47 protein-coding genes and 2 pseudogenes are annotated in these 47,748 nt (G+C 41.6%); 27 read left to right on the forward strand and 22 right to left on the reverse strand.

What is annotated here, in order from left to right:
* Positions 1–643: 643 nt before the first annotated feature.
* From V7K76_RS26780 to V7K76_RS26790, 3 genes are all read left to right on the forward strand, one after another.
* Positions 644–1,783, forward strand: coding sequence for an ISH3 family transposase (locus tag V7K76_RS26780; RefSeq protein ID WP_335030213.1), 1,140 nt, complete (start codon positions 644–646; stop codon positions 1,781–1,783).
* Positions 1,784–2,014: 231 nt separating this feature from the next.
* The gene (locus V7K76_RS26785) at positions 2,015–2,518 is read left to right on the forward strand and encodes a helix-turn-helix domain-containing protein (RefSeq protein WP_335030214.1); all 504 of its coding nucleotides are present in this window, start codon (positions 2,015–2,017) and stop codon (positions 2,516–2,518) included.
* Positions 2,519–2,597: 79 nt separating this feature from the next.
* Entirely contained in the window at positions 2,598–3,218 is a 621-nt protein-coding gene (locus V7K76_RS26790; RefSeq protein ID WP_335030251.1) for a transposase, read from the forward strand.
* An 8-nt stretch (positions 3,219–3,226) separates the two neighbouring features.
* Here V7K76_RS26790 and V7K76_RS26795 read toward each other — a convergent pair whose 3' ends face one another.
* The 3 genes from V7K76_RS26795 to V7K76_RS26805 form a co-directional block, all read right to left on the reverse strand.
* Complete coding sequence (locus V7K76_RS26795; RefSeq protein ID WP_335030215.1) at positions 3,227–3,550, reverse strand: four helix bundle protein; 324 nt, start codon at positions 3,548–3,550, stop codon at positions 3,227–3,229.
* 288 nt (positions 3,551–3,838) lie between these two features.
* Entirely contained in the window at positions 3,839–5,245 is a 1,407-nt protein-coding gene (locus V7K76_RS26800; RefSeq protein WP_335030216.1) for an ATP-dependent DNA helicase, read from the reverse strand.
* A gap of 447 nt (positions 5,246–5,692) precedes the next feature.
* Positions 5,693–6,193, reverse strand: a complete 501-nt coding sequence (locus tag V7K76_RS26805) for a GFA family protein (RefSeq protein WP_335030217.1) — start codon at positions 6,191–6,193, stop codon at positions 5,693–5,695.
* Positions 6,194–6,400: 207 nt separating this feature from the next.
* Here V7K76_RS26805 and V7K76_RS26810 point away from each other — a divergent pair, with 207 nt between their 5' ends.
* Complete coding sequence (locus V7K76_RS26810; protein WP_334953954.1) at positions 6,401–6,661, forward strand: ribbon-helix-helix domain-containing protein; 261 nt, start codon at positions 6,401–6,403, stop codon at positions 6,659–6,661.
* On the forward strand, positions 6,658–6,990 hold the full coding sequence (locus tag V7K76_RS26815; protein WP_334953953.1) for a type II toxin-antitoxin system RelE/ParE family toxin: 333 nt from the start codon (positions 6,658–6,660) through the stop codon (positions 6,988–6,990). Before V7K76_RS26810 ends, V7K76_RS26815 begins: the two co-directional genes overlap by 4 nt.
* Before the next feature lie 130 nt (positions 6,991–7,120).
* Here V7K76_RS26815 and V7K76_RS26820 read toward each other — a convergent pair whose 3' ends face one another.
* The 7 genes from V7K76_RS26820 to V7K76_RS26850 form a co-directional block, all read right to left on the reverse strand.
* On the reverse strand, positions 7,121–10,339 hold the full coding sequence (locus V7K76_RS26820) for a plasmid replication protein, CyRepA1 family (RefSeq protein ID WP_334953952.1): 3,219 nt from the start codon (positions 10,337–10,339) through the stop codon (positions 7,121–7,123).
* Positions 10,340–10,562: 223 nt separating this feature from the next.
* Positions 10,563–11,168 (reverse strand): alpha-ketoglutarate-dependent dioxygenase AlkB family protein, encoded by a 606-nt coding sequence (locus V7K76_RS26825; protein WP_335030218.1) that lies wholly within the window; start codon positions 11,166–11,168, stop codon positions 10,563–10,565.
* A complete protein-coding gene (locus V7K76_RS26830) occupies positions 11,165–11,857 on the reverse strand; it encodes a hypothetical protein (RefSeq protein ID WP_334953950.1) in 693 nt (230 codons plus the stop codon). Before V7K76_RS26830 ends, V7K76_RS26825 begins: the two co-directional genes overlap by 4 nt.
* Complete coding sequence (locus V7K76_RS26835) at positions 11,854–12,057, reverse strand: hypothetical protein (protein ID WP_334953949.1); 204 nt, start codon at positions 12,055–12,057, stop codon at positions 11,854–11,856. The genes V7K76_RS26830 and V7K76_RS26835 overlap by 4 nt, the downstream gene beginning before the upstream one ends.
* Positions 12,058–12,124: 67 nt before the next feature.
* A complete protein-coding gene (locus V7K76_RS26840) occupies positions 12,125–12,787 on the reverse strand; it encodes a hypothetical protein (RefSeq protein WP_334953948.1) in 663 nt (220 codons plus the stop codon).
* Positions 12,788–12,930: 143 nt separating this feature from the next.
* Positions 12,931–13,863, reverse strand: coding sequence for a hypothetical protein (locus V7K76_RS26845; RefSeq protein ID WP_334953947.1), 933 nt, complete (start codon positions 13,861–13,863; stop codon positions 12,931–12,933).
* A 125-nt stretch (positions 13,864–13,988) separates the two neighbouring features.
* Positions 13,989–14,876: a hypothetical protein gene (locus V7K76_RS26850; RefSeq protein ID WP_334953946.1), complete on the reverse strand. Its 888-nt coding sequence runs from the start codon at positions 14,874–14,876 to the stop codon at positions 13,989–13,991.
* A 204-nt stretch (positions 14,877–15,080) separates the two neighbouring features.
* Between V7K76_RS26850 and V7K76_RS26855 the strand changes: the two genes are divergently transcribed.
* The 3 genes from V7K76_RS26855 (at position 15,081) to V7K76_RS26865 (ending at position 16,820) form a co-directional block, all read left to right on the forward strand.
* Complete coding sequence (locus V7K76_RS26855; protein WP_190734108.1) at positions 15,081–15,293, forward strand: helix-turn-helix domain-containing protein; 213 nt, start codon at positions 15,081–15,083, stop codon at positions 15,291–15,293.
* A 128-nt stretch (positions 15,294–15,421) separates the two neighbouring features.
* A complete protein-coding gene (locus V7K76_RS26860; RefSeq protein ID WP_229555133.1) occupies positions 15,422–15,679 on the forward strand; it encodes a helix-turn-helix domain-containing protein in 258 nt (85 codons plus the stop codon).
* A 145-nt stretch (positions 15,680–15,824) separates the two neighbouring features.
* The gene (locus V7K76_RS26865; RefSeq protein WP_334953945.1) at positions 15,825–16,820 is read left to right on the forward strand and encodes a hypothetical protein; all 996 of its coding nucleotides are present in this window, start codon (positions 15,825–15,827) and stop codon (positions 16,818–16,820) included.
* Between the two features lie 241 nt (positions 16,821–17,061).
* Here V7K76_RS26865 and V7K76_RS26870 read toward each other — a convergent pair whose 3' ends face one another.
* Positions 17,062–17,283 carry a hypothetical protein gene (locus V7K76_RS26870; protein WP_335030219.1) on the reverse strand — a complete coding sequence of 74 codons (222 nt, stop codon included), beginning with the start codon at positions 17,281–17,283 and terminating at the stop codon, positions 17,062–17,064.
* 364 nt (positions 17,284–17,647) lie between these two features.
* On the opposite strand from V7K76_RS26870, the gene V7K76_RS26875 reads away from it, so the two are divergent.
* From V7K76_RS26875 to ybaK, 4 genes and pseudogenes are all read left to right on the forward strand, one after another.
* Positions 17,648–18,124 carry a GNAT family N-acetyltransferase gene (locus V7K76_RS26875; protein ID WP_334953944.1) on the forward strand — a complete coding sequence of 159 codons (477 nt, stop codon included), beginning with the start codon at positions 17,648–17,650 and terminating at the stop codon, positions 18,122–18,124.
* Positions 18,125–18,134: 10 nt separating this feature from the next.
* Positions 18,135–18,474: pseudogene (locus V7K76_RS34685) on the forward strand (hypothetical protein); the annotation flags it as partial.
* A 394-nt stretch (positions 18,475–18,868) separates the two neighbouring features.
* The gene (arr, locus tag V7K76_RS34690) at positions 18,869–19,339 is read left to right on the forward strand and encodes an NAD(+)--rifampin ADP-ribosyltransferase (protein ID WP_442936795.1); all 471 of its coding nucleotides are present in this window, start codon (positions 18,869–18,871) and stop codon (positions 19,337–19,339) included.
* A gap of 215 nt (positions 19,340–19,554) precedes the next feature.
* Positions 19,555–20,025 carry a Cys-tRNA(Pro) deacylase gene (ybaK, locus tag V7K76_RS26890; RefSeq protein WP_335030223.1) on the forward strand — a complete coding sequence of 157 codons (471 nt, stop codon included), beginning with the start codon at positions 19,555–19,557 and terminating at the stop codon, positions 20,023–20,025.
* 26 nt (positions 20,026–20,051) lie between these two features.
* Here the strand turns inward: ybaK and V7K76_RS26895 are convergent, their stop codons facing one another.
* The 4 genes from V7K76_RS26895 to V7K76_RS26910 form a co-directional block, all read right to left on the reverse strand.
* Positions 20,052–25,400 carry a DEAD/DEAH box helicase gene (locus tag V7K76_RS26895; protein WP_335030224.1) on the reverse strand — a complete coding sequence of 1,783 codons (5,349 nt, stop codon included), beginning with the start codon at positions 25,398–25,400 and terminating at the stop codon, positions 20,052–20,054.
* A gap of 31 nt (positions 25,401–25,431) precedes the next feature.
* Complete coding sequence (locus tag V7K76_RS26900) at positions 25,432–27,540, reverse strand: 3'-5' exonuclease (RefSeq protein WP_335030225.1); 2,109 nt, start codon at positions 27,538–27,540, stop codon at positions 25,432–25,434.
* 55 nt (positions 27,541–27,595) lie between these two features.
* On the reverse strand, positions 27,596–31,516 hold the full coding sequence (locus V7K76_RS26905; RefSeq protein WP_335030226.1) for an Eco57I restriction-modification methylase domain-containing protein: 3,921 nt from the start codon (positions 31,514–31,516) through the stop codon (positions 27,596–27,598).
* Positions 31,517–31,581: 65 nt separating this feature from the next.
* Positions 31,582–34,428 (reverse strand): helicase-related protein, encoded by a 2,847-nt coding sequence (locus V7K76_RS26910; protein ID WP_335030227.1) that lies wholly within the window; start codon positions 34,426–34,428, stop codon positions 31,582–31,584.
* Positions 34,429–34,573: 145 nt separating this feature from the next.
* On the opposite strand from V7K76_RS26910, the gene V7K76_RS26915 reads away from it, so the two are divergent.
* The 3 genes from V7K76_RS26915 (at position 34,574) to V7K76_RS26925 (ending at position 36,531) form a co-directional block, all read left to right on the forward strand.
* Complete coding sequence (locus V7K76_RS26915) at positions 34,574–34,765, forward strand: hypothetical protein (protein ID WP_335030228.1); 192 nt, start codon at positions 34,574–34,576, stop codon at positions 34,763–34,765.
* A gap of 272 nt (positions 34,766–35,037) precedes the next feature.
* Entirely contained in the window at positions 35,038–35,208 is a 171-nt protein-coding gene (locus V7K76_RS26920) for a CopG family transcriptional regulator (protein WP_442936796.1), read from the forward strand.
* 300 nt (positions 35,209–35,508) lie between these two features.
* Complete coding sequence (locus V7K76_RS26925; RefSeq protein ID WP_335030230.1) at positions 35,509–36,531, forward strand: HNH endonuclease; 1,023 nt, start codon at positions 35,509–35,511, stop codon at positions 36,529–36,531.
* A 322-nt stretch (positions 36,532–36,853) separates the two neighbouring features.
* On the opposite strand, the gene V7K76_RS26930 is transcribed toward V7K76_RS26925, so the two are convergent.
* Together V7K76_RS26930 and V7K76_RS26935 are read right to left on the reverse strand one after the other, a co-directional pair.
* Positions 36,854–37,048: a hypothetical protein gene (locus tag V7K76_RS26930; RefSeq protein ID WP_335030231.1), complete on the reverse strand. Its 195-nt coding sequence runs from the start codon at positions 37,046–37,048 to the stop codon at positions 36,854–36,856.
* Between the two features lie 34 nt (positions 37,049–37,082).
* Positions 37,083–37,334, reverse strand: coding sequence for a hypothetical protein (locus tag V7K76_RS26935; RefSeq protein ID WP_335030232.1), 252 nt, complete (start codon positions 37,332–37,334; stop codon positions 37,083–37,085).
* A 148-nt stretch (positions 37,335–37,482) separates the two neighbouring features.
* Here V7K76_RS26935 and V7K76_RS26940 point away from each other — a divergent pair, with 148 nt between their 5' ends.
* The 5 genes and pseudogenes from V7K76_RS26940 (at position 37,483) to V7K76_RS26960 (ending at position 40,905) form a co-directional block, all read left to right on the forward strand.
* The gene (locus tag V7K76_RS26940) at positions 37,483–38,067 is read left to right on the forward strand and encodes a hypothetical protein (RefSeq protein ID WP_335030233.1); all 585 of its coding nucleotides are present in this window, start codon (positions 37,483–37,485) and stop codon (positions 38,065–38,067) included.
* Positions 38,068–38,246: 179 nt separating this feature from the next.
* Positions 38,247–38,429 carry a hypothetical protein gene (locus V7K76_RS26945; RefSeq protein WP_335030234.1) on the forward strand — a complete coding sequence of 61 codons (183 nt, stop codon included), beginning with the start codon at positions 38,247–38,249 and terminating at the stop codon, positions 38,427–38,429.
* 47 nt (positions 38,430–38,476) lie between these two features.
* Positions 38,477–39,508 (forward strand): WD40 repeat domain-containing protein, encoded by a 1,032-nt coding sequence (locus tag V7K76_RS26950; RefSeq protein WP_335030235.1) that lies wholly within the window; start codon positions 38,477–38,479, stop codon positions 39,506–39,508.
* A gap of 134 nt (positions 39,509–39,642) precedes the next feature.
* Positions 39,643–40,050 carry a DUF6985 domain-containing protein gene (locus V7K76_RS26955; protein ID WP_335030236.1) on the forward strand — a complete coding sequence of 136 codons (408 nt, stop codon included), beginning with the start codon at positions 39,643–39,645 and terminating at the stop codon, positions 40,048–40,050.
* A 561-nt stretch (positions 40,051–40,611) separates the two neighbouring features.
* A pseudogene (locus tag V7K76_RS26960) lies at positions 40,612–40,905 on the forward strand (HU family DNA-binding protein).
* 17 nt (positions 40,906–40,922) lie between these two features.
* On the opposite strand, the gene V7K76_RS26965 reads toward V7K76_RS26960, so the two are convergent.
* The gene (locus V7K76_RS26965) at positions 40,923–41,483 is read right to left on the reverse strand and encodes a GIY-YIG nuclease family protein (RefSeq protein ID WP_335030237.1); all 561 of its coding nucleotides are present in this window, start codon (positions 41,481–41,483) and stop codon (positions 40,923–40,925) included.
* Between the two features lie 133 nt (positions 41,484–41,616).
* Here V7K76_RS26965 and V7K76_RS26970 point away from each other — a divergent pair, with 133 nt between their 5' ends.
* Entirely contained in the window at positions 41,617–41,949 is a 333-nt protein-coding gene (locus V7K76_RS26970) for a hypothetical protein (protein ID WP_335030238.1), read from the forward strand.
* A 38-nt stretch (positions 41,950–41,987) separates the two neighbouring features.
* On the opposite strand, the gene V7K76_RS26975 is transcribed toward V7K76_RS26970, so the two are convergent.
* Positions 41,988–42,344 (reverse strand): hypothetical protein, encoded by a 357-nt coding sequence (locus V7K76_RS26975; RefSeq protein WP_335030239.1) that lies wholly within the window; start codon positions 42,342–42,344, stop codon positions 41,988–41,990.
* A gap of 53 nt (positions 42,345–42,397) precedes the next feature.
* The gene (locus V7K76_RS26980; RefSeq protein WP_335030240.1) at positions 42,398–42,796 is read right to left on the reverse strand and encodes a hypothetical protein; all 399 of its coding nucleotides are present in this window, start codon (positions 42,794–42,796) and stop codon (positions 42,398–42,400) included.
* A 110-nt stretch (positions 42,797–42,906) separates the two neighbouring features.
* Between V7K76_RS26980 and V7K76_RS26985 the strand changes: the two genes are divergently transcribed.
* The 3 genes from V7K76_RS26985 to V7K76_RS26995 all read left to right on the forward strand — a co-directional run bounded on the left by V7K76_RS26985 (position 42,907) and on the right by V7K76_RS26995 (position 45,467).
* Positions 42,907–43,608 carry a hypothetical protein gene (locus V7K76_RS26985; protein ID WP_335030242.1) on the forward strand — a complete coding sequence of 234 codons (702 nt, stop codon included), beginning with the start codon at positions 42,907–42,909 and terminating at the stop codon, positions 43,606–43,608.
* Positions 43,608–44,405, forward strand: a complete 798-nt coding sequence (locus tag V7K76_RS26990) for a sugar phosphate isomerase/epimerase family protein (protein WP_335030243.1) — start codon at positions 43,608–43,610, stop codon at positions 44,403–44,405. Before V7K76_RS26985 ends, V7K76_RS26990 begins: the two co-directional genes overlap by 1 nt.
* A gap of 123 nt (positions 44,406–44,528) precedes the next feature.
* Positions 44,529–45,467, forward strand: coding sequence for a HEAT repeat domain-containing protein (locus V7K76_RS26995; protein ID WP_335030245.1), 939 nt, complete (start codon positions 44,529–44,531; stop codon positions 45,465–45,467).
* A gap of 159 nt (positions 45,468–45,626) precedes the next feature.
* Here the strand turns inward: V7K76_RS26995 and V7K76_RS27000 are convergent, their stop codons facing one another.
* Positions 45,627–45,935 (reverse strand): hypothetical protein, encoded by a 309-nt coding sequence (locus V7K76_RS27000; protein WP_335030246.1) that lies wholly within the window; start codon positions 45,933–45,935, stop codon positions 45,627–45,629.
* A gap of 214 nt (positions 45,936–46,149) precedes the next feature.
* On the opposite strand from V7K76_RS27000, the gene V7K76_RS27005 reads away from it, so the two are divergent.
* Genes V7K76_RS27005 through V7K76_RS27015 form a run of 3 tightly spaced genes read left to right on the forward strand, consistent with a single transcriptional unit; the run spans position 46,150 to position 47,281 of the window.
* A complete protein-coding gene (locus V7K76_RS27005) occupies positions 46,150–46,419 on the forward strand; it encodes a thermonuclease family protein (protein ID WP_335030247.1) in 270 nt (89 codons plus the stop codon).
* Positions 46,388–46,840, forward strand: coding sequence for a thermonuclease family protein (locus V7K76_RS27010; protein WP_335030248.1), 453 nt, complete (start codon positions 46,388–46,390; stop codon positions 46,838–46,840). Before V7K76_RS27005 ends, V7K76_RS27010 begins: the two co-directional genes overlap by 32 nt.
* 15 nt (positions 46,841–46,855) lie before the next feature.
* Positions 46,856–47,281, forward strand: a complete 426-nt coding sequence (locus V7K76_RS27015) for a hypothetical protein (RefSeq protein WP_335030249.1) — start codon at positions 46,856–46,858, stop codon at positions 47,279–47,281.
* 210 nt (positions 47,282–47,491) lie between these two features.
* Here V7K76_RS27015 and V7K76_RS27020 read toward each other — a convergent pair whose 3' ends face one another.
* The gene (locus V7K76_RS27020) at positions 47,492–47,659 is read right to left on the reverse strand and encodes a hypothetical protein (RefSeq protein ID WP_335030250.1); all 168 of its coding nucleotides are present in this window, start codon (positions 47,657–47,659) and stop codon (positions 47,492–47,494) included.
* Between the last annotated feature and the right edge of the window lie 89 nt (positions 47,660–47,748).

Below are 47,748 nucleotides of genomic sequence, written 5' to 3' on the forward strand. Positions count from 1 at the left end.
TGCTTCCTGTGGCTTAAAGTTCATCGATGAGGAACGGGTTCACCTGCATCACATCGACGGAAATCACGTCAACTGGAAGAAAAATAATCTTGAAGCAATTCACGAGAGTTGCCACGATTACAAACACATGAGTGTGCTTTTACCCCCTGGATGACCAAATTGTGAATCATACCCTGACCAAAAATTAACGACATTTCAAGGGTTATAGCCTAAACATCACATAAAAGTTTGCATAAAATTATGGCCGCGTGTCCTGATTGTGAATCATAATAAAGCCTAGAGTTGTCATAACTAAAAAGAGAAAACTTCTCCCGAATAATTCTCTAAAAATCACTCCTATGTACAACTTAGATGACAAAATATGGTTCAAACTGACTAAGATATGATTCAATTTCAGTAGACCTAAAAGTTCTGCGATCACGCACAGAAAGATACCTATGAAATTGATCATTGTCAAAAAAAACGTATTGTTAGATACATTTTTTAGAAAACTCCTTGAGCAACTCTAAATAAGTAAAACTAATTAATCACCTCAAAAGTTAAGGGTAAAGCGCCCACCAAAAGATAGTTCTGGATCTGTAGTATGCAATTTTTGTAAAGTATGGAGGTAAAGAACCAAAATTGAGGATTATTTAGTTTGGCTATGACTACAACTACCCCAGTTCTAACTGATAGTAAAACGTTGAGCGAAGTAGTTAACTGTTTAACAGAAAATATTCCCATTCAGACTCAAGGTAAGTGTGAACAGAAGAATATATTTGAAATTTTAATTCGAGCAGCAACTCAGAGAGATAGTATTGAAAACACAACCAAAGTCTTAAAAAATGTTCCCACTAGTAACGATATTCGTTACCATTTAGAGAAATATTCAGACCTGAACTCTCTGGAATCAGATTTAAATACTGCACTTCAAAGCCGCTTACCAGATGGGATTCGACAAGGGAAACAAAAAATTGCTATCGATTTCAACTTAATTCCATATTATGGTGAACCATCGCCATCAGAAGCACCATATATTTATAGAAGTCAAGCTAAAAGTGGGACTTGTTCTTTTTATGCTTACGCTACCGTCTATGTAATTAAGAAGAATAAACGAGTTACTTTAGCCATTAAAGCTGTTCAACAACAAAATACAAAAGTAGCAATTATCACTTATCTTTTAGCACTAATTGAGCCTTTAAAACTGAAAATAGAACGATTGTATTTAGACCGAGAATTCTTTTGTGTCCCAGTCATCAGATGGTTGCAAGCTCTTGATATCCCCTTTGAAATGCCAGTAATTATTCGAGGCAAACATGGCGGGACTAGACAATTGATTAGAGGTCGGCGTAGTTACAAGACTAGTTATACTTTAAACAGCGATAAATATGGCTCAGTTACTTTCCAAGTTTGGATAGTTTGTACCTATAAAAACGGTAAAAGACGAGCGCATGGGCGGGAGTTTTTTATTTATGCTGTTTATAAAGTTAAGATATCATTACATTCAATACATGATGACTACCGTCTTCGTTTTGGGATTGAGAGTAGCTACCGTATGAAAAACCAGTGCCGAATTAAAACTACTATTAAAAATCCTATTATTCGGCTTCTATTTGTAGCTTTAGCATTTTTAATTATTAATGTTTGGATTTATCTAGTATGGCATTATCTTAGCCGTTTTAAAAGAAGCTCCAGGCAGGTTTTCTCTCATCTATTTACTCTCAAACAAATGCTTGAATTTTTACGCCAAGCAGTAGACCGCTACTATGGGGTGGCGTGCGAAGTTTATTTACCGTCCGACTGATGTTGGTTGGTTTTTGGAGTTTATTAATAAGTTAAACTTATCATTTCTTCAAAGCTATCAGCTTTTGCACTTTTCTCCAAAAACGGTATCACAGACTACTATTTTTTAGCGATCGCAGAGCTTTTCGGTCTACTGAATTTCTCTAGTACAGCATGGCGTAAATAAACCAAGTATTATATGGGATAATGAAGTCAGTAGAGAAAAAGATTTTTTGTAACAAAGAATCCAGGTATGGCAAGATTAGCACCAAAAGAATTAAGTTTGAGTGATAGTGAGCAGAATGAACTGCAAGAATTGATAAACCGATACAAGACACCACAGCAAATTGTCATCCGAGCCAAAATTATTATCCTGGCATCATCAGGTGAAAATAACGGTGAAATTGCTCGAATATTAGATATTAGTTTAGATATGGCTCGGTTATGGCGAAACAGATGGTTAGAGACACAGGAAACCGAATTATCAGGGGTGCAAAAATTACAAGATTCTGAACGACTGGGCGCACCACCAAAATTTAGTATGGAGCAAGTAATCGATTTATTCGCCTTGGCCTGTTGGCCACCGTCAGACTACGGACGACCCATAAGTCACTGGACATCAAGAGAACTAAGAGACGAGATCATAAAACAAGGTATTATTGAAAGTATATCTGTTCGCCATGTAGGAAGATTATTAGAAGAAGCTCAATTAAAGCCACACCAAAGTCGGTACTGGCTGACACCCCCCCCTGGATGAAAAATTTGATGCCAAAGTTGAAGATATTACCAATTTATATTTAACTGCGATTGAGCGTCACCAAAACGGAGAGAGGACAATATCTATAGATGAGATGACGGGCATTCAAGCCACTGAACGATTAGAAAAAGACTTGCCCATGCGACCAGGTAAAGTTGAAAGAAAGGAATTTGAATATACTCGTCACGGGACACAAAGCTTAATTGCTAGTTTTGATGTTGCCACTGGTCAAATTGTCAAACCGACTTGTGGAGATTCCAGAACAGAAATTGATTTTATCTCTCATATTCAACAAACTATTCACACTGACCCCAATGCCAAAAAATGGCATTTAATAATGGATTGTCTGAATACTCATCAATCAGAGTCCTTAGTTCGGTTTGTGGCACAAAAGGAAGGTTTAAACATCGACCTTGGTATCAAGGGTGAGAGTGGAATCCTCAAATCAATGAAAACAAGATCTGCTTTTTTGAGCGACCCAACACACCAAATCGTTTTTCATTACACACCCAAACATTCTTCTTGGCTTAACCAAATTGAAATTTGGTTCAGTATTTTAGTACGAAAGTTACTCAAACGTGCCAGCTTCAAAAGTCAGGATGACCTCAAAACTAGAATTCTCGCTTTTATTGACTACTTTAATCAAACAATGGCTAGACCTTTCAAGTGGACATATAAGGGTAAAGTTTTGGCTATCTAATACTTGGTTTATTTACGCCATACTGTACTAGTTTCTTGAAGTAAGGATTCAAACTTATTTTTATCAACCAATTCTGCCTCAATTAATATTTCTAACCAATATTCAGTTTCTCTTTCTTCTTTAAGCGCAATTTCTAATTTGCTCAAAAAATCTTTATCAGATTGAGCGGATTGAGCTTCTTTAACATTTGCACCTATAGAAGTACCGCTTCGGAGTAACTGTTTTGATAATGTTCGACAGACTCCGGGTTTTTCATCTAAAAAAGTACAAGCTTTAACTATCCTTATTGCCAAAGCTTTCGTTCTATCAGCAATACTAACTTTTTGGTTCATTTCTTTTACTCCTAGTTAATAATTGCGAATTGCGAATTGCGAATTGCGAATTGTTTATTGCCCAAGGCTGACGAACGGATAGCGCTTTCATGTGGATGCTCCAAAAAAGAAATCCAATGATTTAAATTGGGATTCTGATATTTCGTAGTAATGTAATAGTTAATTTGATTACTATTAGCCTGGTGAAAACTTTTGCTTTTTAAGGAATAAAGACATTCTCACGTTCCTAATGAGGTGTTTAGACATGAGAATGTATGCTAACTCAGGATTTGGATAAGATTTTGAATCTTACCACTTACTATAGCAGTAAAGTTGTTGCGAAGCTCGACTATAAGCAACATACAATAGCTTATTACGCATGACATTATCTCGGCAGCCAAAAATATTTGATGTATCAACAAAGCAATTAGTAAATGTTCCCCCTTGAGATTGATGTACAGTAATTGCATAACCGTATTGTAATCGATTCATCAAGCTGCCTTTCACTAATAAATTGTAAGTCTCCAAAAACTCGTAATATTCTCGCCAAGCATAGCTTCTTTGATTTGCAGCTAGCTGAAATATTTCTTTCTTGGCATTATTTACTGCATATTTAATTAAATCCCAAGAATCAGGGTGAATTATTGAGAGGGATGCTTCTTTACCCAGATCATTCTTGATTTCAATCCGATAAGTTTTAAACGGACTATGCACTAGATGATGCCTACTACCAGAGTATTCTTTAAAATCTCTTACTTCGCATTCAGCACAAGAATGCATAAAAATTTCTTTTTGTTCCCCAGAGTCGGCATTTAAGAAAATAGGTTCTTTAGCAAAGAGAATTTCTCCAATCTCTATTGGTTCAGCACCCGGATAAAGTGCAGCTCGAATTTGTTGATTCAGATTATTAACTTGATTATTAGTCCATGCCAAAATCTTGGCTGAGGAGCGAGAAAACTTATAAGCATCGATAGCTGCTGTTATCCAAGTATCAAATTGCATTTTCTCAATATTTCCCTCACTCTGTAATCGCGGTGGAAATTGAGAGTTTAAATTTTGGCGGAGTGCAGTTACATAAGTAGCGATTGCCCCTTCGTATCTCATGACTTGTGTTAATTTCATTCCCAAAGGCAATTGAAAGATCGGCGAAGAATCAACATTATCTTCAATAGGTGGCAATTGTGCTGGATCTCCCATAAAAATAGTAGGAATCCGTGAGGGAATTAACTTAAAAAGTTCTTGCCCTAACATGGAAGCTTCATCAACTATTACTAAGTTAAATTCGTGGTAATAAGGCTCTCTAGAGTAAGTATTTGGCTTAAGTTGCTGCTTTCCGTTTTCATCATATTCTCCTCCAGGCATAACATGAAGTAAGCTGTGAAGAGTTGAGATATGCACAGTAAGACCTGCCTGTTGAGCCATTGCATCCAATACATGTCTTGCTTTATGCGTTGGAGCGCACAAAGCAACTCTTAAACCAACATTTTTATTTTTATCTAAGTCTCGTGTTTTGAAGCAACTTTGAAAAGATTGAATTACTCGCTGTACTAAAAATGTTTTTCCTGTACCTGCATAACCTCGCAATACAAACGGCATATCAGGGTTAGAGCCATACCAGTCATGGATTAAATCAAACGCTTGCATTTGGTCTAAAGATAATCCTTCTCGATGCTTACTTTTGCTCCAGCCAAAGTTAATAACTGTTACTGATTTCAATGTACTTGTCTCCTAAAAAAATTCTTTTATGTAATATATTTTACTGAAAAAAACGATAATTTGTTAAATATTGCAATTAATTACTTCAAGATTTTTGTTGTTCAGCTATATGTTTAATACTGAGATTTAGCTAAGTTTTTAAACTGTCCAGATCATTCATGAAACAATCTTGTTAAAAGTCGTCTCACTACTAAACCGACTTTTCAAACCGAAATTTCAAAAATGCCTTTTTGGGTGGATAGTTTATCGTAGTAATCTTCAAGGGTACAAACCCAACATGACCGAATCATTCGCACTCTTGCTAACGCCCCGCTCCGCTAACGCAATGACACTCTTACATCGCTAACGCTGTCCTAACACAATTGCGGACATAATTGATAATTGGTTCACCTTGGAGTTAAAGCCCCAAATTTTGATTATGAAAAGAAACAAAACATAAACAGTTCGTCATAGTTTAGGTTTTGACGCTTGCTTGGCGTATTCTTCTATCAGGGAAGCATAATCTTCTTCTTTGGGCAGGGTCTCGAAGCTATGTACCGCAGAGGTCGTTGCCCATAGCAGCTTTTCCCTCGTCCAAGTTTCGATGAAAGGCGTGAACCATGAGGCATCGTCCAGCATCGTCGCACGAAGGTTAACGAACTGGTCCATTCCTTCAGGCCGAGTAAATATCCAACTCATGCAGTGTGGGCAGAAGTAATGGCGAGTCGCGCCATGCAAACCGCCGATGGTCGGCTGACCTTTCAGTATTGAGAACCCAACGCTTGGAATCGCAACGCTTAAAGAAAAAGCGCTGGCAGTCATTCCCTGGCAACCTGTGCAGTGACAAGCCATCGTCAGCAGAGGCGGGGCACTCACCTGAAGCCGTATCTGTCCACAACGACATCCGCCTGACCAGGGCAAATTCCAGTCGTTCATCATCTGCCGCCTCCGTTCTCTATTCATCTTCATTCTTAGCTAAGAATAATATAGGTGTTACGCAGCACACTGCCCAAAAATTGAATCACGCTGATCATCAGGGGCAACGAATTGATAAACGCACTCCCGATTTTCACGCTTACCCAACCGACCGACGTAATCCAGATATCGACCGGGAATTTAGCATTGATGGAAACTGTCAGCTAAAATAATGATGAAGGTAGTTATGCAGGAGCGCCAATGAATATCAGTATTAATATACCTGATGAGGTGCGCGTTTATGTAGAGGCACAAGTGATGGCAGGTGCTTATAGCAGCATTGGCGAATATTTTCTCTCATTGGTACAACAAGACCAAAAACGCAAGGCACAAGCGAAGTTAGAAGGACTTTTGAAAGAAGGTATTGATGGAGAAGGGCAGGAAGTAACACCGGAATATTGGCAAAATTTGCGTTCTAGCGTTTTAGGTCAGAACAGTATGGGGAACCAAAAAGATACATGAACTATCGGTTAGTTGTCAAAGACCGAGCAACGCAAGATTTACGACATCTGGGAAATTATATATTGGTCAATGCGAATGCGGATGTAGCAGTTAAATTCTTAAACGCTGCCGAAGTGACGTTTGCTCAGTTGGTCAAGACTCCTGGGATGGGAAAGGTAACGCAGTTAGTGGTATCGACATTGGGTGAAATCCGACAATGGCGTATCAAGGATTTTCAGGATTATTTAATTTTCTATCGTATTCAGGATACTACGATTGAGATTCTTCGGGTATTTCATGGAGCAAGAGATTTAGCAGATGTACTTAACGAATTAGACGAAGAATTTTAACCCCAAAAATTGAGGGGCTTGTGCCATTAATTACGAATTACGTTAGTGTAGTAGGGCGTAGCCCATTACGAATTAGTAATTATTTGGTCAATCTCTGCAATTAATTGGATGAGCTTTGTGAGAGCATGACCTACACCACAACCAACCAATCGCACACCACAGACGTACACCCGCTCCCAAAGTTAACCCAAACCTGCCACTGCCCCAGATAAGCATTCCAGTAAGGCTCACCATCAGCAACGCCAACAGCCTCACCAATCTGGGAAACCATCTGTTGGTAGAACTGTCCAACACTGCCGAGTCCTTGGCGCAGCTTCAGGTGTAACCCCTTCCATCCAAGGACTTCAGGATCTTCCTGGGTAAATGTTTGGGGAATGTCAAGAGATTCCGTGTCAATACCTGGTGTTTGTAATTCTATATTATTCGTGACTGACACAGACTCACTTTGAAATAATTCATCCCGATTTAACCACTGCCTAAAAATCGAATCACGCTCATCATCAACAGGCACAAACCGATAGACGCACTCCCGATTTTCACGCTTGCCCAACCGACCGACGTAATCGAGTTTCAAATCAATCTTGGCAAGTAACTTCTGTGTGATCGCAATTGGGGTCAGTTTTTCCGAGATAGAAACATTCAAATAATTCTTGATAACATGCCTGTGCTGAACAGCCAGGGCTTTAAACTCCACCATCTTCTCGTCACTTCCACGTAACTGAACATCTGCTGTAAGAAACTGCAACAGATTCAGATTTTCGAGTAACAGTACAGCAGACAATAGCTGCCCCTTGTTAAAATCCGGTTTCCAAATCGAATTTTCCCCAGCTTCTAACTGCGCTGCTGCCCGTTTCGCATCACGGTTGGTCAAAAACTCTCGCCCCAGCGTCAAATAATAGTGCATCCGCAGTTGGGGATACCAGCCATCGTCATCTTTCTCGACCAAATCAGGGGTAACTTCAATTTCATAGCGACGGGACAATTCAGCCTTGCGCTGCTGGTGTCGTTCGGTTTTCGTTTTCGCCCGTTTGTCTTGCAGTTTTTTTAGTTCAGTTGGGGAGAGTTCGACAGAATCCGCGATCGCTTTACACTCAGCACTATACAATTCAACAGACGCGGCTTTAACCGACTCGATAACTGCCCCACTCTCATCGTCCGATGCATCGTCGGCATCAATAACGGTGTACCCATCTTCGACCAAACCCGCAAGAACAGACTCTCGATAGCGCCGCATCTCCACATTAATCACAGAACCACGCTTGCCCCAGGTTTGCAATGACTCTGGCTGAAAATTCTGGTCAACATAGCTGTAATCGTCATTGTCCGCCGCCGACAACAGCGCAATGTTCGCAAGTGTTGCGACGTGCTGACTTCTGAGCAATCCTCCGATGGATGTAGAGCCATTGCCTACAACTGACATCCCCCATTCTCTGACCCAAATGTGGCGGTCAACTGTTTCCCGTAATCTCGCCAACATCTGCCGCACAGAGTTAACCGGCTGCACTCCCTGGAAAATCCCCCAAACACCATCAAAATGCCCTCGAATATCGATGCTGACCCCAGTTTCAAGGCTGGGTGAGGCGATAACTAAATCGTACTGGGTAAGAATTTCGTTCAAGTGAGCAATACAACCGAAAGCCGCATGAGATGGATCAGCAACAGATTCGCTGTCAATTCGCAGAATCCGCAAGTGTGGGAATTTGCGGCGAAACCGTTCTTCAAGTGCTTGGGTTCCCCATTTGGATTTTGCCTTTTGAGCAGAGCAGCATAATAGATGATGCCCCCCTTTGGCAATGGCTTTGTCCAGTGCGGCGATGAGATTCTTCGGATTACTCCCAGAGTAGTTGTAACAGTTTCCGGCTACGTGCCGATAGTTGTTGACGATGACGAATGGATTAACTCGATATTCCCCAGCGAGTGATAAAACATACTTCACATCTGTGTCGGAAACATCGGCAGAAGATAGGTAAATCTTTCCCTGAGTGCTGCCCAAAACATTCTGCACTAACTGCTTTAAGTTTTTGAGAACGGACACACGCCGCTTTTGCACTTCAGTACCAGAGTTGAGCAAATGCCAGAATACTTGGTCGCATTCATCAATAATTATCACATCATTCGCCCAGTCATTGGGATTGAATCGCGCCTGACTTTCCTGATGCAGGGAGTCTACACAGACCCCGTATCCTAGTAATGTGCCTGTTTCATTCGTGCGGACTTCAGTAACATAGTTAACACCGAAGCGATTGCACAGTGCCTCACCCAGTTGAATGCGATGGGTGATTATTAATACCCGTCTCCCAAGGTCATGGGCTTTCGCCACCTCAGTTGCCAGCCATTCGGTTTTACCGGTTCCCTTGGGGGCTTTCAGGATAATCAGCTTTTCACCTTCGGGTACGAGAAGCTGGCCCAAGAATCTTTGGTTGAGAGCGATTGACGGCGGGTAAGTCAACAAGGTAAACAGCTTAATCTCCCACAACTCCAGTGCAACGGCTGTATTGTAGAGTGCGTCAAATGCTGGCTGACCCTTGGCGACAATAAAATCATCAACCCCTTTCTCTGCCCCTAATGGTAAATCAATCACTCGCAGCGAACAGCCTTCATTTACCAGCAGCCGTCCCATGCGACTGATAGCGGTTCTGACACGTTGGACTGTCTCAGGTTTATTGTCCTGGTCAAAGCAGATGTTAACCTGTCTCCCCTGTGTTGCAAAATGTTTCAAGTCGGGAATGAGGTTTGGCTTCCCGATGGCAGTACCGTACTCATCTTGCGGTGTGCGGTATCCAGCGTTGACACCGGGGATAGCGATCGCTGCATAACCAGCAGTCAGTAATGCCCCCGCTTTTTTGACACCTTCGACAATTGTGACTGGTACATTATGCTTCCATACCCAGTGCCAAAAACCCCCAGGATGCTGTAGGTCTTCTTCAGTAATGGGGATGCCACTACGATTGGAAACTTTCACCCAAATGCGATTCGGGACTAAAAGGAAGAAAGCGCGTGTCTCTTCTCTGAATGGGTGTTCGTATTTGATGAATTTGTGGATTTTTTGGCGGTCGCGTCTGGGGTGGTCTGGTTTGAAACAGCCCCACATCATCAGGACGTATTCGTTGAGGGGGTCAATTCCACTGCACCACCAGCCGCCTAGTTCAATGTGCTGGTATTTCTTTAAATCGCGATCGCGTAATCGTCCATCATTGCGGCGGGAGATTTTGGGACTGTAGAGCAAGTATTCGTAAGGTGTTGTGCCGGAGAGCGATCGCACATTCAGAGCAATGATTTCTTCGTCAACTCCGCTGCCTCGCCATTCTTGTAAATGTTTAGCTTGAGAATCAGACTCGATTATACGCATATTTCCTCCAATATTTTGAAGCAATGCAAAGCTTGGGGTATTGAGTCATACCGCCTTTTAGGTTGGTTACGTAGACACGGGTTAAAGAAGCGTGGTTTTAAGAGAAACAATCAACAGGACTTGTATTGGTAGTTGTTTTTTTCGTCCTATTGACTGCTTTTTAAACGGACTTAGTAGTACAGATGAACTAAGAAACTGTCATTTTACATGATCACTGGCCTTGTCAGAATGATCTCCCACCTCCGGTATGTGGTCGGAAGGTGAGATTGATTCGGGTGCTAACCACAATGTTTGTTTTCGGAACTTGGTGCAGATGCGTAGACTGACAGCCAGGGTGCATCACTAGCAAGCTCCCGTGTTCCAGCCAAAAGTCCGTTGGTTTGCCATTTCTTGGTTTGATTTGAAATTTGCGACATGACCCCAGACTGACTGATGCAATTGCTGGGTTAAATCCCATCGAAGCTTCACTGTCGTTGTGCCAGCCGATACTGTCTTGTCCACTCCTGTACTGATTGCCGATGACGATGCGGAAGCTGTAACCAGTAGCGGCGGTGATTCTGTCGCGTAACTTAGACAGAGCGTCTGTCCAAGGTAGTGGTTTGAGTAGTACGCTTTTAGAGTAGAGGTAATCACAGCCTTCATCGCCATAAATGCACTCTAGGCGAGGCACAGGCATTGTTTTACCCAGCATACGTATTTGATTCTGTTGCCATTGCAGTTGTTGACAATGTTGGTAGAGTGCGTCAGCTTCAGTAAGAGTGAGAAACTCTGGATAATAGTTGACTGGTAAAACTATGGTAGGTTCATCAAAAAGCGACATCTGTTTCATAATTCTCCTTTGGCGATTGCCCGAACGATTTCAATAGCCCGTTCTTGTGAAATAGCCTGTTGTGGATTTTTGTAAAACCCAATAATTTCTGACTTGGGACGAATAATAATTTGCTGCCCTGTTGCACGTTTGTCCCATACAAAGCACGAGATGGTAATGTTGTCTGTTGCCCAACGAGTACCCCGTTTGTCTTTCCGAAAACAGAAGCGCGGCATGATGATTACAAGTGACGGCGGATGCTGCTGTAAGAAATCAGCCCGATCATCACAGGGTTCGAGAAAGCTGGTAAGTAAAAAAGCAGCAACACCTACACGAGCTTTCTGGTAGGCATTCTTGATGATTGGTGCAGCAAACTCCGAATATGGTGGATTAGTGCAGATCCAGTCACAATCGGGAAACTTAGCCCATGACTTGGATAGTGTTGCATCCAGATGGTAATCAGCCGATTTATGTGAATCAATATCGTTCGTCCACATTTGCTTGGTGTAGGGCCACACCGATAGTAATGAGGCGATCGCTCCATGTCCTACACATGGCTCACCAATGACACCAGATAAGGGAACATGGCGCAGTAGTTCAGTTGTGAACCAAGATGGAGACTCGTAAAAGTTCAGTGGATGCCTACCAACAGCTTCTCCTGTAGATTTAGGAGAGTACGGTTGTGGTGTCAGGAGTTGTGCAACAGTCATAAATTCTCCCCCGCTTGTTTGACAACTTGAGCGCTGATTGATTCAAAATCCACTTGAAAAATGTTCATCTCAGTCAGCATCTCGCCACTGTTATAGCGGTCTACAATATGCTGCTTAATGCCTGCTTTTGAAAGCCCATCGGGGATATTAATGTGAGCTTCACTAATAATCTTTTCGGTGACTCTAACAATTACTCTCATGTTGGTTATGCCAAATATGAAAAAGTGTTTAACGTGGCGATTGCTACTTGTTTAATAGCGATCGCTTTTATCTCCAAGGTGTAAAATTATTCCATTGAAACCAGCTTGAGCCAGAATCAGAGTATGCAGTGGTGCGGTGGATTGCTTCAGGATTACCCCAGCAACAGCAAGCGTTGATAGCAAACATGGGTTTGTCCTGGAATGTTCCATCTGGTAAAAGAATTTGGTAAACCTCATCCTCAGCCCACAGTTCTAACCATTCCCGTTGTAAGTACTCTTGGTAAAACTGACTCCAGCGAGATTCTAGCCAGCGCTCGTCAGTTTCACGGTCGTAACGCCATAGTTTAAACACCGTGTTCCAATGTGCAAGGAAGTCGAGGGCCACCGACTTGGAATTCATCAAAATTTCCTTATCACCAGGAACGAGCGTTAACTCCTCACACAGCCGAGGGAGAACTAACGCCATGCCGCCGTACTCAACGGTGTACCACTCGATTCCGCTAATGCCTTGGCTTACTTGTTGTGCCCAAATTACTTGTCGTTTATCAGCTGTATCTTGCGCTCTTTTTCGGAACATATCGAAACGCAATACTGTTTCTACAGGGGATAATTCGCTTTTCGCTACGTGCTGTTGTAGTGCCATATCGCAGGCTCCTTCCCAACCGATTACGTTGATTTGGTCGATCTGTTGGGCGAGTGCTGCTGCTCTTGGGTCTTGAAATCGTGTCATTAACTATCCTTATCTATTACTTATTCTTTGCTTAACCAATAGGCTTTAAAACTCTTCGTGTAATCCAAAAATTTTTACAGGTAATGGTTGCGTAGCCAGTAGTAAAAAAATTCAGGGAACTGATAACTAAAAACTGATGGCTACTAAACTGATACTTTTTCCTTCTTACTAGCGAAAGCCCCCGCCTGCCTTAGCGCTGCTCCAGGACTGGGATGAGCGAAAAATTCTTCTACAGCTTTGGTCAACCCAGCCGCAACAACCGGATCGTGACAAGCGTAGACATAGATGGGCTGTTGTACACCGTTAACCAATCGCGTTTCTTGGCGATCGCCCAGATGTGGGTAAAACGTGCGAACCCATGTCCCAAGATGACCACGGTAGTGAGTGCCGCTCAGGGGGACTTTCTTTCCCAGTTCGCTCTCTGCAAAGTTGACCACGCCAAGCCATTTTTCTTTTGTGCCGGTTAGTAACTGTCTGTTGTAGTCAGCTATCAGATTGGCGGCGAAGTCTTTGCAATTTTGTTCCATGTATGGGTTGAGTCTGCCACCGGTAAGTTCGGCTAAAGTCTTCATTGCTTTGACAAAAGTATCTAGCCGTTGCTCGACTGGAGGAAGGGCTGGTGCAGGGGGCTGGACTGGTGGTGTGATATTTGGTACAGCTACAATCAAATCTAAAATGATGGTTCTGACTTGCGCTGCTATCTCAGACTCAGTTAGTAGCATTGCAATGCGGAGTGTCCCTAAAGGTGAAAATACCCTGGCTTGGGCTGTTCGAGATGCTAGCTCCAATTTGGAGCGAGCATCAGATAAGTCCTTACCAGTAAGCTTTTTAGTTTCATTAGCCCGAAATTCTTTGCTGTTTCTCTCGTATATATGCTTAATACCTTGTATAGAACATTGAAAGTACTGAGCTAACTGCTCAACAGTTGCCCAGCCCTCACCATTCCAAACAGCAAACACAATGGCTTTAGCTTTGTTCAATACTTGTTGAGAGCGAGAAGCATCTAATCCATCTAATGCAGATGTCCTTAAAGATGGAGACTCGATTAAAGCGCTTTGGTTTAAAGATAAACTCATACTGATTCCTTGAATAATATGTTTTTCAGCAAGTAATAGAGTTGAGGTTTGGGTGTGTTTGAAGAAGAACGCCCAAAAAATACCTAAAAGTGAGCAGCAATTTTCACTGCTGCCCACATGAGGCTTTACGCTGTGACTAATTCTTGAAGTTGCGATCGCACTTCATGGTTGAAAAGCTGCTGTAATTCATTAGAACTCAGTTGCTCTAAGGGTCGGGATTGCAAGTATTTGTGAACTGGTTCAGCCAGCGATGTATCCACCATCGACAGCGATCGCACAGCATCAAGCACGGAGTTAGAATACTGCTGCTGGACTGAATAACGCCTCTTCACCCACCAGTTCCCGTCAGTGCATCCGACTTGCCCCAGTTTCATGCCGTTGTTGTTGTAAATGCCATCATCGAGAATTTCAAACCCGTAATTCTGGCACTCGTTGAAGATATGCGCCATGATTTGGTTTTCGGTAGAAGAGGACAAGGAGCAGGGTGCGGGGTGCATGGGAGAGAACCTTTCTCCTCTGCCCCCTGCTCCCTGCCCCCCTGCTTCTTTTTCCTGTACAGGTAATGAGCCGTCTTTATAGTGAGTGCAGATGAAGCGATCGCAACGCATTAGAGTGTTGGCACGGAATATTTCTTCGTCGTTGATCATGACTACCCAGCGTTGGGTTAGGTGGTTGTCGTCATAGCTAATGCTGGCTACCAGTTTGTCATCAGCGTAATATTCGTGATGGTCAAACGAGATTTCGACTATTGTGAGGGGTTCGGGAGCGATTGCTTGGGCTTGGTCGGCGATGTAGTTGTCTAGTTCGGCTTGGGCGAGGGCTTGTTCGTCGGGGGCAGCAAGGGCGAGTTTCTGAATTTTGCTTGCCTGATATTTAGCGATCGCGGTGATCCAAGAATCCTTACAGCGTTTGTCACTTACTTCAACTGTGCAGGCAATTTCACTGTAGATTTGCTTGAGTCGCGCAATGGATTTCAGTTGCAGCTGTTGTGCTGTGTAAATAACGTGAGTCATAATTGATAAAGTCTTAATGGACATAGAGAAGCGCTTCAGATTGGTAGTCGGGCGCTTTCTCTATTTTTATTATCTAACCGTTTCGATTAGTTGTCAACCATTACGATTAGAATATTGACATATCGGTTAGTAGCAGCTAATCTAGGTTTAGATTCCATCCGTTAAAGGGTAATTTTAAAGATGCAGTGCAGCGCATTATTCCCAATGACGATTAAGTGGAACTTGGCCTATCTCATGCTTGAACGTGATATTAAAACTGGAGAACTGGCAGAAATTACAGGACTTCATCCAAACACAATTTCAAAGCTAAAGGCATACCGTGATATGCCCAAGAGACTGGATAGGGAAACACTTAATCAACTTTGTAAAGCACTCAACTGTAATCCAGGCGATTTATTGAAGTTCGAGCCAGATTAAAATATGCAAAGCCTAGCAATACCTACTTAGACTAGGCAAACACCAGATAACCACATTTGAAAGCTGACTAGATTTGTGCCACTGTCACAGTAAGCATTGGGGCAAACACAAGGAGGTGTAAGTTAGATATGGTGATACCAATAGAAGAATCAATGCCGATCAAGTGGCGCTTGGCTGTATTAATGGCTGATAGAGAAATCGACTATAAAAAGCTTGCCCAGATGACAGGGTTGCATCCTGTAACCGTCAGCAAACACAAAAATATTCGGGTGATGCCAGAGAGACTAGACAGAGACACGCTAGAAAAATACTGCAAAGCTCTTAATTGCCAGCCCGGTGATTTGTTAGCTTATGTGTCAGACAAATCAAAAGACCAAACATCGTAACGTATTGCTTTTGACAGGCATTTACTAACTAATAGGTCGAAAGTATTTTTCCTCTAAAGTCTGAACCATTTTATGAAAACTCTATTTTTAAAATTGATTTGCAATCGACTTTAAGTAATGCCACTGAACCAAAAGAGGTGGAAAAATGACTAAACCACCTCGTAAGCGCAACAAAGCCACCTCCGCTGCATCCAGTGACAGCACATTACCAGATGACCAAGACCTTGAGGATATCTTCCTTGAGGAAAACCCAGCTTCAGCAACAATTACAGTTACTGCCGTTGAGGTCGAGGAATTAAGCGAGGCAGAACAGCGCGATCGCCTACATCTAGAGCGCCGTGTAGAAAGAGCGTTTTTTGAGGCAGGTAAGGCACTGGCACAATTGCGCGAGCGCAGATTGTACCGCTCGACCCACAAGACGTTTGAGGAATATTGCCGTTCTCGGTTTGCCTATACTCACCGCCATGTAAATTATTTAATAGCTGCTTCAAATGTAGTTGACAACATAATAATGGGAACCAATGGTTCCCAAAATGAGATACCGGATGAAATGGGAACCAATGGTTCCCAAAACGAGATATCGGATGAAATGGGAACCAATGGTTCCCAAATTTTGCCTACAACCGAACGCCAAGTTCGACCACTGACTAAGCTAGAACCATCGCAACAGCAAGAAGTATGGCGGCAAGCGGTGGAGCAGGCAGGGGGAAAAGTGCCGCCAGCCAGAATTGTCAAAGATGTGGTGCAGCGCATCATGGAAAGGACGAAAGTACCAAACACATACCAAATTGGCGAAGTCTGCCAAATTCTTGCTAAGGACAATCCCGAACTGAGAGGCAAAGGTGGCTGTTGGGGTATCGTTAACCATGTGGGCGAATTCAGCTGCACTGTAAAACTCTGGGATGGCGAGTACGCTGTTGGGTTGCAGCACCTGAAGTCTTACGATTACTTGCCTGCCGAGTGTGAGCAGATGCGGTTGGTGTGCGATCGCATTAATCGAGTGTATTCGAGTTCACTGGAGGAGACAGTCAAAAGTCTGTTGCAGTTATTGGGAAAGGTAAATCGGCCTTATCTTACTGTGGTGGAAGAGAAATTGTTGAGTGTTTTGGAATCTGAATATGGCAGAGAGATAATACCCTAAACAATTTTGGCAATTTGGCATTCAATGTCTTTGGGTTGCAGTTTCAATGGAGTTAGCAACGCAACGGCACAGTGAAGAAGTTGTACGAGGGAAAAGATAAAACTTCCCGCTTCTTGACATCCAGCTATGCCAGTTGTTTAGTTGAGTGCTGTAAAACCCCTCTACATGATTCATACAGCGCTCAACAGAGTTCAGTTCCCACTCTACAACTGGCTAGAAATTAACAAAACTCAATAGAATCTCAGAAGATGTAGATAATTGGCATTTCTCTAAGAGCGATGGCATTAGTAAATTGCGGAACCGCGAAAACTTGGAAGAAGCTGCCCATGTTCTGCTGAAGTACTTGTGTGACTTGAAGAAGATTTTGGACATGTTGTCCACTTTTACCTTCCAAAAATGGATGTCCAAGTTTACCTTCCAAGAACGTCAAAAAAATAGCATAAAGGAAAACTAAACTGCTCAAACTCTATGCCTGTATGCAAGATAAAGGTTTTGGTAATAGCGATACTTACTGCGGCAAGCGATCGCAAAGCTTGTGAAAAATCCTACAAGTTAGGCAATAAGTTGGACAGGAGCCGTATTCAAGCGGATTTGTGTCCATTTTCTTCTTCCATTTCTGTTATTCTGTCCATTTTCTTTTTCCAAAAGAGCGATCGCTTGCTTAATGCCTTAACGAAGTTATAGGTATTTCAGCTTGCAACTTGTCCAATTTCTTCTTTCAAACCTGTCCAAAATCTTCTTCAAGTCACAACTTGGGGGAGTTGAAGCGGCCGTATTTGATAATGTGAAAGAGAAGCTTTTGAGCGTGATGCAGGAATATGGGGTTAATGAAGGAAATAAGCCGATTGCAAATTCGTGAAGATGATTTGACAGGTAAAAATATTGCTAACCTTCTGAGGGAACATCTCGAAAATATGCATGAGATTACCCCGCCCGAAAGCGTTCATGCTCTTGATATAGAGGCATTGCGTTCGCCTGATATTACTTTTTGGACGGCTTGGGATGGCGAAGAACTGCTTGGATGCGGGGCATTGAAAGAACTAGATTCAAGAAGCGGTGAAATTAAATCAATGCGTACCGTCAAGGCTCACCGACGTAGGGGTGTCGCCTCAAAGATTCTGGAACAGATTATTAAAGAAGCCCAACGGCGTGGTTACGATTGCTTGAATTTAGAAACAGGGGTAATTCCAGAATTTGCTTCAGCACGAGCCTTGTATACACGGTATGGGTTTGAGTACCGAGGCCCCTTTGGTGAATACATTGATGACCCGAACAGCGTATTTATGACGAAAAAGCTTGCTTGATTGGTTAATAACAATCACCGTTACTGCTGTTGAAATTCCAGAGTTAACCGAGCAAGAAATTAGCGATAAGCCTGACGGCATGGCTACGCTTACCGCTTGCACCTGGAGCGAAAGGTAGAACGGGCGTTTTTTGAGGCGGGAAAGGCACTTATGGAGTTACGCGTTCGTCCTTGACGTTGCCGGAGGCAGTAGAGGAAGCGGGTAGTAAAGTCCCAAGTGGTAGAATCGTCAAAGACATTGTGCAGCGCATAATGGAGCGAAGCAGAGTACCAAACACCTACCACTTGGGCGAAGTATGCCAAGTTTTAGCTAAGGACAACCCTGAACTCAGGGGTAAGGGTGGGTGTTGGTGTGAGGTAAAGGTTATTTGCAGCCGCTCAAGCGAACCGTTAGCAGTAGTTACGATGCACTTCAACAGACTAAGGACAAGCAACTAAATCGAAATTACAATCATTATGAGACAAAGTAATCATGGAATTCAACCCAAACAACAATGTTGTTAAACTCTGTCTTCAAGGTATGGGCATGGAAGAAAAAGGCAAACCAGAAGAAGCAAGTAAACTGTTTCTTCAAGCCTGGAACGAAGCGACACACGACTTTGAAAAATTTATTTCAGCCCATTATGTAGCTCGATATCAGAAAAATATTTCTGACAAATTAAAATGGCTCGAAACGGCTTTGCAGTTTGCATTAAAAATAAATAACAACACTGTTAAGAGTGCAATACCTTCTCTATATTCAAACATTGCCAAATGCTATGAGGACTTAAGCGACCCTGACAAGGCAAGAAAGAATTATGAATTAGCAACTTCGTTTAAGGATAAACCTTCTGACAAAGGCCCCTTTTATCATGGAACGAAAGCAGATTTGCAGGTTGGCGATTTGCTGACAGCAGGAGGCAGTTCTAATTACAAACTTGAACTCAAAATGAATCACATTTATTTCACAGCCCTTGTCAATGGGGCGGGACTAGCTGCTGCATTAGCAAAAGGCGATAACCGTGAACGTGTTTATATCGTTGAAGCAACAGGGGAGTTTGAAAATGACCCGAATGTTACAGACAAAAAATTTCCGGGCAATCCGACACGCTCATATCGCTCCCAAGCACCATTAAAAATCGTTGGCGAAGTCACAGATTGGGTGAGACAAACACCTGAAGAACTCCAAAAATGGCGTGAAAAGTTGGCCAATAACAAAGGAGAAATTATTAATTAATTTCTAAGATTCCCACATCCTGCTCACCGATTGAAATCAACGGCCTTATTTAACGGCTGTCGAAGAGAAATTGTTGACGCTTCTAGAGTCTGAGTACAGGATTGGTTAAGCCTCTGAACAATTATGCTATTGAATAGAGAATTTCTATAAAGCAAGGATATATTTTTACAAGCTTGAGAAACTAAGATATTAAAGCTTAAAATAACGAAAAGTTGATGAAAACTAATGCTGCTCGACTACTTGATAAACTAGGTATTGCATACCAAATCCTCAGCTATGAAGTAGATCCTGATGATTTGGCAGCTCTTAGTACAGCGCACAAAGTTGGTCTTCCGCCAGAGCAAGTTTTTAAGACTTTACTAGTCAGAGGTGACACAACAGGTATCTGTTTTGCTGTTGTGCCAGGAAATGCTCAGTTAGACTTGAAAGCTTTGGCACGGATTTCAGGAAACCGCAAAGTTGAGACGGTTGCCCTGAAGGAAGTTCAGCCACTAACAGGATACATCCGTGGGGGTGTGACAGCTTTAGCTAGCAAAAAAGACTATCCCGTTTATCTTGATGAAACGGCAACTCTATTTGAGCAGATTACTGTTTCTGGTGGAATGCGAGGAATGCTGCTTCTGCTATCGCCAGATGATTATTTACGTGCCGTCAGTGGCACTTTGGGAGCAATTGTACAAAATTAGGGGTCAGTGGATAGATTTGTTCTAGATTATAAACTTGCTAAAACAAGCAATTCAGTTTGCCAACCTTCATTATGGCTCAGAGTAAGAACAGTATAACCAGTCTCGTACCTAAGATTATCGCGCTCAATTTTATCTTGCTTGCGCTGATCGGGGCTATCATGAACTGAACCGTCACAAAAAACAGCGATCGCCTCCTCCTCATAAACAAAATCTGGTTTACAGTTTGCCTCTGGAATAAATTTCTGAGCAGCATCGGGTAATTTATACCCCCGTTGATAAATTTCCTGCAAAACCACACCCTCAAAATCAGAGTTAGGGTCTGTCTGTTCCAGCAATTTTTGATATTGCTGATCGCGAGAAAGCCCTTTGACTTGAGTAATAACGCTACTCTCCAGTAAGAGGTCAAGCCAAGGTTTGATTAGGTGACGATTTATCAGTGCATGGTCAAATTGATTGCGGTAAGAGAGCAAGCATTCATAGCAAGCTTGAATACAACTGTCTTTAGGTTGTGTAAAATGACAAATGTCGAAAGCTGCATCAGCAATTTTTCTAAATGCCTCTGGTTTTTCTAATAGCTGAGAGAGTACACCTGCACCACCTTCAGCAGCTTCCCAGAACAGTAAATACTTGCCTTCACCTAGTCGTTCGGAGTCGAGTTCATCAGCTTCTAATTTGTAGACGGCTTGAATTGCAGTTTCCAAAGTGTATTGCAGGGTGGCAATAAAAGCTTCTCTGTCCTCCACAGGAACATTTAATGGCTCAACAATCAAGATATTGCAAGTATCATCAACCATTAAATTCACTTCGGTATGCAAGCTATCGGGTGTCTGTTGAGCCTGTGGATTTTTATGGTCGCCCCATACACCCGTTGTTGGATTGAGCTTAAATCCTCGTTCTTCTCTATTCTTCTTCAGTCCTCGATTAATTCGCCAAATGGTAGCTGTAGCTCCATAGGTTAACTTGAACAGTGGCGTACCGTCAGCAGCTTGAACAATAGCTGATTCCCGCTTTTGACTAGCGTAGCGGAAATGTGTGGTGATGTTGTAGCCGTACTTGAGCCGTTCTTCTTCATCGCAGGTAATGCGTTCTCGCCGACGAGCGATCGCAGTTTCCATTGGTAGTACACGAGTCAATTTGGCTACATTGCCATGAGCATCAGGTTTAATTTCTGCACCGCAGTTTTCACAAGTGTCACGAAAATCGCCGTCGTGGTAATACCCGCAGTTAGCGCAGACACTCACCCGTTTATACTCGCCTTCAATGCCACCAACAGGAACTTTTGTTTTGGCCACCATGAATTTACTACCTTCGTAGTAAAGGATATTATTGGGAGCAAATTCCCGTAATGCCATTGAGCGGGGGCGAGAAATAAATTCACCACCTTCACCAGCCGGAATAAATGCTCGGACTGGCAGACGGGGGAAGTTGAACCCTGGTAAAAACCCTTCGGCAGCAAAGTAACGATAGGGATAAAATTCAAACTGGGAATTACTCTTGCCTTGGCTGTGTCCTACGAGTAAATCAATTTGTCGTTGTGCTTCTCGTGCCTGTGCTTCCGCATTGTTACGTTCTTCCTGGGCAACATCACCTCTAGCAAAACGGTCAATAGTGCGACGGGCAGATTCTAACTGCTTAACTGACTCTATATATAAATCTCGCCAACGCTTACAGGCACGGTCAAAAGCATTCAGAGCATTTTCGATGGTATTCTGTAACCAATTTACAGAATACCAAGAAGCTTTTTGCAGATCCTCTTGGCAGAAAAAGTCTGAGAAGATAGACTGAGCGGCTTGCAGACATTGGGTTAATTTGGCTTGGCTCAGGGTAAGTTGTTGGCGAATGCTGTCTTTGAGGGGATAGTTTTCTAATTCCAAATCCAAGATTTTATTCATGGAATCTTCCAAGTAAACCCCAGTATGTGCTAACCAAATCGAGTAAACATGAGATTTAATTAAATCCTGGTTGGCTAATTCTAGTTTTGGTGGAGCAACTACCCCAGCAACCATTTGATTTTGGCGCTTGAAAAAGTATTGATCGTGACCACTCCCAATAGAAGCATAAGTAATTACTAAAGCTTGCTGTCCGCTTCTACCAGCGCGACCACTACGTTGAGCGTAATTAGCAGGGCTAGGAGGAACGTTTCGGAGATGGACAACGCTAAGGTCGGAAATGTCGATGCCTAATTCCATTGTCGGAGAACAAAACAATGCAGCTAATTGTCCTTGACGGAATTTTTCTTCTCGTTCTTGACGGTCTTTGTTACTTACCTGTCCGGTATGTTCTCGCCCTTCCATTGTTTGGATTTGCAAGGCATTGGTTTGGTAAAAACCTTGGAAAAACTGGTTAACTGAAATATTGGGTTTATCGTTACCCTGCAAGCGACGCGATGTTAAGGGATCGGTAGGGATTTCCTTGAGGTTGGTTGCTTTCCATAGTAGTGAGTCTATGCGTAGCTGTACCTCAGATTTTTCTTGCACTAGGTAGCCAGCATCACATAAAGCATCAATTAGAGTAGTGATTAAGCTGTTGAACTCTACATCTGTTAAAAGTTGGCTGCGGAGTGACCATGTATTTGGCGATCGCAAAAATCGTCCAATTTTACTTCTAGTAGTAAGTTTGACTTTCGCTTTTTCATTACCACCAGTGCTAATAGTTGCCCAAGTTGCTAAGTATAAATATTCGTTTTCATCGAATACCCAAGGTTCTTTAAGAGCTTGAATGACTTCGCTTTTGAGTGAATCTTTCTGGTTTGGTTGTAAAAGTTTGGCATCAATTGCTAATTCTCGCCTCAGATGGTTGAGGAATGCTTGGGTAATGATAAAACGTTCTTGTGGAGTGGCTTGTAGTAAAAGAGAATGGCGGTGTTTTTGCCAAAGGTTGTTGTCAGCACAGGCTTCTTGGAGTCCGTCATACTCAATTATCAACAGTCCGCACTGTTCAAGGTTGGGTTGAACGATGCGCCACCCCCGGCGCAAGTCTTCGTAAAGGCGATATTCAATTAGTTTGCGAAAGGCTTCCTCATTGCGACGCTTCCCAACACCAAACTCTGCTGCTTGCTTGGCATAGTCGTTTTGAGTAATTCCCATGTACTGGACGACAACGTTGGCTAATTCGCTGTGGGTGAGTTGTCCTTTGGCTTGAATTGCGCCTAAAAGTGCAGCCCGCAAGAAGCTGGTTTGGACAAAATCATTGAAATGCCCCGCTTGTAAAGACGCATCTTGACGGTTATCGGTAAAACTGAGAATTTTGGCAGCTTTGGCTTTATCCCCTGTGAAGACTTGCTTGAGGCGGCTGGTGGTAGAAAGACAAAGTAGAGTTGTAGCGGTACTGCGTCCTTCACTGCTTAGGCGAGAGAGTTTAGCAAATTCGTTGCGCTTTTTGTCATGGAGTACGCCGCAGTTCAGACAGGTCAGAAATGGTTTAGGAATAAACCAACAAGTGGTTCCTTGCAACAGGGAGGATGTAACTTTACCATTGGATAGAATTTGGAGTTTGCGAGGAATAAACCGTGCAAAGTCTTTTTTGGCAACCCGTCCTTTCTTTTTGGTTTCACTAAACCAAGAGTCAGGAAGTCTATCTTCATCGCTTGTATCCCACAGTTCTGGTTCATCGAGGGTAAGATAACCTTCGGTAATATCTGCATCATCAGGACTAATATCTAATGCAGTGGGCAATTGAGGTAGGATGATGTGCTTATCGGCATCGTAGCGCACGACGTAGTAATCCTGTCCGCATTCCCGACAAAAAACGAGGGGATAAAGCAAGCGCTTGTCGGTGGTTGTATATTGACCTTCAAGGGTTAAATGGCGTTTGTCTCGATTCTCAATAGTGGCGTAAACGCTTCCTCCTTGGGAAATAAACTGATGTAGGCGAAAGGCAAGTCCATTAGTTTTGCTACCCCAAAGGAACATCTGTTTGAGGACTGTTAAACAAATTTCCTCTAGAAGCTGGGTTTGTTCGGCAAGTTTGTTTGCACCTGTTTCTAAGCTGATGGGTTGACGGCGGACAAGATACCCTTCTCTTTCTTCTAAACCGAAATTCATCTCGATCCAGTAGCTCAGGGAATGGTTTCGGAATTCTGTTGGTGTTTGTTCTAACTCGGTTGGTAAACCTGCCAAGATTCCTTGACATAGTTGTTCAATAGTAGGTTCAGCACGTTGGATAGAACGTTCTAGGGTTTCATCAATGACATTAGCGGGTTTGATTTCCACGCCAAATAACTTACTAGCGACATCTGCCACAACCTGACGGCGTTGTTCGCGGGAACCGACCGTTGACATGGTGGCACTTGTGCCAATGCAGAGTAATTCGTCATTACTCTTGCTACGTTGACGAAGTTTGCGGATCAATATGGCAACGTCTGCACCTTGTCGTCCGCGATAGGTATGTAATTCATCCAGTACTAGGAATTTTAAATTGGGAGACTCTACCAGTTTATTTTCGTGAGTACGTGAGAGCATTAACTCTAGCATCACGTAGTTGGTGAGTAAAATATGGGGTGGATTGTTTTGAATTTCGGTTTTCTTGGTTAAACTTTCTTGCCCAGTGTATTTTTCAACACGAATGTGAGTATTCGGAACTTGGCGTAGAAATTTGTCGAGTTCTTCTTTTTGTGAGTTAATTAAGGCATTCATGGGATAAACCAATATTGCCCTGACTCCTGAAATTTCAGGATGACGCATTAAATCATCAAAGATCGGCACGACGTAAGTCATGCTTTTACCCGAACCTGTGCCTGTAGTAACAACGTAGGGTTCTTGGCGTTGTGCAGTTTCAAATGCTTGCTTTTGGTGGTGATGGAAAGTAAAGGGTGTGCCGTCTTTTTTGTAGAAATATTTCTCGCAGTCTGGATGAAGGGTTCGCTGTTGTACTAATTCTTTGACTGTCGCACCCTTTTTATAGCTGGGATTGAGTTGGACTAAGGGATCAGTCCAGAGTTGCCCCTTGTCTAATTCTGCGTCTACAAATTCTTTGACTTTGCGATCGCGGATTTTGAGGAAGCTTTCTATATAGCGGCGGTAATCGCCTATTACTTCGTTGCGGAAGTTAAAAATATCAAGATCGTTAGTATTGGCTAATTGGTCATTTGCAATTGAGTATTGAGGCTGAGTCCGTCCTACACGCTGGTCGATGTAATTTGAAACTTGGTTGGCAAAGGTATCTGTAAATGTAACGGGATCAAAAACTTCGCCTAATTGTAAGAAGTCCCAATCTTGAGGAATTTTACTAAAAATTAAATCAAGTTTTTCAGGCGGAACTGTCTCAACATTTGTACAGTCAACTATTGCTTTTCCTTGACCGATAATATCACTAATAGTTGAGATAAAAGCTTCTGGCTGCTCTAATAATTCTTGTAGTTTTACAGGTAATTTCATAATTAGTAATTATAAATCTATAGTTTATGTATTAATTTTGAACTGGAACGATTTGCCAATAAGCATTATTTAAAGCTTGAACAAATTGAGAAGGAGAAATAGCAGAGCCACAGACCATTAAGGCACGCATAGCGCGAGAAGAAGCAACATAAAACAAACGTTTTTGTTCATTGATCATGATGTTGGATTCATCTATAGGAATTTGAAGGTTTATATGTGGTAATTGTCCTGCTTTCAATCCAACAACCACAACAGCAGGAAACTCTAAACCTTTCGCAGAATGTAAGGTCAAAACTTTTATATAGGGTGCTTTTAGATTGATTTCCTTACCTGAAACAAAAATTGCTTTGAGTCCCAGCTCAGTAAGTTTTTCAGCATATAACTTTCCGGCTTGATTGCTGGGACACAGTACAGCACTACCGTGGAGAGGAAAACGAAATTTTTTAGCTGCGGTAATGAAAAAATCCTTGATAGCTTGGATTTCTTGTTCAGTATTATCAATTAGTAATAGAGATGGTAAATCTCCTTGATGGTTTGATGGCTCTTGATATAAACATTCAGAATCTCCTGCTTCCGTACCTTCAAGAATATTGATACAGGCGGTAATAATTTGCTGGGTGTTACGATAATTACGTTTAAGAACAAGGGTTCGTCCAGCCACTTTTAAATCAGAGTGAATTTGTTTCCAACTAAAACCTCGCTGATAAAGCGATTGGGAAGCATCAGCAGTTAAGTAAACTCCAGACAAGTCGGGTACTAATCCCAAAAGAAAGCGTAAGGAAACAGGTGATAAGTCTTGAGCTTCATCAATCACTATTGCTTGATAAGGTTTTTGTGAAAGTTGGTTAACTACTCCCAATGCTTGTAAACGCATTTGTTCTGTAGTTATATACCCTTTAGCTGCCATCAGCGATCGCCAAGTTTGGTAAACTGTCCAGATTGCTTCTCGGATGTTGGCTTTTAAAGCTACTCCTCGACCGTGGCGCTCCAAATTCTGGTATTCTTCCAAGCTTGGAATACCCCAAGCTTGAATTACGTTCTGAATTTCTTGGAGTAAATAAGGAAGTCCTAAATTTTCTAGAGTTTGTCGGCGTACTCGCTGATCAAAAATATTGCTGGCAGGAATTTCTGTAGTGGCAAGGGCTGATTGTAAACAGCCTAAGCATTGTTGCTGTGTAGCAAATACAGGTTTGTCGTAGCTTTTGATGTAGTAGTCATAAATTAGAGAATCAACTGTAATAACTTCTACACCTAAATTTTGAGGAGATTGTCCCAACAGTTGTTCTAAAAGTTGTTGGGAGTAAGTAACGAGAGCATTGGTATAAGTCGTGAATACAATTGAGCGATATCCTTGCTGTAATAATTTTTGCACTCGATAAAGAGCTAAGGTGGATTTACCTGTCCCTGGGCCACCTTTGACAAGAATAGGCCCACTTCCACCGAAATCACAGAGTTTTTCTTGCTCAGGATCTAACTTGAGAAGAAAAGCACTCAAGTCACCTGTAAAAAATCGATCTAAATCTTCAGTTCCTTTGAGAATATATTGTGGCTGTTTCTCAATTTCTTCAATGGGCCGCGGGAAGAGATTATCAAGTATCCGACTAATCAGTTTATCTGGGATTGGTAATTCCAGAATTGCTTCTGAATGATCTACTTTGAGAATATCTGTCCAGTATTGTTGAGGAATTTGCCACTGTTGTAGTAGTGACGTAGTTAGTTCAACGGGTAAAGCAGTGGTGATTTGGCAAGATCCAGGGGAATTAAAAGACGATGAGAAAAATACCGGATCTTTTTCAACAACAGTCTCTTGTTCCTCGTTTTCTTGCAACCCTACATCTTCTTGAGGTGGTGTTGTGGGTATTTGAAATTGTGGAATTTCTATTTCATAGGTACGTTCATCTCGCTTACGCACACTCAAAAGTTTTACCCACCCTTGACCAAAGCTGTAAAATACGCGATAGTCTCCTACGCGAATACGATAAGTATTGTTTTGATAACCCTTGAGTTTTTTGGCATCTCCTCCAGCTGAAATGGGATCTTTTTCTAAAACTTTGACAGATTTAGTAACCTTTCTACTGATATTCTGAGGTAAATTTAATAGTTCATTAAGGAAAGTGTCGGTAACTGATAATGTCCACATCGTTTTAGCTCATAATCCGTAATTTTTTATTCTTTTTTTTTTAGAAAATCAGGAATTATCTAAACATTCTATCCCATGCCTCCAAAACTAATCTTTGTGTGCGATATTCACCAAACTGCTTCATTTCGTTATTCTTCAAAACACGGAATGTTTCGCTAGGGAAGTCTGCGCCATAGATATCAGCAGGGTCTAGGATATATCGCAGTTCATCACGAGTGAGTCCGTAGAGTTTGGCGTAATATGCGTCTAATTCTGCTCTTAAGAATGCGCGTCTGTTGGGATTCCAGATAAAGGGTTCGCCATCGTATCCCATATCTTTGGCGAAGGGTTGCATATCGCAGGCGGTGTAAACTAATTCGAGTACGCGAGTGCTGATAAATTCGATATCTTTTAAAGTATATGTTTCTGGAGGAAGAACGGGAAGTTGATTTATAACTCCATAGGTTAGAGATGGTTGGCTAATTTTATTTCGACAAACGAAATCTAATACAATTGCATTAAAGTTAGCTATTAGTAAGGTAAATTTAAGAAGTTTCTCTGGTGAAAATATCAAGTAAAGTCCATAAGTCACAGCAGTTTTTGGAACTATACTACCTATAATAGTACGTTCATCTGTATTTCGAGTTACTCTACGGATTCCAAAAAACCAATTTTGATTCCATTCTCTATTTTCTAATCTTTTATTGACTTCCAATATCGGAACCCAATACTGAGTTTTAGCAATAGCATTAGCATTAGCATTTCTATCAATATTTTTATATTCATTTATATAAGAATCATAAGTTGAATACAAATGGTTGTAAATATGAACCATCCTTCCTTCGTATACAGGTACATAAACTTGACTATTATTTATATATTTATATTCTTTCAATTTAAAATCTGACGATAATAATTGTTCCTCTGTTCGGAATAAGTTGGCATCATTAGATACATGAAACATAGCCATAAATGAAGTTTTCCAAGGTTTTTCATATTTATTCTCATTCTCCAAAACAGAAAAACGCTGATAAATTTTCTTGGTAAGTTCAGCATCATGACTAGTTCTAAAAATTGGACAGGTAAGAGTGTTAGGATTAATTAAAGCAATATCTTGAGGTGAAAGCTGAAATAGACGAGTTTGATTGTCTAATTGTTTAGTTTGAGTCAGGAAGAAGGCAAAATTTCCTCGTTTGATTGGTTTACCACTCATAGCCAATAGAGAAAATTTATAACTTCGGTGTACCGCAGTAAATAAAGCTTCTCTATTCTCAAAATCATACAGACTTGCTAAAGCTTGTTTCTGCGTCAAATCCCCAAAAAACTTTTTACAAGTGTCATCAGTTGCGATTCCAGTAGGAACAATCACCCCAACTCTTCCATCAGATGAAATCAACTTTCTCGTAGTCTCAGCGAAAACAGCATAAGTATTGATGTCTCCCACCGCAGTTAAAGGAAATCTACCCGACTCCCGAATAAATTTTCCTTGTGCCTCAGCATCATGCTTGGCATCTTCAAATGCTTGTGCTAACTCTGGATTTTTCTTAGGTAATTCCTTAATTAACTTCTCCCGTGCTGCCTTATTTACAGCGTTAGCAATTTCCGCACTTTGAGAAGCAAAAAATTCTTTTTCTTGTAATTTAATCCGTTCCCAAGGTGGATTACCCAACACACAATCAAATCCACCTTGTTCAAATACTTCAGGAAACTCTAAACACCAGTGAAAAAAGTGCTTTTCTTCAGATAAATTATTCGCTGCATCTACAATCTTATTTAATTCGTCGTTCGTAATTCGTAATTCGTAATTATCCTCTGATTTACGAATTTTTTCGGCTTTTTCACGCTTTAAACGGTTTAATGCTTCAGTTGTCGGTAGTAACTGCAAATGATGCTCAGTTAGTGACATAAAAAACGCTGCCGTCCATAAATTGCAAGCAGAATATTTCAACCACCAACTAGATTCTTGTAGATTCTCTTTATATTGCTTTTGCTTATCTTTAACTTGTTGTGGCGTGGTTTCAGGAATTACCCCCAACTGTCGCCACATTTCTGCATAATCTACACTATTATTTTCTAACTTCTCACCAATTGATAGTTGTCCTGTTTTCTCTCGTTCGTTTTTATTCCGTTTTTTAAGCTGTGTAGATAGTTTTTTATCATCACCTGTTACTGGCTTAAACGCTTCATCAGGGATTCCTTCATTTAAACAATTCAAATCCATCACTCCCACAAGGGAATTACCACACTTAATTCTGTGTTCTAAAAAGTTAAGAGGGAAGCCGCGATAAAAACCTTCAATCCATAAGGCTACTTTGCACAAATCAACAGCTAAAGGGTTTAAATCTACCCCATAAATACAATTTTGAATAACATCTCGAATTGCTAACTTTAAAGGTTCACTACCTGGTTCAGCTTCCCTAGTGCGGATTTTAGCTAATTCCTTTCCTAACCGACGTGCTGCGGCTAAGAGAAAATGGCCGTAACCACAGGCGGGGTCTACAATTTTGAGGTCAAGAAGTGCTTTTTCTAATTCGTAATTGCTTTCTGCGTTCCGAAGGTTTTCTTTTGTACTACGAAGTTTTTCTTCAATTACAGGTTCTAAAGCTGTTTTTATCAATTGTCCTACTAACTGCGCTGGCGTATAGTAAGAACCAGTAGTTTTCCTCTCACTACCAAATACTAATTTGAATTCGTAATTTTTAGGAGATATTTCTGGGTGAAAATCAAGCAGACTTTCATATACGCTCCCCAATTCTTCGACATCTAAGGCAGTATAATTTACCCGTCGTAATTGCCCCTTATCTTGATATAACGATAACTCCCGAATCGCTACTAGCAAGTCGTGATTATCAATAGCACAATCATCTAAAGCGGGTAGAGTGTACGAACCAAATAAATCGCCATTTAATGGTGATAATCCTAAATATTTTCCCCGCCAATTTTCATCAAACAGCAAAAATGTAACCCGCAAACCCTGCCATAAATCTTGAAAGCCTTCCCGCCGCCAATGGGGACGCTCGGCTAACTCTCGCAGTCGCTCAATGCTGTAATATTCTCGGTAGATTCGGGCTTTCTCTACATCATCTCCAATTAATAAATTACGGGACTCTGCCACCATCAAAAACAGCAGGCGATAAATCAACCGCAACAGTTGGCGATAAAAAACTAATTCGTAATTATTAGAGAATTTTTGGCGGAGGTGTTCGTTTTGCGGATGTTGTAAAAAACCAGTGCCTAGCTGTATTAGTGCTTTTTCTACCCCATCTCGGAGTCTGTCGCGTACCCGTCCCCCCTGTTGCAGTGCTTCTTGGTGGTAATATTCCAACAAGCACTTATCCGCATCATCCATACCTTCAGGTAAGCGGGAACGGTGAAACAAACGATAAAATAACCCAAATTCGGCAAAGTTCTCGCCACTGAGAATCTGCTCTAAGTCAAATTCGATATAAGTAAGACGAGTCATCAAGGAAGAGTCACGCAGTAACCGCCAGCGATAACCATTGGTTGCAATCGCCCACAGATGCTCTGTCTTGTTAAGATATTCCTGCACCAGCGCGTGTGCTGATAACCTGGGTGTGCCACTGGGAGGACGTTTATCGATTTCTAGCCGACAACCAATAATGTGGATAGGTGGCTTATTTTCTCCTGGTTCGGCACGGTGAGAAATCGCATAGGTTTGTCCTTCTACCACTTCGGCTGTTGCAGTGTATACAGGTTCATAACCTAGACTTTGCAGTAATGGCACTGTCCAAAGTTCACGGGTAATGGTAGTAGCCGAGTTATTTTCATTGAGCCTTGCCAATGCCCGTTGAAATGCTGCCCAGTATGCTTTAGCATCGCCCCAGGCAGTAGCAATTTCATCTGCTAGCTTGTCAGTTTTGTTAAAACCAAAGTCTTCTGGCAATTGTCCTTTGATTCTGCCTTCTAGCATTTGGGCAGTCATATCTGGAGCTAGTAAATTTCCTTCGATTTGAAGCGCAGTTAATGTAGTTTTCATATTTGGAGAATTAAAAATAAAAAATTAATAGCTGGTGACAGCGCAGTTGCGGCACAACCAGCCTTTTACTTACGTCCGGGTTGGAGGATGAAAATACCGAGAATATCCATCGGCAATTGGGGGGTGACGCGGATTCGACCTTCTTGGGTCATTGTTCTGACGCGTCTATGGCTTTGTAAGAGTTCTTCTGCTCTTTCTCTGGCAAACTTTTCCAAATCTGGCTGGAGTTCTTCTAGCCTTTGGAGTAACTCACTAATTTCTACCTGCTTGATAGCTTTAGTAACATCGCTGACTGGCTTCGCTTGTTGCAGTAGTGATGTTGCTTCCAACTGCGTCAACCAGCAAGGGCTAGAGGGCGAACCTGTAAAGCCAATAACCGCGCATTCTTCCGCTAGTAGAGATGTAGTATTTCGCGTTTCTATACTACGTTTAGAACTGTCTAACAAATGCCGTAACCTTACCAGCAGCAAAGTAGTGCGTTTTTGTACCGCATTAGTTGTAGTAAAGCCGCATCTTGCTGCGATCGGTTCTGTAGTATGGGAGAGTGCATCTTCTAAGATGTACCGTGCCAAGCCTTCCACTAAAGGGTGATTTCGACCTACGTATTCCACGCCCTCTGGTGTTGGGGTGGTAAAAGAGAGTAAACGCGACTTATCCCCTAAAGTTGACTTGAGGAAATCCGGTGGTTGGGAAAGTAACCATCCCTGCTTTTTCTTAATTAAAGAACAAGATATGCGATCGCAGGCCGACAAGACAAACCGCTCTACATCCTGCTCATTCCCTAAAATCTGGTCAGAGTCAATTAATTCCTGTTCTACTTGCTCAGGCTTAATGGCACGTTGAGCAAAGCGAGTCCGATTGGTTTTTTCACGTTCTACTGCCTTGTCCCAATTCTTATGAACTTTATCAACCGCAGATTCTTCTTGAAACTCAAACAGCGATAACTGGATAACCTCACTAGTACGTTCAAATAGGGATTTGAATACTGCTTCTGCTACAGTAGTACTTTCCATTGGTACGGGAACAGTAATCCCTAAAGACTTGTGAATCTGCACAGCTTTGCGAATCAGAACATCCAAAACTGCACCATCAACAGGATTATCTCGACCATAAAGCAAGCAGGCTTTCACCTTAGTTGCTGTTTGGCCGTAGCGGTCGATACGTCCTTCGCGCTGTTCTAACCGGTTAGGATTCCAGGGTAAATCGTAGTGAATTACTGCACTGAAGTGCGTTTGCAAATTTACCCCTTCACTCAAACAGTCTGTAGCAACTAGGACTCTTTGGGGATAAGATTTTAACTCTTCTAGTCGAGTTTCCCGCTCATCTTCAGAAAGTTCTCCAGTAATCGCAATTACACGGATCTGACTACCTTTCTTCTCTAATTTCTGCCTGAGAGCATCAGCTACATAGTTTGCCGTAGCAATATAACGACACCAGACAATCGGGTTCATCTGGTCTTTGAGCAGAGATTCTACCGTAGCAATGCACGATTGGAGCTTTTGGTCTTTGCTACCTTGTAACTTCTCTGCGGCTTGTACAAAAGCTTTAAGTTTACGTTTGTCTGCATCTTTGTAACTCTGCTGTCCCTGTTCTATAACCAAAGTTGGCGAAGCATCAACTGCTTGTTCTTGCTCTGTGGGATCGTGGACATAAGAACTCATCAAATCTTCGTCTAAATCAGCCAGTAAGCGTTCGCCTGATTTACTAACTTGGCGATTTAATGTAGCGATCGCAGCCGCAGGCGAAGACATAACACAGCGAATCAAAGCCAAAGCCGACCAGTATCTTCCCCGACGTTGAGCATGACTCATGTCCGCCGTAGTCGTTTTCACTAGACCACGGGCAAAATCATAAACTTCATCAAATAGTTCTTTGTACTCTTTCGATAACTTATATGATTCCTCGCTTGACTCTCGTTCAGGAAAAGGAGTTTCATTCCCTAGCCAAAGCTTGACATCTGCCCGTCTGCGCTGAACAAAATGATTGGCTAAGTGGTCACGTTGTTTGTCAGTTAAGCTATTGAGATTGAAATGCTCAAACTCCGGCTTCAGCAAACCTAAAAGTGAGAGAAAAGATTCTTCAATCCCACTGTGAGGAGTAGCTGTAAGTAACAGTAAATGCTGTTCTTGTTTTTGAGCAATTTCTGTAATTAGCTGGTGTCGCTGCTGCTGGGATGTAGTAGTTTTATTTGGACGGGCGCAAGTATGTGCTTCATCCACAATTACTAAGTCAGGGCAGTGAGTTATAAAACTAGCACGACGACGATCTGCTTTGGCATAGTCCAAGCTAACAATCAGGTGGCGATAATAACTAAAAACACTGTCATTATTAGGTATGTTCCGCTCTAATTTGGAAGCTGTGCCAGAACGTACTACCACCGCATCAATATGAAACTTTTCACTTAATTCCTGCTGCCACTGATCGCACAAGTGTGGTGGACACAGTACTGCAATTCGCTTCACCTCACCTCGGTCTAGCAATTCACGAGCTATCAATCCAGCTTCGATGGTCTTACCAATACCCACGTCATCAGCTACAAGCAGTTTTACTGTCTCTAACTTTAGTGCCATCAATAAAGGAACTAACTGGTAAGGACGGGGACGCAATGACAATCGTCCTAAACAACGAAAAGGCCCTGCACCGCTACGGAGTAAAAGACGTGCAGCATCCATAAGCAAAAGTGCGGCTGCATGGTCTTGTACGCTATTAGCTTGAGGAAGAGGAAATGTGGCTAATTGAATGTTCTCTAGCTTTTCTTCTAAAAGCTTTTGATAAATTCCAGCTATTTCATCTTCATTGCCAGAGAGCGGTCGTAAGCGAATAACATCCTGATTTTCTGAAGGCAGTACCACCCATTGCCGGCTACGACAACTGACTATGGAACCAGGTGAATGATTCACGGTTTGTGCCATTGTTAGCTCATATTAGTATTGAAAATTTGGTAGCCGATTAATTAGTAAAATTAGTAGTAATTACTGAATTAATACTTCTGAGCAAGCAAGTAAGATGCTCAAAGGTCTTTTCTGTTTTAATGTAGACTTAAGGACAATGTAACTAGTGGTATTACGTAAACAAGCTGCTTTATTAAGAAATTTTTTTAAGGAAAAACAAGCGATAATTGATGTGATCCCAGTCACAGAGAATTTTCCAAAAGCTACCCAAAGCCGATTTGATACTGACGTTGCATTTACACCAATTGCGATCGTTTTAAAGGTTGCGCCAAAATTCACTCGAAAACTTAGATGTTAGAAAAGCTATTGCTATGGGAAAAATTGAAATAAGACTCTATGTATTTACACTGAATGCTTAATTACAGAAAAACTTTTAGCTTATGTTCTACTCATAATTGTTGCCTTTAAATTACTTAATCTTCATCACTTAAACTAAATTTAAACTCTTCACTACGGCTTTACACTTATTAGTGTTTACTTTACAGCTTCTTGAGGCTAATATCATTACTTTTATCATTGTGATAACAGTTTGAATGATTGATATTAGAGAAGTAGTTTTAATTTGAGTTGATTAAATCAGTGAATAAGAAATGGGCAACTAAACGACTCACAATTAATCTGGCATCAGGGGAGGCAGAAAGATTAGAAAAATACTGTTCAATCACAGGACGACCAGCAACCGATGTGATTCGAGAGTTGATTCGCTCTTTGCCAACCGAAGAAACACCAAATACAAATTGAACCGCTTGATAAGTAACACTCACTTTTTTGTTCAACTCAAGCACACAATACCAAAGCAAAAAACTGCTTCAGGTAATGCTGATTGCTGTATCAATAAAAAATCTACCTAAATGGGTAACAAAACAGCTAAACTAACTTTATAGTTCCATTTTTAACTTACCAAAGAGTAAAGCTATAAATTACTTAGTATCTCTTTAAATATTCCCTTGGAAATTCATGATTAATGCTGATGTGGTTCTTAGCTTTGAGGGGAGAAGCTGAACTAAATACAAAATCATCAAAACAACAGTTTACTAAAACATGGATTTCATCAACCAAGCACGAAATTTGGCAGATACGCTCAAAGATAAAGCGCAAGAAGCAGCAAATAATACAGCAAAGGGGATAGAAGAAGTAGTTGATGGAATCAAGAATACTACTATAGAAATTACCACCTCAAGTATTAATGCAATTACTGATTTACCTGCAACAGCACAGCAGGGTTTTCAAGCAGTACAAAATGTCAGTAAAGCATTTGAAACAACTGCTATTGGTGTGAGTACTTCGAGTCTGTCCATAGCCGAAGCATTGCAAAAGCTGCCTTCGACTGCGGCGGAATTAGCCGTAGAAATGCCCAAGATTGCCAATAGATTCAGGTATCGTGCTGGTCTAAGAGTAGGAGATTTGCCTCGCTCTGACGCAGATGTGATGAAGCTTTTTGAGAAAATTCCTGGAACATCAAAGCTAGGAGCTAACGAACGGACTATTCGTGAATTCTTGAGCGATAAGCATGGTAGCCATATCATTCCCCGCTCTCAAGGTGGCTCAAATGGTGCTGACAACATCCTGTGGGAAGTAGGTGTTGATAATCTGCGTCGTGGTGCCAAGGTTATGACTGTTGGGGAGCAATTTTATATTCGGGTTTACAATGCCGTAGATTCTATTGTCAGCAATTCTGGAACAATTGCTAAGTTGGGGATCACTGCTACAGTCACCGCTATTCTTACCCAAGTTATAGTCACAGCGATTTCATACTCCTTGGATCTTTATCGGGGCGATATTACTGTTGAAGAGTATAAAAATTTAATTGTAGAAGCGGCAAAGGCAGCAGGTATTGCGACACCGATTGTTTTTCTGATCTTAGTGGCTGTATTGGCGTTATTTCCAGAATTTACAGTTGTATTATCTGCACCAGTCGTTATTGCAGGTTTCAATGCCTTATTTGGCATGAGTATTGCGATGCCGATAGTACAATCGCTACTCCGTCATGCTCAAGCTGGTGGTTTTGGCGCGGAAACTGCTGATGCTTGCAGAAATACGCTTGGTGGTTCTGCACCTGCTTGAAATCTGCGACAAATTTTAACTGGAGTGCTGGTTTGAGCTTCAAGGCTAGTTTCGTTTCTCTTGACAGCTAATCATACGTAAATAACTGAACATTGTTACAATCTCTACATTTACGCGCCCGTAGTTTTTCCCCTTCCCCCCACCCTGCCCCATCAGCACGGAAATACACCCACTGACTTACTGATTCTCCAACGGTACGACCCCAAACAAAATTTTGTGAACCGCAGATAAGACATGGCGTTTCTTGTGGGCTGAGGTTTTTGTGATTCGGTTGATTGTTCATGAGCTTCTCCCGATAAATTCTGAGTGCAATCTTCAGCAGCTATTGGGCCAAAGTGCGTAGGCGTAGCCCGCCGTAGGCATCGCGATCGCTTGAGATTGAATTACCGATTTTTCCCAACTGAGTGATAATTTTATTTCCAGCAATCATCACTGTAAAAGACTTTCTGTTGTCCGTTGGGTAAAAATCTCGCGCACCATCCGTTTCTAACACGCCATCTGTGAACAGCAAATACAAAACAGACAGACCACTAGAGTTCTAGAAAATATAGTTAATTGGTAGGTAAATTGTATGGTTTACGCAGTGGTGGTTCTCCTCCAGTCATAAGAGTAACTGAATCTTCAGCTTCTTCACCTACAGACCACCACCCGGCTACGATTGTTTTATCAGTCTGCGCCAATAGTTGCAGCTTGGGCAAAGTCTCCTTGATTTCTAAGGCACCGGAAGCAAACCCTAGTCTTTCAAGTGTCTCGATCTCACCTACTGCTTCTGGAAATTGATTTTTGACTTCTTGAAGATTCATAGATTGGGGTAAAAATAGCGTCGCCCACACTAGGGGCTTATTGGTTGAAAGTATTACTATTCATCTTAATTTGTCAATGGCTGTAACCAATAAATTCAACTATGCTGAATTTATTAGGCTACTAGTGTAGATTCCACAGGAGATAGCTTTGTTCAATATCAACTTTTCTTTTTGTATCTGGTTAAAACAGCGTTATAAAGTCATTGGAGTTTTATTGCTTGCTATGTCCATTACAGCTTGCAATAACTCTGCTAGATCACAACTAGCATCTGCCAATCGCCCAACGCTGGCAAATCTTTCGGACACCTCTAATCCATCTTCTCCACCCACCTCTAGCACACAAAATCCTGTAAAAAACCAGTCCCAAGAACAACAAGCAGTCCAACTCATTCATGATTATTACGATGCCATCGCTCGCCAAGACTATAAACAAGCTTACTTGGCTTGGGATGGAGATGGTAGTGCCAGTAAGCAATCATTTGAGGAATTTCAGCAGGGTTTTGCTAACATCGTATCCATTGTTGAAGAAGTCGGAAAACCGGGTTCTTTAGAAGGGGCAGCAGGTTCGCTATATATTGAAATTCCCGTTACTGTTACGGCTGTTAATAGCAATGGAACTCCACAGCGTTTTCGTGGTAGCTATAAGCTGCGACGAGTCAATAACGTTCCTGGCTCAACTCCAAAGCAACGTAGATGGCATATCTACTCGGACAATATTTCTCTTGAGCAGTAATTGGTTCTAGAAAAATCCTGAATCAGCCTGAATGCTCTGTTACTTCCTTTGAAACGTCAACTCTCCCTAGTCAAAATCAGATTAAATATTTTGCATAAATAAGTTTACTTGTTTCTACGCTCAAACTCAGAAGCATCAAAACCCTGGTAATAGGTGATGTCAGATAGAGAAAAAGCATTATGAAAGTAAGATTATTAGCGTTGGTACTGATCGGACTATGCGAAAAAATTTTGGAAGTGATCGCACGTTGTTTAGCGGATCTGACAAAATCGCACAGATCCGGTGGGGAAGATACAGCAGCAACTAATGCAGCTTGTGACTTGAAGAGTCTTTCGCTACATCACACACCCTATACCCCATAACCTGTTTGCGATTAATTCAACTACCTACCGAAAAGAGAACAGAGCTAATGTTAGACAACTGGTTGAGCAAAAAACAGATATGGTTGCTGCGTGGTGTAGCGATTATAATTTTTTTGATACAAGTCGGAGCATATTTGTGGAGCAGTTACCGAGCAACGAATATCTGCAAGTTGTCGCAGCCTCATTCCCAGTATTGCGATTTGACAGTAGTACGGAAGTTAAGTGGAGTAGCAGAAGCGATCGCCCTTTCTTCTGATGGTCACACCTTAGTGGGCGGCAGTGGCAAAAGCTTTAGCGTCTGGCATCTGCCAAGTCAGCAGCCGCAATTAACTCTCAAAGGACACGCGAATGATATTTATGACCTTGCGCTTTCTGCTGATGGTCAGACTTTGGTGAGTGGGAGTTTAGACAAGACCATTAAGGTGTGGAATTTAGCGACTGGAAAACTCAAATTTACGCTCAAAGGGCATTCTGAAGTTGTAAATGCACTGGTGATCACACCCAATCAGCAAACAATTGTGAGTGCGAGTTCCGACAATACCATTAAGATATGGAATTTGGCGACTGGAAAATTAACAAGCACATTGGCACAAACACCGGATGCTGTAATAACTTTGGCGCTGACTCCAGATGGCAAGACTTTGGTTAGTGGCGATTCGAGCAATCACATCACTGTATGGGATCTGGAAACTGGACGAAAGCGCACCACTTTGACTGGACATTATGGTGCAGTATCTGCTTTAGCAATTAGTCGTGACGGTCAGTTACTCGCTAGTGGTAGTGCCAAGCAGGTAAAAGTGTGGAACCTGACAACAGAAAAATTGTTGCAGGATTTTGGGGGCTTCTATTTTCCGCAGATCACCATCGCCTTTAGTCCTGATGGGCAATCTTTAATTACTGGTGGAGGATATAAACCATATCGGGTTTGGAATCTGGTAACAGGAAATATGGAAGCAACTCTGCCCGATGTTAGCAACTGGTCGGGGGCAATGGTATTTAGTAGGGATGGCAAGACTTTGTTTAGTGCAACAGAGGACGGAATTACAGAGTGGAAATTTCCTGCACCAAACCACCCGTAAAAGAATGTTTGAAAAGTTATGAGAGTGGAAGAACATCGATATTCTCGTTTAAAAAGTACGACTAATTTCAAAGTAAAATTTTCACTAGTTTTTGGAGTTGCTAGGGAAGCACAGAATAAAGGTAGTATCTGAAGATGATGGAATCCCCAAGAAGTTATTACGATGCTGAGTTTGGACAGATTATATTGGAAGATAACTATTGGACTTTAGCACAATGTGCTGTTTTGGGCGATCGCCGTGTACGGATTTGTGTGGATTTTGAACAGGGGCAGATTGGGGAACTTTCATTGCTTCAGCGTGAAGCTATTCGGCAGGCTCTAGCCTTGCCACCCGATGTGTTACGCATCACTGCTCCTGTTGTGCTGCAAAATTATGATGTATATCGTGACATGATTGGAGATGAGTCAATGCCTGTGTTGGCTAATCCCATTCAGGTCTGGGATCAAGTCACTTTCTCATATATTTATGTGGAGTATGACCTAGATATTGCTACCTTTAAGTTGATAGCTGAGTGTGACTGGGAGCCAGAACACGGCTATTAAGTACGCTTTCGCAATGGAGTAGCAGACGATGCAGATCAGATAGGTGAAACAGGACGGTAAAAACCTAGCGTGGCAAAACTAGCTAGAGCAAAAACTTAAACGTAGTAAATTCGTTATTATTGAAAATTTTGGTTTACCTATTTACGCCTATTTCAATTATGAAAAAGCTACTCTAGCAAGTTTTACCACTCTAGGTAAAAACTATATAGCTTGGCATCAAACCGTGGTGAATTGAAGCATAGCGCTTATATACTGCGATCGCTGCCAGAGGAACGAAATATCGATTGCCTATTGAACGTTTCCTAGCTGTTTTGTAGTACCTATGGATAGATATCCTATCTCTTTTGACTGAATATGAAAGTGGATTTACCTAACCAAAAGTGCAACAGTTACAACAGTCAAACATTTAGGGAAACGAAATGGTAATTATCTATTGTGCCAAATCGACACACTAGTAGTCGTGCATTGTTAATTTTCGTATGTTGCTAGAAATTATTCATTTTCCTCTTTCCTAACTAGAGGTAGTAATGCTAGATTTTCTGCAATACTTCAGGGCGATTTATGAACAAAGGTGAATTAGTGGATGCTGTAGCAGCAAAGACCAACATCACAAAAAAGCAAGCTGATGAAGTAATCAGTGCTTTTTTGTCAGTTGTTACCGAGGCTGTAGCGAATGGTGAAAAGGTAACGCTCATAGGGTTTGGGTGATTCGAGCGACGCGTAGCTTGCCGCCGTAGGCATCGCTCAGAACGCGAAGGGCGTAATCCCAAAACCAATGAGCCAATGACAATTCCAGCGACCAAAGTGCCTGCGTTTTCTGCTGGGAAACAGTTTCGGGAGAAAGTAGCGCCATAAAGCATAAGTAAGCCACCCTACCCAAAAGGCTGGCCCCACCGTTCCCAGTTCTCCTTATTAAATGGACTGCGCCACTTCAAAATAAGGTTCAACTCCAACTGTTGCCGTGTGCGTCGATCAACCGGAGCATCCCACCAAAATGCGGCGTTGACTGCTGTTTTTAACCCATAGCGATAATGTAAATCCTGGTAGCTGGCAATGTAATCTTTGCAGGCGTGTATACCCTGCCATCGCTTGTTACTACGGCAGGTTTCCCCCACATACAAAATCAAACCAGCCGCCGAGTCAATGATGAAATAGAGACACGCATCACCTGGGCTGTTTGCTGGCATCCTATAAAACGACATTGGCACAAGCCGCAGCAAGAGTGGATCAATTTGGTCTGGGTCGCAGTGCTTAGGGGTAAGGTCAAATAATGCCGTCTGCTGTGGTGGTTTGTTCTCTCTCACATAATGCTGATATTCAAAAATCTGAGATTTCCACTTTAACAGCGCCTCAAGACTCATTACTAGTGTCTCTGCTCTGCGTGCTGGTGTGATGGTCAAATCAGAAAATAAATTTAGCTGGTTGGGTTCCAAGGTGATTAATGGGAATGTACAAACCAGTAGATTATCGCCCACAACTGGATGGAGTCAAACCTGTTAGCAGCTTACTAGAGCGATCGCTGTGTAGATTTTGGGCATTTTAAAATAGCGTTTACTCAATATTGCCATGTTTAAAGGATTCGGTGGCCCAAAGAAAAAATCAGTGCTTGAGGACAATGAACTGACTACAGGCATTGTTCAGCATCCAGTTACGGGACTTTGGCAGACATGGATATCATTTACAGGTAATGATATCCAGTCCATTACTGCCCATAATCAGCGAGAGGATGCTAATAAAATAGCTAAACAGATTGCTGATGCTTGGAGTGAAGGGAAATACAAAACTGGGGAAGAGGTAACAGCTTTTATTAAATCTCTGCCGACTGATGCTGTCATAGATCCATTGCCCCAAAATATTGTAATGCAATTAAGTCAGCAGGCATTAAGCGCAAGGAAGTAGTTAGAGCGATTGCTAGTCCAACGTCTGCGATGAACGCTCTAAATAGTATCATCCATCCATCCGCACTCTGGATTTTGACAGTCCCAATGCACCCGTGCTATCCAGTCCCGATCAAATTCAGCATTACACCGGGGACATCTACCAGTAAACATCGGATGCCAATCAAGTAACTCCAGTTTTTGCTGTTGTGTCCACCGCTGTTGTGGTTGCACAATTAACTCGCCGTTGTAATAAGTGGCTCCTTCTGGTTCCCATAGTTCTACTGGTTCGGCGTTGGGGTTTTCTCGAAAGTCCAAGCATCTATCAGCAACTGATCCATTAGGGTGAACGGTACAGACAAGGTGAGGATTATGTGAGTATAAGAGACAGCAATCGCACTCTGGAAGTTTCGGCATAGTACCAGTATATTGCCTGTTTCAAGCGATCGCTCAGACTAGGGACTAATTGATTAAGAACTCAATAAACCAGACATATTTAAAACTCGTTCTGACCAATTAGAAGCAACATCAGCTATGCTTACCCTTTGGCTTGATTGCTCCTTGATGTTATCCCAATTGCGTTGCCAATCTTGTAACAAGTCTTGAAGTTGGTTTAATTCAACATTATAGATTTCACTGTTTTGCTGTATTAAAGACAAATACAACAAACTTTCGTGTAACAATACTGGAATAACTTGGTTACAATCGCTACTTTGTACCCAAGACTTCAAGTGTGCCAGACTTGATGCTAATTCACCCAATTGCTGTGGTTGGGTTAGATGTAAAAAACTAGCTTCAATCGCACTCCAGTTGGGCATCAAAATCCTCCTAGCAACTGCTGGATAAAAAATAATTTTGCGTTGAAGCATCGATTGAAAGAGTTAGTGGTATATTAGTACAAAAGAACTATCAAACCAGGTTCAACAGCTTCAAACTGCAATAGTTATTAATATTTTGTACTTCCAAATTGAGGAATGCTATGGCAGATTCTAATTCCCTATTTTCTTTGTATGAAGAATTAGTACAAGATCATTCCAGCCAATTCGATCCACAAATTGCTTCTTTGCAAGAGTTGGTCATTACACGAATGCAAGAAATTCGTGACGCAGAACAGAGCTTAGTAGAAGCACAAGCAATAGAACTCAAACGAATTACTGATGCTATGGCACATGATGCTCGTTGCTTGCTGCCAATGCCAGGATTAAGAGCATTTGTACAAGAGTTAAAACAGACTAAAAGTAATAATTGGTACACGCGCAAATCTGAATTTAGTATTGCAGAAGATCCAACTACTTGGTTATTGGCGATGCTCAAACTACCGATAGGTTTAAGCAACTACCAAACTCACGAAGACCTGAATGGTTATGATGACGAACGTAACTTTATCGGGTATAGCTATACTCTGTCTCTAAAATTAGGTTCAGTTGAGCATTCGCTCAATGAAATACCATTAAAACGCATATATAACGTGAACGAGTGTAGTGAAACTTCTATAAAAGGGCAAATTGAGGACTATATTTATGGTGACGTAAAATATTTACTTAGAGATATGGAATATCCAGAGTCACAAAAACAGCGATTAGCGGCTGAAATCAGCACATTAGTAGGTTACTCCCTCAAAATATTCGCACTTAAACCTAGAAGAGCTATTTTTAATTATTCATCCATAGAGGAAGACTGATGCAATTGTATTTGAGCTTGTCAGCCTATGGTGGAGTTTCAACCCGTGAAGCATTAACAATATTTTGGAATGCAGGAATCCGGTATGTTGAGCTAGCAATTGGGCCTCGACCTGATACTGATTCAGCGCAAGCAGTAGAGGATTTTAGACAACAGGGAATGGTCTATCGAGCGCATCATGCTTTTGTTTGGAGCGCACGCCATTATCCTTTCAACCTAGCTCAACCTCAAGATTGGAAATATTTTGAACGATTGGCAGATTATCTAGCTAGTATAGGTGTTACCGCTTATTCAGTACATGGAGGAAACTTTTGTAAAACCACTGAACGCGTTTTAGCATACACAACATTTGTAGAAAATATTCATCGTCTTCATCGGGTTTGTCTAACGCGAGGTATTGTTTTGGGTGTAGAAACAATGTATCCTACACTCACAAATAGCACTGTTGAGAACCTTTTGGATAATGCTTCAGAACTTGCTCAATTTTGCCAAGATGTTCCCCAGGTCAAGATAGTTGTGGACTTGGCCCATCTCAACATTTGGCGTGACAAAACCGAAAGACTGTTGAATGAATGGTTGGGACTTCCACCAGAGAAACTTTTAGAAATTCACATTTCAGACAATGATGGACGGCAAGATATACATTCGCGGATTACGGCCAATACTTGGTGGTTATCTCAGATTACTAATTTTCCAAAGGGAATTCCCTTGGTGTTAGAGAGCCGATTAAATCGATTGCCTGTTTCAGTAGTGCAGCAAGAGTACGACCGGATCGTTGCTTTAATAGTAAGCTTTTAATGTCAAATGAGACTAAGCACTAATAGATTCAGGTAACAAACCAGACATATTTAATAGTTGTTGCATTTTACTACTGGTAAGTGCTTTAAGTCCAAAATAGAGCGCCTGGTTGTGGGATGATATATGCCAAGATCACGAAAAATAGAAGAAACTTTATCTATTCTTGCCCAAATTCGAGAGCATCCGACAAGTGAAGAAGGGATGATAATTTTACGCCAAGGTCTTAAGAGTAAATATTCTATAGCTGTTGCTCAAGCAGCCATGATAGTCGGCGAATCCACTATTACTGAGTTAGTTGCTGATCTTGTAGAAGCTTTTGCTCGAATGATGGTCAAACCCGCACAAGTAGACCAAAATTGTCTTGCCAAGAAAGAGATAGCACAAACACTGTATCACTTAGAATACAGCGATGAAAACCTTTTTCTGCAAGGGATTCGACATATTCAGATGGAGCCAGTATGGGGAGGAGTTGAAGATACTGCTGCCCATCTTCGGGGTATATGTGCTTTAGGTCTGGTGAGAATGAACTACTCAGATGTAATGAACGAATTAGCCGATCTATTAGCTGACCCCAAACCAGAAGCAAGAGTTGCTGCTGTAAAAGCGATCGCCTACACAGGAAATCCTCAAGGTGTACCTTTACTTCGTTTGAAAACCCGCATAGGCGATCAAGCACCACAGGTGATTTCAGAGTGCTTCAGTGGTTTGTTACAACTGGCTCCGGCTGATTCACTTGCAATAGTTGCTGGTTTTCTTTTTGATCCGAAGGAGCAAATCTGTGAGTTAGCAGCATTGACGTTGGGTGAATCACGATTAGAGGAAGCATTTGATCATCTCAGAAATTGCTGGCAGCAAACAAGAAACGTAGAACTTCGTCGCACATTGTTACTCGCAATAGGGATGTTGCGACAACATAAAGCAATAGATTACCTGATTTCACTAGTGGCTCAAGGAAAAGATATTGATGCAAAAGATGCGATTGCAGCGTTGGCTATTTATCGAGAAGACCGTGAACTTTGGCAGCGAGTTGATCGAGCTAGTGAACAAAGAGCTAATCAATAGGGAGTTCAAAAATGGTGTATTACTTTTGTTCACCCAAAACCATTAGGGAGAGTGTTGGTTGCTGTTGGGAGTTGTCGGGGGGAGTTCTACAAAGCTTTGAGCAATAGCACTTAGATTAGTCATCTTTTGCGATCGCTGATATTACTTTAAACGGAGGTATCACTCCAAACTAATTTTCCACAACCCATCTAGTGGATTAGATTGTTGCAATTGACTATCATTGCTACCAAGCAAATTATTGTCATACACCAAGCCAAGACTGAACGTGCTACTTACAGGATATTGCCCTATTTTTCCAAAACCTTCAATATTGTTTGAGTCAGTAATTACCTGTTGGTTCAACTGTATAGTTGTTTGGTTGCCGTCATCAAAGTAAATTGTGGCCCGCTTGTTGTGAAAGCTGACCTGAACGAGAGTAAAGACCACCAGTTGCATAATAGTAAGCTCTAGCAGGTAGCTTTTGACCATCAATATTTTGCCCTTTGAACTCAACTGCCATTGAAGGCGTGCCTAGCAGCAACAAGACTGGCAGGAATAAGCCTAAAACTTTCATTGGTACTAACAATCACTTTCAATGAAACTATTTTCTACTTTAAAACATAAAACTAATTTGTGGATTAACTAGCGATCGCTTGGCTGAAATTGGGAATCCTAAAGAAAGTAAGAGTGACTTTTAATACAAATGGTTTTTAAAGTTCCCTTGATTAGCGTTGCCGCTTTGCTTGTAGCTCAAATGTCGTTACCCGTATTTGCCAAGAATCTTACCGCTACAGTTGTAAGCGTGGGTGACGGTGACACCATACGGGTGAGAACTGGTAACAAAACTGTAACAGTCCGCCTTGCTTGCATTGATGCACCAGAGATGAAACAGAATCCTTGGGGACAGCAATCAATCAGCAAGACTCAAACAATTACTGCCAGTGGGACAAGGAATTACCCTACGTGCTATTGAAACTGACAAATACAAGCGCTTGGTTGCAGAGGTGTTTGTCGAGAATCGCAGCGTCAACCTCAATATGGTGCAAGAGGGTCAGGCTGTGGTCTATCGTCAGTACCTCAAAGGTTGCCCACAATCTAAAGATAGTTTGTTGCAGGGTGAAAACACCGCCAAACAACAGCGTTTAGCATTTTGGAATCAGGCTAATCCTGTGATGCCTTGGGACTTCCGCCACAGAGCTACCCAAAAGACAACTTCACAGGCGATTCAACCGCAGCAACAGAATAACTGCGATCCCTCTTACCCAGATTTTTGCATTCCAAAGAATTCACCAGACTTAGATTGCCGAAATATTAGCCAAAGAAGGTTTAAAGTGCTGCCACCTGATCCTTATGGGTTTGACCGAGATGGAGATGGGATTGGATGTGAACGGTAGAAGGGGAAAAGTTATATGAGATTAATTAAAAAACTTTTAGCATTGTTTTTTCTGGGATTTGGGATTCCATTTTCTATTTTGATGATTCTGGAAATGATTAATCCTAAAACTACCCCTAAAGATAAAGAAGGTGCTGTAGCTGCTTTAATTATTTTTACTATTCCGTCAACAGCTATGGGTGGGTGGTTGAGTTGGTCTTTAATAAAGCATCACAAAAGAGAACAAGGATTACTGCTTGAATCAGAACAAAAACGAATTGAGTTAGTGTTTTTAGAATTACTTGAAAACAACTCTGGGAAAATAACAGTATTGCTACTGGCGAAAAACGCCCAGATATCAACTCAGTTTGCTAAACAGTATTTAGATGAGAAAGCTAAGGAGCTTAGTGCTGATTTTGAAGTAAATGAGGATGGAAATATTTCATATCGGTTCTTGTTGTGAGATTGCTAAAACTACAGTATTTTAGGTCAAGTGATTGTGTTAAATTTCAGTACCAAAGGTAATCTCGTATAGATAAAACCAATACTATATATAACTGCTTTACGGCTGTGTAACTGAAAAAGCAATTATATAATTTACATATCTACCAGACTATCATAATCAGCTATTAGAGGTAACTTTTTTTATTCACTGCTATGTGGGTAAACGCAACTATTTATCAGCAATTTCATTAATAATAGTTTGCAAGATAGGTTTTATATTTTGTGGTGGCCAAGCATGAATACCAACTGAATTGAAATGCTGGATTCTCGCCCGATATAATTCTTCACATTCATATCCTTCCTCAAAATATTGATTATCGTAATAACCATAAGACATCTCCAAAATAGTATATTTTGTGGTAAAAGAACATCATGAGAACTTTTTTAACACGAAAATATGAGTGATATACTGAATCACATTGAGGA

Source organism: Nostoc sp., from assembly GCF_036917975.1.
In the GTDB taxonomy this organism is placed as follows: domain Bacteria; phylum Cyanobacteriota; class Cyanobacteriia; order Cyanobacteriales; family Nostocaceae; genus Nostoc.

Bases quoted from the DNA above. Each gene is read 5' to 3' on its own strand.
- V7K76_RS26780 (WP_335030213.1), top strand. From the start codon at position 644: ATGACTACAACTACCCCAGTTCTAACTGATAGTAAAACGTTGAGCGAA.
- V7K76_RS26785 (WP_335030214.1), top strand. From the start codon at position 2,015: ATGGCAAGATTAGCACCAAAAGAATTAAGTTTGAGTGATAGTGAGCAG.
- V7K76_RS26795 (WP_335030215.1), bottom strand. From the start codon at position 3,550: ATGAACCAAAAAGTTAGTATTGCTGATAGAACGAAAGCTTTGGCAATA.
- V7K76_RS26805 (WP_335030217.1), bottom strand. From the start codon at position 6,193: ATGAAGATGAATAGAGAACGGAGGCGGCAGATGATGAACGACTGGAAT.
- V7K76_RS26810 (WP_334953954.1), top strand. From the start codon at position 6,401: ATGAATATCAGTATTAATATACCTGATGAGGTGCGCGTTTATGTAGAG.
- V7K76_RS26815 (WP_334953953.1), top strand. From the start codon at position 6,658: ATGAACTATCGGTTAGTTGTCAAAGACCGAGCAACGCAAGATTTACGA.
- V7K76_RS26820 (WP_334953952.1), bottom strand. From the start codon at position 10,339: ATGCGTATAATCGAGTCTGATTCTCAAGCTAAACATTTACAAGAATGG.
- V7K76_RS26825 (WP_335030218.1), bottom strand. From the start codon at position 11,168: ATGAAACAGATGTCGCTTTTTGATGAACCTACCATAGTTTTACCAGTC.
- V7K76_RS26830 (WP_334953950.1), bottom strand. From the start codon at position 11,857: ATGACTGTTGCACAACTCCTGACACCACAACCGTACTCTCCTAAATCT.
- V7K76_RS26835 (WP_334953949.1), bottom strand. From the start codon at position 12,057: ATGAGAGTAATTGTTAGAGTCACCGAAAAGATTATTAGTGAAGCTCAC.
- V7K76_RS26840 (WP_334953948.1), bottom strand. From the start codon at position 12,787: ATGACACGATTTCAAGACCCAAGAGCAGCAGCACTCGCCCAACAGATC.
- V7K76_RS26845 (WP_334953947.1), bottom strand. From the start codon at position 13,863: ATGAGTTTATCTTTAAACCAAAGCGCTTTAATCGAGTCTCCATCTTTA.
- V7K76_RS26850 (WP_334953946.1), bottom strand. From the start codon at position 14,876: ATGACTCACGTTATTTACACAGCACAACAGCTGCAACTGAAATCCATT.
- V7K76_RS26855 (WP_190734108.1), top strand. From the start codon at position 15,081: ATGACGATTAAGTGGAACTTGGCCTATCTCATGCTTGAACGTGATATT.
- V7K76_RS26860 (WP_229555133.1), top strand. From the start codon at position 15,422: ATGGTGATACCAATAGAAGAATCAATGCCGATCAAGTGGCGCTTGGCT.
- V7K76_RS26865 (WP_334953945.1), top strand. From the start codon at position 15,825: ATGACTAAACCACCTCGTAAGCGCAACAAAGCCACCTCCGCTGCATCC.
- V7K76_RS26875 (WP_334953944.1), top strand. From the start codon at position 17,648: ATGAAGGAAATAAGCCGATTGCAAATTCGTGAAGATGATTTGACAGGT.
- ybaK (WP_335030223.1), top strand. From the start codon at position 19,555: ATGAAAACTAATGCTGCTCGACTACTTGATAAACTAGGTATTGCATAC.
- V7K76_RS26895 (WP_335030224.1), bottom strand. From the start codon at position 25,400: ATGAAATTACCTGTAAAACTACAAGAATTATTAGAGCAGCCAGAAGCT.
- V7K76_RS26900 (WP_335030225.1), bottom strand. From the start codon at position 27,540: ATGTGGACATTATCAGTTACCGACACTTTCCTTAATGAACTATTAAAT.
- V7K76_RS26905 (WP_335030226.1), bottom strand. From the start codon at position 31,516: ATGAAAACTACATTAACTGCGCTTCAAATCGAAGGAAATTTACTAGCT.
- V7K76_RS26910 (WP_335030227.1), bottom strand. From the start codon at position 34,428: ATGGCACAAACCGTGAATCATTCACCTGGTTCCATAGTCAGTTGTCGT.
- V7K76_RS26925 (WP_335030230.1), top strand. From the start codon at position 35,509: ATGGATTTCATCAACCAAGCACGAAATTTGGCAGATACGCTCAAAGAT.
- V7K76_RS26935 (WP_335030232.1), bottom strand. From the start codon at position 37,334: ATGAATCTTCAAGAAGTCAAAAATCAATTTCCAGAAGCAGTAGGTGAG.
- V7K76_RS26945 (WP_335030234.1), top strand. From the start codon at position 38,247: ATGAAAGTAAGATTATTAGCGTTGGTACTGATCGGACTATGCGAAAAA.
- V7K76_RS26950 (WP_335030235.1), top strand. From the start codon at position 38,477: ATGTTAGACAACTGGTTGAGCAAAAAACAGATATGGTTGCTGCGTGGT.
- V7K76_RS26955 (WP_335030236.1), top strand. From the start codon at position 39,643: ATGATGGAATCCCCAAGAAGTTATTACGATGCTGAGTTTGGACAGATT.
- V7K76_RS26970 (WP_335030238.1), top strand. From the start codon at position 41,617: ATGTTTAAAGGATTCGGTGGCCCAAAGAAAAAATCAGTGCTTGAGGAC.
- V7K76_RS26975 (WP_335030239.1), bottom strand. From the start codon at position 42,344: ATGCCGAAACTTCCAGAGTGCGATTGCTGTCTCTTATACTCACATAAT.
- V7K76_RS26980 (WP_335030240.1), bottom strand. From the start codon at position 42,796: ATGCTTCAACGCAAAATTATTTTTTATCCAGCAGTTGCTAGGAGGATT.
- V7K76_RS26985 (WP_335030242.1), top strand. From the start codon at position 42,907: ATGGCAGATTCTAATTCCCTATTTTCTTTGTATGAAGAATTAGTACAA.
- V7K76_RS26990 (WP_335030243.1), top strand. From the start codon at position 43,608: ATGCAATTGTATTTGAGCTTGTCAGCCTATGGTGGAGTTTCAACCCGT.
- V7K76_RS26995 (WP_335030245.1), top strand. From the start codon at position 44,529: ATGCCAAGATCACGAAAAATAGAAGAAACTTTATCTATTCTTGCCCAA.
- V7K76_RS27000 (WP_335030246.1), bottom strand. From the start codon at position 45,935: ATGGTCAAAAGCTACCTGCTAGAGCTTACTATTATGCAACTGGTGGTC.
- V7K76_RS27005 (WP_335030247.1), top strand. From the start codon at position 46,150: ATGGTTTTTAAAGTTCCCTTGATTAGCGTTGCCGCTTTGCTTGTAGCT.
- V7K76_RS27015 (WP_335030249.1), top strand. From the start codon at position 46,856: ATGAGATTAATTAAAAAACTTTTAGCATTGTTTTTTCTGGGATTTGGG.
- V7K76_RS27020 (WP_335030250.1), bottom strand. From the start codon at position 47,659: ATGTCTTATGGTTATTACGATAATCAATATTTTGAGGAAGGATATGAA.